Origin of the sequence: Parasphingorhabdus sp., from assembly GCF_965233695.1 — a bacterium.
Taxonomy (GTDB): Bacteria; Pseudomonadota; Alphaproteobacteria; order Sphingomonadales; family Sphingomonadaceae; genus Parasphingorhabdus.
Genome location: NZ_OZ247497.1, coordinates 2,909,419 through 2,965,408, shown reverse-complemented (window position 1 = coordinate 2,965,408; position 55,990 = coordinate 2,909,419). Strand labels below are relative to the sequence as shown.

The 55,990-nt window shown below is 52.6% G+C and carries 61 protein-coding genes, 1 tRNA gene and 1 other RNA gene (2 of these 63 running past the window's edge); 38 read left to right on the top strand and 25 right to left on the bottom strand.

Annotated elements, in window-relative coordinates; all coding sequences use genetic code 11:
• On the bottom strand, window positions 1-667 hold the beginning of the coding sequence (locus tag ACO6S1_RS14100) for a malate synthase G (RefSeq protein ID WP_422343268.1). Its footprint begins 1,448 nt before the window's first position; the window shows 667 of its 2,115 coding nt (coding positions 1-667); its start codon is at window positions 665-667; its stop codon lies beyond the left edge, outside the window.
• A gap of 93 nt (window positions 668-760) precedes the next feature.
• Here ACO6S1_RS14100 and ACO6S1_RS14095 point away from each other — a divergent pair, with 93 nt between their 5' ends.
• The 5 genes from ACO6S1_RS14095 (at window position 761) to ACO6S1_RS14075 (ending at window position 5,157) form a co-directional block, all read left to right on the top strand.
• Window positions 761-1,264 (top strand): hypothetical protein, encoded by a 504-nt coding sequence (locus ACO6S1_RS14095; protein WP_422343267.1) that lies wholly within the window; start codon window positions 761-763, stop codon window positions 1,262-1,264.
• A 69-nt stretch (window positions 1,265-1,333) separates the two neighbouring features.
• Complete coding sequence (locus ACO6S1_RS14090; RefSeq protein ID WP_422343266.1) at window positions 1,334-2,542, top strand: hydrolase; 1,209 nt, start codon at window positions 1,334-1,336, stop codon at window positions 2,540-2,542.
• The gene (locus ACO6S1_RS14085) at window positions 2,539-3,555 is read left to right on the top strand and encodes an arginine N-succinyltransferase (protein ID WP_422343265.1); all 1,017 of its coding nucleotides are present in this window, start codon (window positions 2,539-2,541) and stop codon (window positions 3,553-3,555) included. The genes ACO6S1_RS14090 and ACO6S1_RS14085 overlap by 4 nt, the downstream gene beginning before the upstream one ends.
• A gap of 5 nt (window positions 3,556-3,560) precedes the next feature.
• On the top strand, window positions 3,561-4,823 hold the full coding sequence (locus tag ACO6S1_RS14080) for an N-succinylarginine dihydrolase (protein ID WP_422343264.1): 1,263 nt from the start codon (window positions 3,561-3,563) through the stop codon (window positions 4,821-4,823).
• Between the two features lie 103 nt (window positions 4,824-4,926).
• Window positions 4,927-5,157, top strand: coding sequence for a hypothetical protein (locus ACO6S1_RS14075; RefSeq protein ID WP_422343263.1), 231 nt, complete (start codon window positions 4,927-4,929; stop codon window positions 5,155-5,157).
• Window positions 5,158-5,303: 146 nt separating this feature from the next.
• On the opposite strand, the gene ssrA is transcribed toward ACO6S1_RS14075, so the two are convergent.
• Both ssrA and mscL read right to left on the bottom strand, forming a co-directional pair.
• Window positions 5,304-5,647: a transfer-messenger RNA gene (ssrA, locus tag ACO6S1_RS14070) on the bottom strand.
• A 74-nt stretch (window positions 5,648-5,721) separates the two neighbouring features.
• Complete coding sequence (gene mscL, locus ACO6S1_RS14065; protein WP_422343262.1) at window positions 5,722-6,141, bottom strand: large conductance mechanosensitive channel protein MscL; 420 nt, start codon at window positions 6,139-6,141, stop codon at window positions 5,722-5,724.
• Between the two features lie 143 nt (window positions 6,142-6,284).
• Between mscL and ACO6S1_RS14060 the strand changes: the two genes are divergently transcribed.
• Genes ACO6S1_RS14060 through ACO6S1_RS14045 form a run of 4 tightly spaced genes read left to right on the top strand, consistent with a single transcriptional unit; the run spans window position 6,285 to window position 8,916 of the window.
• Window positions 6,285-6,875, top strand: a complete 591-nt coding sequence (locus ACO6S1_RS14060) for a LemA family protein (protein WP_422343261.1) — start codon at window positions 6,285-6,287, stop codon at window positions 6,873-6,875.
• A gap of 6 nt (window positions 6,876-6,881) precedes the next feature.
• Entirely contained in the window at window positions 6,882-7,706 is an 825-nt protein-coding gene (locus tag ACO6S1_RS14055) for a TPM domain-containing protein (protein ID WP_422343260.1), read from the top strand.
• Window positions 7,706-8,392: a TPM domain-containing protein gene (locus tag ACO6S1_RS14050; protein WP_422343259.1), complete on the top strand. Its 687-nt coding sequence runs from the start codon at window positions 7,706-7,708 to the stop codon at window positions 8,390-8,392. The genes ACO6S1_RS14055 and ACO6S1_RS14050 overlap by 1 nt, the downstream gene beginning before the upstream one ends.
• Before the next feature lie 32 nt (window positions 8,393-8,424).
• Window positions 8,425-8,916 (top strand): NUDIX hydrolase, encoded by a 492-nt coding sequence (locus tag ACO6S1_RS14045; protein WP_422346196.1) that lies wholly within the window; start codon window positions 8,425-8,427, stop codon window positions 8,914-8,916.
• A gap of 9 nt (window positions 8,917-8,925) precedes the next feature.
• Here ACO6S1_RS14045 and ACO6S1_RS14040 read toward each other — a convergent pair whose 3' ends face one another.
• Both ACO6S1_RS14040 and ACO6S1_RS14035 read right to left on the bottom strand, forming a co-directional pair.
• On the bottom strand, window positions 8,926-9,204 hold the full coding sequence (locus tag ACO6S1_RS14040) for an ETC complex I subunit (RefSeq protein ID WP_422343258.1): 279 nt from the start codon (window positions 9,202-9,204) through the stop codon (window positions 8,926-8,928).
• A 27-nt stretch (window positions 9,205-9,231) separates the two neighbouring features.
• Window positions 9,232-10,245, bottom strand: a complete 1,014-nt coding sequence (locus ACO6S1_RS14035) for a polyprenyl synthetase family protein (RefSeq protein ID WP_422343257.1) — start codon at window positions 10,243-10,245, stop codon at window positions 9,232-9,234.
• Between the two features lie 129 nt (window positions 10,246-10,374).
• Here ACO6S1_RS14035 and ACO6S1_RS14030 point away from each other — a divergent pair, with 129 nt between their 5' ends.
• A complete protein-coding gene (locus ACO6S1_RS14030; RefSeq protein WP_422343256.1) occupies window positions 10,375-10,659 on the top strand; it encodes a chorismate mutase in 285 nt (94 codons plus the stop codon).
• Here the strand turns inward: ACO6S1_RS14030 and ACO6S1_RS14025 are convergent.
• The 4 genes from ACO6S1_RS14025 to ACO6S1_RS14010 form a co-directional block, all read right to left on the bottom strand.
• Window positions 10,652-11,974, bottom strand: coding sequence for a sensor histidine kinase (locus ACO6S1_RS14025; RefSeq protein WP_422343255.1), 1,323 nt, complete (start codon window positions 11,972-11,974; stop codon window positions 10,652-10,654). The two genes, ACO6S1_RS14030 and ACO6S1_RS14025, sit on opposite strands and share 8 nt — an antisense overlap.
• A 95-nt stretch (window positions 11,975-12,069) precedes the next feature.
• Window positions 12,070-12,735 carry a response regulator transcription factor gene (locus ACO6S1_RS14020; RefSeq protein WP_229956320.1) on the bottom strand — a complete coding sequence of 222 codons (666 nt, stop codon included), beginning with the start codon at window positions 12,733-12,735 and terminating at the stop codon, window positions 12,070-12,072.
• 114 nt (window positions 12,736-12,849) lie between these two features.
• Entirely contained in the window at window positions 12,850-13,158 is a 309-nt protein-coding gene (locus ACO6S1_RS14015) for a hypothetical protein (protein WP_422343254.1), read from the bottom strand.
• Window positions 13,159-13,226: 68 nt separating this feature from the next.
• Window positions 13,227-13,949, bottom strand: coding sequence for an SIMPL domain-containing protein (locus ACO6S1_RS14010; RefSeq protein WP_422343253.1), 723 nt, complete (start codon window positions 13,947-13,949; stop codon window positions 13,227-13,229).
• 143 nt (window positions 13,950-14,092) lie between these two features.
• On the opposite strand from ACO6S1_RS14010, the gene ACO6S1_RS14005 reads away from it, so the two are divergent.
• Window positions 14,093-15,901 carry an ABC-F family ATP-binding cassette domain-containing protein gene (locus tag ACO6S1_RS14005; protein ID WP_422343252.1) on the top strand — a complete coding sequence of 603 codons (1,809 nt, stop codon included), beginning with the start codon at window positions 14,093-14,095 and terminating at the stop codon, window positions 15,899-15,901.
• 3 nt (window positions 15,902-15,904) lie between these two features.
• On the opposite strand, the gene ACO6S1_RS14000 is transcribed toward ACO6S1_RS14005, so the two are convergent.
• Genes ACO6S1_RS14000 through ACO6S1_RS13990 form a run of 3 tightly spaced genes read right to left on the bottom strand, consistent with a single transcriptional unit; the run spans window position 15,905 to window position 18,472 of the window.
• Window positions 15,905-16,039 carry a DUF2474 domain-containing protein gene (locus ACO6S1_RS14000; protein ID WP_422343251.1) on the bottom strand — a complete coding sequence of 45 codons (135 nt, stop codon included), beginning with the start codon at window positions 16,037-16,039 and terminating at the stop codon, window positions 15,905-15,907.
• Complete coding sequence (cydB, locus tag ACO6S1_RS13995) at window positions 16,039-17,034, bottom strand: cytochrome d ubiquinol oxidase subunit II (protein ID WP_422343250.1); 996 nt, start codon at window positions 17,032-17,034, stop codon at window positions 16,039-16,041. The genes ACO6S1_RS14000 and cydB overlap by 1 nt, the downstream gene beginning before the upstream one ends.
• Before the next feature lie 4 nt (window positions 17,035-17,038).
• Window positions 17,039-18,472 (bottom strand): cytochrome ubiquinol oxidase subunit I, encoded by a 1,434-nt coding sequence (locus ACO6S1_RS13990; protein ID WP_422343249.1) that lies wholly within the window; start codon window positions 18,470-18,472, stop codon window positions 17,039-17,041.
• 151 nt (window positions 18,473-18,623) lie between these two features.
• Between ACO6S1_RS13990 and ACO6S1_RS13985 the strand changes: the two genes are divergently transcribed.
• The 6 genes from ACO6S1_RS13985 (at window position 18,624) to ACO6S1_RS13960 (ending at window position 23,047) form a co-directional block, all read left to right on the top strand.
• Entirely contained in the window at window positions 18,624-19,169 is a 546-nt protein-coding gene (locus tag ACO6S1_RS13985) for a DsrE family protein (RefSeq protein WP_422343248.1), read from the top strand.
• A 254-nt stretch (window positions 19,170-19,423) separates the two neighbouring features.
• Window positions 19,424-19,705, top strand: coding sequence for a hypothetical protein (locus ACO6S1_RS13980; protein ID WP_108809672.1), 282 nt, complete (start codon window positions 19,424-19,426; stop codon window positions 19,703-19,705).
• 118 nt (window positions 19,706-19,823) lie between these two features.
• Window positions 19,824-20,153 (top strand): hypothetical protein, encoded by a 330-nt coding sequence (locus ACO6S1_RS13975; protein ID WP_422343247.1) that lies wholly within the window; start codon window positions 19,824-19,826, stop codon window positions 20,151-20,153.
• A 100-nt stretch (window positions 20,154-20,253) separates the two neighbouring features.
• Entirely contained in the window at window positions 20,254-21,078 is an 825-nt protein-coding gene (locus tag ACO6S1_RS13970; RefSeq protein WP_422343246.1) for a matrixin family metalloprotease, read from the top strand.
• Window positions 21,079-21,221: 143 nt separating this feature from the next.
• A complete protein-coding gene (locus ACO6S1_RS13965; RefSeq protein WP_422343245.1) occupies window positions 21,222-22,142 on the top strand; it encodes a tetratricopeptide repeat protein in 921 nt (306 codons plus the stop codon).
• Window positions 22,115-23,047, top strand: a complete 933-nt coding sequence (locus ACO6S1_RS13960) for a hypothetical protein (protein WP_422343244.1) — start codon at window positions 22,115-22,117, stop codon at window positions 23,045-23,047. Before ACO6S1_RS13965 ends, ACO6S1_RS13960 begins: the two co-directional genes overlap by 28 nt.
• A 74-nt stretch (window positions 23,048-23,121) precedes the next feature.
• Here ACO6S1_RS13960 and ACO6S1_RS13955 read toward each other — a convergent pair whose 3' ends face one another.
• The gene (locus ACO6S1_RS13955) at window positions 23,122-24,714 is read right to left on the bottom strand and encodes an isocitrate lyase (protein WP_422343243.1); all 1,593 of its coding nucleotides are present in this window, start codon (window positions 24,712-24,714) and stop codon (window positions 23,122-23,124) included.
• 198 nt (window positions 24,715-24,912) lie between these two features.
• On the opposite strand from ACO6S1_RS13955, the gene ACO6S1_RS13950 reads away from it, so the two are divergent.
• Window positions 24,913-26,334: a helix-turn-helix domain-containing protein gene (locus tag ACO6S1_RS13950; RefSeq protein ID WP_422343242.1), complete on the top strand. Its 1,422-nt coding sequence runs from the start codon at window positions 24,913-24,915 to the stop codon at window positions 26,332-26,334.
• A 52-nt stretch (window positions 26,335-26,386) separates the two neighbouring features.
• On the opposite strand, the gene ACO6S1_RS13945 is transcribed toward ACO6S1_RS13950, so the two are convergent.
• Window positions 26,387-26,460: transfer RNA gene (locus ACO6S1_RS13945), tRNA-Cys, on the bottom strand.
• Window positions 26,461-26,662: 202 nt separating this feature from the next.
• Between ACO6S1_RS13945 and ACO6S1_RS13940 the strand changes: the two genes are divergently transcribed.
• The 8 genes from ACO6S1_RS13940 (at window position 26,663) to ACO6S1_RS13905 (ending at window position 35,664) form a co-directional block, all read left to right on the top strand.
• Complete coding sequence (locus tag ACO6S1_RS13940) at window positions 26,663-27,340, top strand: protein-L-isoaspartate O-methyltransferase family protein (protein ID WP_422343241.1); 678 nt, start codon at window positions 26,663-26,665, stop codon at window positions 27,338-27,340.
• Between the two features lie 42 nt (window positions 27,341-27,382).
• The gene (locus ACO6S1_RS13935; protein ID WP_422343240.1) at window positions 27,383-28,846 is read left to right on the top strand and encodes a TolC family outer membrane protein; all 1,464 of its coding nucleotides are present in this window, start codon (window positions 27,383-27,385) and stop codon (window positions 28,844-28,846) included.
• Between the two features lie 90 nt (window positions 28,847-28,936).
• On the top strand, window positions 28,937-29,506 hold the full coding sequence (locus tag ACO6S1_RS13930; protein WP_422343239.1) for a DUF2497 domain-containing protein: 570 nt from the start codon (window positions 28,937-28,939) through the stop codon (window positions 29,504-29,506).
• A 55-nt stretch (window positions 29,507-29,561) separates the two neighbouring features.
• The gene (locus ACO6S1_RS13925; RefSeq protein WP_422343238.1) at window positions 29,562-31,655 is read left to right on the top strand and encodes a prolyl oligopeptidase family serine peptidase; all 2,094 of its coding nucleotides are present in this window, start codon (window positions 29,562-29,564) and stop codon (window positions 31,653-31,655) included.
• The gene (locus ACO6S1_RS13920) at window positions 31,652-32,323 is read left to right on the top strand and encodes an enoyl-CoA hydratase/isomerase family protein (RefSeq protein ID WP_422343237.1); all 672 of its coding nucleotides are present in this window, start codon (window positions 31,652-31,654) and stop codon (window positions 32,321-32,323) included. The genes ACO6S1_RS13925 and ACO6S1_RS13920 overlap by 4 nt, the downstream gene beginning before the upstream one ends.
• Before the next feature lie 31 nt (window positions 32,324-32,354).
• Entirely contained in the window at window positions 32,355-34,634 is a 2,280-nt protein-coding gene (locus ACO6S1_RS13915; protein WP_422343236.1) for a valine--tRNA ligase, read from the top strand.
• Window positions 34,613-35,230 (top strand): class I tRNA ligase family protein, encoded by a 618-nt coding sequence (locus ACO6S1_RS13910; RefSeq protein WP_422343235.1) that lies wholly within the window; start codon window positions 34,613-34,615, stop codon window positions 35,228-35,230. The genes ACO6S1_RS13915 and ACO6S1_RS13910 overlap by 22 nt, the downstream gene beginning before the upstream one ends.
• 41 nt (window positions 35,231-35,271) lie before the next feature.
• Window positions 35,272-35,664: a GxxExxY protein gene (locus ACO6S1_RS13905; protein ID WP_422343234.1), complete on the top strand. Its 393-nt coding sequence runs from the start codon at window positions 35,272-35,274 to the stop codon at window positions 35,662-35,664.
• Window positions 35,665-36,081: 417 nt separating this feature from the next.
• Here the strand turns inward: ACO6S1_RS13905 and ACO6S1_RS13900 are convergent, their stop codons facing one another.
• From ACO6S1_RS13900 to ACO6S1_RS13875, 6 genes are all read right to left on the bottom strand, one after another.
• Entirely contained in the window at window positions 36,082-36,519 is a 438-nt protein-coding gene (locus ACO6S1_RS13900) for a hypothetical protein (RefSeq protein WP_422343233.1), read from the bottom strand.
• Between the two features lie 130 nt (window positions 36,520-36,649).
• Window positions 36,650-38,365 carry an ATP-binding protein gene (locus ACO6S1_RS13895; RefSeq protein WP_422343232.1) on the bottom strand — a complete coding sequence of 572 codons (1,716 nt, stop codon included), beginning with the start codon at window positions 38,363-38,365 and terminating at the stop codon, window positions 36,650-36,652.
• A gap of 104 nt (window positions 38,366-38,469) precedes the next feature.
• On the bottom strand, window positions 38,470-39,183 hold the full coding sequence (locus ACO6S1_RS13890; RefSeq protein WP_422343231.1) for a TIGR02186 family protein: 714 nt from the start codon (window positions 39,181-39,183) through the stop codon (window positions 38,470-38,472).
• Window positions 39,184-39,239: 56 nt separating this feature from the next.
• Window positions 39,240-40,154, bottom strand: coding sequence for a sulfite exporter TauE/SafE family protein (locus ACO6S1_RS13885; protein ID WP_422343230.1), 915 nt, complete (start codon window positions 40,152-40,154; stop codon window positions 39,240-39,242).
• Window positions 40,155-40,256: 102 nt separating this feature from the next.
• Window positions 40,257-41,375 carry a hypothetical protein gene (locus ACO6S1_RS13880; RefSeq protein WP_422343229.1) on the bottom strand — a complete coding sequence of 373 codons (1,119 nt, stop codon included), beginning with the start codon at window positions 41,373-41,375 and terminating at the stop codon, window positions 40,257-40,259.
• The gene (locus ACO6S1_RS13875; protein WP_422343228.1) at window positions 41,368-42,792 is read right to left on the bottom strand and encodes a glycosyl transferase family protein; all 1,425 of its coding nucleotides are present in this window, start codon (window positions 42,790-42,792) and stop codon (window positions 41,368-41,370) included. The genes ACO6S1_RS13880 and ACO6S1_RS13875 overlap by 8 nt, the downstream gene beginning before the upstream one ends.
• A gap of 221 nt (window positions 42,793-43,013) precedes the next feature.
• On the opposite strand from ACO6S1_RS13875, the gene ACO6S1_RS13870 reads away from it, so the two are divergent.
• Window positions 43,014-44,438, top strand: coding sequence for a spinster family MFS transporter (locus ACO6S1_RS13870; protein ID WP_422343227.1), 1,425 nt, complete (start codon window positions 43,014-43,016; stop codon window positions 44,436-44,438).
• A gap of 30 nt (window positions 44,439-44,468) precedes the next feature.
• A complete protein-coding gene (locus tag ACO6S1_RS13865) occupies window positions 44,469-44,903 on the top strand; it encodes an acyl-CoA thioesterase (RefSeq protein WP_422343226.1) in 435 nt (144 codons plus the stop codon).
• A 3-nt stretch (window positions 44,904-44,906) separates the two neighbouring features.
• Here the strand turns inward: ACO6S1_RS13865 and ACO6S1_RS13860 are convergent, their stop codons facing one another.
• From ACO6S1_RS13860 to ACO6S1_RS13850, 3 genes are all read right to left on the bottom strand, one after another.
• Window positions 44,907-45,689 (bottom strand): crotonase/enoyl-CoA hydratase family protein, encoded by a 783-nt coding sequence (locus ACO6S1_RS13860; protein ID WP_422343225.1) that lies wholly within the window; start codon window positions 45,687-45,689, stop codon window positions 44,907-44,909.
• Between the two features lie 28 nt (window positions 45,690-45,717).
• A complete protein-coding gene (locus ACO6S1_RS13855; RefSeq protein WP_422343224.1) occupies window positions 45,718-46,347 on the bottom strand; it encodes a 2-hydroxychromene-2-carboxylate isomerase in 630 nt (209 codons plus the stop codon).
• 133 nt (window positions 46,348-46,480) lie between these two features.
• Window positions 46,481-47,170 (bottom strand): glutathione binding-like protein, encoded by a 690-nt coding sequence (locus ACO6S1_RS13850; protein WP_422343223.1) that lies wholly within the window; start codon window positions 47,168-47,170, stop codon window positions 46,481-46,483.
• A gap of 256 nt (window positions 47,171-47,426) precedes the next feature.
• Here ACO6S1_RS13850 and ACO6S1_RS13845 point away from each other — a divergent pair, with 256 nt between their 5' ends.
• From ACO6S1_RS13845 to ACO6S1_RS13825, 5 genes are all read left to right on the top strand, one after another.
• A complete protein-coding gene (locus ACO6S1_RS13845) occupies window positions 47,427-47,852 on the top strand; it encodes an organic hydroperoxide resistance protein (protein ID WP_422343222.1) in 426 nt (141 codons plus the stop codon).
• A 128-nt stretch (window positions 47,853-47,980) separates the two neighbouring features.
• The gene (locus tag ACO6S1_RS13840; protein WP_422343221.1) at window positions 47,981-48,649 is read left to right on the top strand and encodes a DUF2750 domain-containing protein; all 669 of its coding nucleotides are present in this window, start codon (window positions 47,981-47,983) and stop codon (window positions 48,647-48,649) included.
• An 88-nt stretch (window positions 48,650-48,737) separates the two neighbouring features.
• Window positions 48,738-49,079 carry a ribonuclease E inhibitor RraB gene (locus ACO6S1_RS13835; RefSeq protein ID WP_422343220.1) on the top strand — a complete coding sequence of 114 codons (342 nt, stop codon included), beginning with the start codon at window positions 48,738-48,740 and terminating at the stop codon, window positions 49,077-49,079.
• 134 nt (window positions 49,080-49,213) lie between these two features.
• Window positions 49,214-49,948, top strand: coding sequence for an immunity protein Imm33 domain-containing protein (locus ACO6S1_RS13830; protein ID WP_422343219.1), 735 nt, complete (start codon window positions 49,214-49,216; stop codon window positions 49,946-49,948).
• Window positions 49,949-50,166: 218 nt separating this feature from the next.
• Entirely contained in the window at window positions 50,167-50,622 is a 456-nt protein-coding gene (locus ACO6S1_RS13825; RefSeq protein ID WP_422343218.1) for a hypothetical protein, read from the top strand.
• Window positions 50,623-50,702: 80 nt separating this feature from the next.
• On the opposite strand, the gene ACO6S1_RS13820 is transcribed toward ACO6S1_RS13825, so the two are convergent.
• On the bottom strand, window positions 50,703-51,575 hold the full coding sequence (locus tag ACO6S1_RS13820; RefSeq protein ID WP_422343217.1) for an autotransporter outer membrane beta-barrel domain-containing protein: 873 nt from the start codon (window positions 51,573-51,575) through the stop codon (window positions 50,703-50,705).
• Window positions 51,576-51,659: 84 nt separating this feature from the next.
• Between ACO6S1_RS13820 and ACO6S1_RS13815 the strand changes: the two genes are divergently transcribed.
• The 5 genes from ACO6S1_RS13815 to ACO6S1_RS13795 all read left to right on the top strand — a co-directional run bounded on the left by ACO6S1_RS13815 (window position 51,660) and on the right by ACO6S1_RS13795 (window position 55,783).
• Entirely contained in the window at window positions 51,660-52,307 is a 648-nt protein-coding gene (locus ACO6S1_RS13815; protein WP_422343216.1) for a sigma-70 family RNA polymerase sigma factor, read from the top strand.
• Window positions 52,304-53,323, top strand: a complete 1,020-nt coding sequence (locus tag ACO6S1_RS13810) for a hypothetical protein (RefSeq protein ID WP_422343215.1) — start codon at window positions 52,304-52,306, stop codon at window positions 53,321-53,323. The genes ACO6S1_RS13815 and ACO6S1_RS13810 overlap by 4 nt, the downstream gene beginning before the upstream one ends.
• A gap of 101 nt (window positions 53,324-53,424) precedes the next feature.
• Window positions 53,425-54,012, top strand: coding sequence for a hypothetical protein (locus ACO6S1_RS13805; RefSeq protein ID WP_422343214.1), 588 nt, complete (start codon window positions 53,425-53,427; stop codon window positions 54,010-54,012).
• Window positions 54,013-54,091: 79 nt separating this feature from the next.
• Window positions 54,092-54,430 (top strand): hypothetical protein, encoded by a 339-nt coding sequence (locus ACO6S1_RS13800; protein WP_422343213.1) that lies wholly within the window; start codon window positions 54,092-54,094, stop codon window positions 54,428-54,430.
• A 711-nt stretch (window positions 54,431-55,141) separates the two neighbouring features.
• Entirely contained in the window at window positions 55,142-55,783 is a 642-nt protein-coding gene (locus ACO6S1_RS13795) for a class I SAM-dependent DNA methyltransferase (RefSeq protein WP_422343212.1), read from the top strand.
• Window positions 55,784-55,826: 43 nt separating this feature from the next.
• Here the strand turns inward: ACO6S1_RS13795 and ACO6S1_RS13790 are convergent, their stop codons facing one another.
• Window positions 55,827-55,990, bottom strand: partial view of a serine hydrolase domain-containing protein gene (locus ACO6S1_RS13790; protein ID WP_422343211.1) — the 3' portion only. Its footprint extends 967 nt past the window's final position; the window shows 164 of its 1,131 coding nt (coding positions 968-1,131); its start codon lies off the right edge, out of view; its stop codon occupies window positions 55,827-55,829.

Genomic DNA, 55,990 nt, shown 5'->3' with positions numbered 1-55,990 from the left:
CATCAATATGCAGTCCGTTATGCTTGAACAGGCACCCCTTGTCATTCCACCCCACACATTGCGAAGGATCTTTGAGCGGAATGCCGTTCTCTTTGACGTTGGTCAGGTTAGCCCAGCTACCCTCGGCCAGCGGCAGTGTCTCATCCAGAAACGCCTTTGCCGCTTTGATGACCGCAGCGCCTCGCACTGGATCATATCCACCAGGCTGAGCCGGTGCCGCATCCAGTGCATCAGTGCCATAAAAGGCATCATAAAGGCTGCCCCAACGCGCGTTCGCGGCATTGAGCACAAACCGGTCGTTCAAAGAAGGTACGACCAGTTGCGGTCCAGCCATCGTAGCGATTTCCGGATCGACATTTTCCGTCGTGATGGCAAAAGGCGCTGGCTCGCCCACCAGATAACCGATGTCTGTCAAAAACGCTTGATAAGCCGCTTGATCAATCAGCTGACCTTTGTTGGTCCTGTGCCAATCGTCAATTTGTGATTGCAGTTTTTCGCGTTTCGCGAGCAGTTCTTTGTTGCGAGGAGCAAACTGCCCAAGCAGATCCGCAAAGCCCGACCAGAATTGTTGCTGGTCAACGCCGGTTCCGGGTAACGCTCGATCGTTTATGAAATCGAACAATTGCCGGGCAATCTGGATGCCATTTTGACTGACATATTCGGACATGCGTAGTTCCTCTTTTTACAATAAACAGATTACGCTCCGACCTCGCCGTCTAAACGCAATATTGAATGTTCCGGGGAGGAATCGGCGGCATCTATGACCGGTGAGCCAGTTTTTGTAAATGCTGGATATCAAATCCTTGCCGATCGCGATCCTATGGTTCAGAAATCAACGGTGATGAATTTGGATGAAAAAACAAAGTTGCTGGAAACCAGCTTGGAACGCGCGGCAAACGAGATGGGTGATATTACCGGTCCCGTGATGGCACGATATTATGAATTGCATCCCGATGCGCGCACCTCCTTTCGCGAGCATGGGCTTGGTAACACCGCAAAACTGGAAGCAGAAATGGTAGAAAGCGTGGTTTATTGCCTGATGAACTGGCTTGAGCGGCCGCAAGAAATCCGTATCATGTTTGGCAGCACCGTTCCGCATCATGAAGAAACCCTGAAGGTAACCAGCGATTGGTTCCGTGGGCTAGTCGATGCTGCTGTGTATATTATTACCAAAACCATTCCCAATGCACAGCAGGACGAACATACTCTTTGGAAAGAGATACATCTAGGCGTCAATGCTTTGATTGCAGACGCCCGATATTGAGCTGTTCCACCTATCTTGAGTTGTCAGAAACAGGTGACAGCGATCAATTACAAATGCTATCGGTTTCAAATGAAAGCAAATCCTCTTCCAGAAAGCGCAATATTGGAATCAGCAGCAGACTTGTCGCTGCTCGAACGCACGGAAACATGGTCCAAAGTCAATAGCGGAACCACCAATCTGGAAGGTTTGAAAATCGTTGCAGGACAACTGGCAGACGCGTTTTCTGTTTTACCAGGCGACATCCAGTTGATTGATCCCGATCCGGTTGAAGCGGTGCGGCCAGACGGCTCCGTTAATCAGGTCCAGCGCGGCCAGCATCTCCATGGTTCTATCCGTGCCGAAGCACCAGTAAGGATATTGCTCACTGGTCACATGGACACAGTTTTTGCAGCGGATCACCCATTCCAACACCTCAAATGGATTGAGGAAGGCGTTTTAAACGGTCCTGGTGTTGCCGATATGAAGGGCGGACTTTCCGTGATGTTAGGGGCGCTGCAATTGTTGGAGCAAAGCGAGTACGCCAAAAATATCGGTTATGACATCATGATCAACAGCGATGAAGAAGTGGGTTCCGCCTCCTCCGCCGCGCTGATCGAACGATGCGCCAAGGGCAAGGTCGCCGCGCTCACCTACGAACCCGCCCTGCCCGATGGGACCTTGGCTGGCGAACGCGGTGGCAGCGGCAATTTTTCGATCATCTTCACCGGCAAAAGCGCCCATGCCGGCCGTAACCCGGACGAAGGTCGCAATGCGCTGGTCGCCGCAGCTGATATGGCTATACAATTGAAAGCCCTGCACCGTGAGGGACTGAGCGTCAATCCAGCCAAGATTGAAGGTGGCGGACCGAATAATGCAGTCCCCGATCACGCCATCTTGCGGGTGAACTTCCGCCCCAAGTCAATTGCCGATCAGGAAGAGGCGCAAATCACTCTTGATAAACTGGTTGATATTATCGCGCGCGGCCATGATCTTGACGTGCATTGCCATGGCGGTTTTGGTCGTCCGCCAAAACCGATCGATCCACAATCCGAAAAGCTTTTCCATTTGATTAAAAGCTGCGGTGCTGAGCTTGGGCTGGAAATAAACTGGCGTGGCACAGGCGGGGTTTGCGACGGCAATAATATTGCCGCTTGCGGTGTGCCCGTTGTTGACACAATGGGGGTCCGTGGCGGCGCCATTCACAGTTCGGATGAATTTCTGATCGCTGACAGTCTGGTCGAACGCACACAACTATCAGCGCTGGCAATTATGAGGATTGCAGCCAAGGGGGCCTTATGAGTTTCAGAATTCGGGCGGCGCGGGTCGATGACCTGCAGCATTTGTATGAAATGGCAAAGCTTACTGGCGGTGGTTTTACCAACCTGCCTGCCGACAAAGACAGCCTTACAATCAAGCTGGGCCGTTCGGCCAAAGCGTTTGACAGGACCAGCGAGGAACATGGGGATGATCTGTTCGTGATGGTTCTCGAAAATATCGAAACCGGTGTGGTACGCGGGACATCACAGCTGTTCACAATGGTCGGGCAAAGCTGGCCCTTTTATTCCTATCGCTTGAGTACTTTATCACAGACCAGCAAGGAACTGGACCGGACATTCCGTGCGGAGATGCTGACACTGGTAACCGATCTGGAAGGCGCCAGTGAAGTTGGCGGCCTGTTTCTGCATCCCGGTGAACGCGCCGGCGGGCTGGGTATGTTGCTCGCACGCAGTCGCTATCTGTTCATAAAGGAACACCGCTCGCGTTTCGGCGATCGGCTGTTTGCAGAATTGCGCGGCGTAATTGATGAAGCGGGTGGATCGCCTTTCTGGGATGGCCTTGCCGGGCGCTTTTTCGGCATGGGTTTCCAGGAAGCGGACTATTTCAATGCCATTCACGGCAACCAGTTCATCGCCGACCTGATGCCCAAACACCCAATTTACACCGCGATGCTTAGCGAAACGGCGCGCGCAGCCATTGGCATCCCCCATCCCAATGGTCGGGCAGCGATGCGGATGCTGGAAAATGAGAATTTCTCTTATGATGGCTATGTCGATATTTTTGACGGTGGTCCGACAATGATCGCCAAGACCGACAATGTGGCCAGCGTGAAAAATGCCAAATCGGACGAAATTGTCGCCATTACTGCTTCAGGAGCAGGCCTTAAGTCGATTATCTCTTGCGGCAGGCTTCATGATTTTCAGGCTACTTACGCCTTTGTTGGCGAAGCTGAAGGCGGTGTGACTATTGACGAAGATGCCGCAGCCAGCCTGGGCTTATCGGTCGGCGATATGATCGCCCATATTCCAAGGTAATCAACATGGCAAAAGTTCAGGAAATCAATTTCGACGGAATTATCGGGCCGAGCCATAACTATGCTGGTCTGAGCCTCGGCAATATCGCATCCTCTACCAATGCCGGAGAGGCATCTTACCCTCGCGAGGCAGCCTTGCAAGGCCTAGCGAAGATGCGGCACAATATCGAGCTCGGCTTGACGCAGGGATTTTTCATGCCGCTGGATCGACCCAATATCGGTTGGCTGAATGCACTTGGAACGCAGATTAGCAGCGCAGAACCGCACATAAGGGCAGCGGCTTATTCCGCTTCGTCCATGTGGGCTGCCAATGCCGCCACCATTTCTCCGGCACCGGATGCGATTGATGGCAAGTGCCATCTGACGGTTGCCAACCTGCAAACCATGCCGCATCGCAGCCACGAATGGCCCGGGACGCTTGCACAGCTTCAACTTGCTTTTGCCAATCTAGAATATTTCGCCGTTCACGGCCCGGTCCCCTCCCCCTTTGGCGACGAAGGCGCAGCCAACCATATGCGTTTATGTGTTTCTCATGGAGAAACAGGGGTCGAGATATTTGTTTATGGGCAAAGCGGTGGTCCTTTTCCCGCTCGCCAGCATGTCGAGGCCAGCAAAGCCGTAGCGAGAAAGCATGGCCTGGACAGCGGCCGCGTGATTTTTGCCCAGCAGTCGGAAAAAGCTATTGCCGCCGGCGCCTTTCACAATGATGTGGTCGCCGTTGCCAATGAAAATGTGCTGTTCGCGCATGAAGAGGCGTTTGAACATCGGGAAGAACTTTATGCTGAAGTGCAGCGCAAATTTCCGGAAGTCGAAATCATTACGGTACCGGCAGCCAAGGTCAGTTTGGCAGACGCGATCACATCCTATCTGTTTAATGCCCAACTGGTCACGCTTCCTGACAATGGTGGCATGGCACTGATTCTCCCGACCGAGGCGAAAGCAACACCAGCGGTCTGGACCTATCTTGAGGACCTGGTGGCGGGCAACAGCGCGATCCGGACGTTGTGCCCCGTCGATGTTCGCCAATCGATGGCCAATGGTGGCGGCCCAGCATGTCTGCGCCTTCGCGTTGTCGCCGATCCTGACACAGTTGATCCGCGCTTTATGGCGACATCTGAAAAACTGGATGTAATCGCTGAAGTTGTCGAGCAATTTTGGCCAGATACCATTGCTCCTGATCAACTGACGGACGATGCATTGCGCGAAAAAGTCCAGATTGCGCGCAATGAACTTCTCAAAGCCTGCGCGTTGATCGAACTCGATGCATAGAAATCGATCCACAACTGTCGAATTAACTTACAGTTAACCATGTTCGACTTTGCAAAAGCCCCACTTTTCTGGGATTGGCATAGCCCTTGCTGCATATCAAAGCATGTGGAGAAAATTCAAAAGACTGTTCATCATAAAGACCAAATTTGAGGCATTCCTGATTGTTTATGCGCTCGCCACCGGTGCCGTGGCGCGGGGTCAGGATTATCTCGTGCAATATCCAGGATTTGGCGGAAAGCTTTTATTCCTTGCATGCACCGGAGCAGTTTTCATGGCCGGTGCCAAGATGATCGAAGCAATTGATTATCACCGAACCTATGGTCAAGATTATTGACGGATAGAGTTTACCCCAGAAGTTAAGGGGATGAGCATTTGTGGCTCGTCTCTCGCTATTTGTTAAAGTAGAGGGTTTCTGTTGCACGGCACCCTCCAAGAAACTTGAAGTGGTGAGCTTCTGTTGCTCGGTGCTCACCAAACCGCCGGTATCCCTTCTGTTGCCCGGTGGGTCCAACCGCGCTTTAACTTCTTAAGTTACAACCGTGAGGTCGATGGCTTAAGCCGCTACTGCGAGTGCTTCGTTATCGTTTGCACTTATAGTTTTTGAGCAATCACGGCATACTCAGGCCGGGTAAAAATAATGCTTTTCAACACACGTCGATCCTGGTTCGGCCCCATCAACCAAGATGCCCTAAAACATCCCAAATGGTGGAGCCGCCGGGTACTGCCCCCGGGTCCGTTGTGCCTATTGCACATCACAATTTATCACCATAGTCCGCCGAAACAGACAGGCCCTATATAGGCGCTTAATTCTGAATGAAAAGAGAATGACGCAAAAATATAGGCGTGGATATTGCCATCCACACCTATAGGTATTGCTTCTAAATTGTTGAATTAGAGCTTATTTCTTCAGGCTATCCCGAATTTCGGTCAGCAAATCAATTTCGCTTGGACCGGAAGCTGCTTCCTCTTCCTTCTTCGCTATGGCTTTATTGGCATAACGGACGATTATGAAAATGATAAACGCCAGAATGATGAAGTTGATTACAACTGTAAGGAACTGACCCCAACCCAACATCGGAACACCCGCTTCTTTCAATGCCGCATAGTCGGTGGAACCGGCCAGTTCAGCTGGCGGAGTACCAAGCAGAATGAACATGGTTGAAAAATCCGGAGCGCCAAAAATCGCGCTCACCACCGGCATGATCACATCTTCTGTCAGCGATGTTGTGATGGTCGCAAAAGCAGCACCGATGATGACCGCAACTGCCAAATCCAGAACATTGCCTTTCAGGACAAAGTCTTTAAATTCTGAAAACATATTACTACTCCTCTTCCCCGTAAGATGGTGGTTAAATGCCCGAAAAGCTCTGATTTGTCGAGGGAAGTCATTGCATTCGCCTGTTTTCGTACCTATTTTTACATTTGATGAGGCGATCAATTGAAACGTGGGAGAAAATCAACATGCGTGGCAAGTTAACCAAATTTTTGATGGTACCGGTTTTGGCATTAGCGCTCAGCGCTTGCGGCATTAACAGCGTGCCAACAGCTGAGGAACAGGCGAAAGCCAAATGGGCCGACGTCGAAAGCACCTATCAACGCCGCGCTGATCTGATCCCTAATCTGGTTGAGACCGTCAAAGGTTTTGCTGCGCAGGAACAAGACACGCTAACCGCCGTGGTTGAAGCGCGTGCCAAAGCGACTTCCATTCAGGTCAGCGCCGATGATTTGGGCGATGCATCAAAAATTCAGGAGTTTGCGGCAGCACAGGGTGCTTTGTCACAAAATCTTGGCCGTCTTTTGGCGACTGTAGAGGCCTATCCTGACCTCAAGTCCAATCAGAACTTTCTGGCCCTGCAAAGCCAGCTCGAGGGCACGGAAAACCGCATCAACGTGGCGCGCCGCGATTATAATGAAGCAGTCCGGCAATATAATACGACCATCCGGACCTTCCCCGATATTATCGGTGCAAAGATCATTCACGGCGCAGAACCGATGGAACCGTTTACCGCCACTACCGAAGGCGCCGATGAAGCTCCAACGGTGGCGTTTTAAACCATAATGCGATATTTCTCCCACAACATTGTCGTGTCAATTTGGGCTGCCGCGATTTTGTCGATCACGGCCCTTTCGACTCCTGCAGCAGCTCAGAGCTTTCCTGAACTAACCGGCCGCGTCGTGGACCAGGCGGACTTGCTCGATCCGGCGCAAGAGTCAGGCATATCTGCCAAATTGGAGGCTCTGGAAGCAAATTCCAACCGACAGTTGGTGGTCGCCACGGTGTCCAGTTTGGAAGGATATGATATTGCCGACTATGGCTATCAGCTTGGGCGGAGTTGGGGCATTGGACAGGATGGTGATGGCGAAGCGGAAAAAGACAATGGTATCATATTGCTTGTTGCGCCGAACGATCGGAAAGTCCGGATAGAAGTTGGCTACGGACTGGAAGGCATCATGACCGATGCGCTTTCCAGCGCAATCATTCAAAATCATATCCTGCCACAGTTCCGTGACGGCAACATGCCGGCTGGCATTGAGACCGGTGTAGATCGGATCATTGCACAGTTGACCCTGCCAGAGGAACAGGCGCGCGCCGTGGCGTCACAGGCGGCGGCCGTGCAACGCGAACGGTCGAGTGACGGCGAAGGCGGACTGATTATTTTCTGGATCGTTGTTGGCATCGTGATAATCGCGATGTCCATCTCCAACTCTCGCGGTGGACGGCGTTATCGAGGCGGTGCTGGTCCCGTGGTTATCTGGGGCGGTGGCAGTTCCAGTGGCTGGGGTAGTTCCAGCGGCGGATTCAGCAGTGGAGGTTTTGGTGGCGGTGGTTTCAGCGGCGGTGGTGGCAGCTTTGGTGGCGGCGGCGCTTCGGGAGGATGGTAGTGCAAAAAGTGAACCAGCTATCTGAAGCGGACCACAAACTTGTTACAACAGCTGTTAGCGAGGCTGAAAAGTCCACAGACGGAGAGATTGTAACCATCGTCACCGATCTGTCGGACAAATATCATGACGCTGGTTTACAATGGGCAATGGGCATCACGTTCTTTTTCTTGTCCACATTGGCGGTATTTCCGGCGTTTTATCAATCGATATTAACGGGGCTGTTCGGCGGTTGGGAGCAAGACCTCACTACAGCAGGCGAACAAATGGCGATTCTTTTCATCGCCAGCGTCACGCTGTTCTTGATCATGCGCTATCTGTTTGCATGGATGCCGCTCCGGCTTGCTGTCACGCCCAAAAGCACCAAGCAGCGCCGCGTACGCAAACGAGCAATTGATTTCTTCAAAGTAGGTGCAGAACGTCGCACCATGGGATTGACGGGGATATTGATTTACGTTTCCCTAAAAGAACATCGCGCGGAAATTGTTGCCGATGATGCCATTGCCGAGAAAGTATCTCCTGAAGTCTGGGGCGAAGCGATGGTTGCGTTGATTGATGAAATTCGTGCCGGCCGTCCCGGTGAGGGCATGGCTGCGGCCGTTCGGCATGTTGGCGTGGTGTTAAAAGAGCATTTCCCCAAAACCGATCACAACCCTAATGAACTGCCAGATCGATTGATCGAACTTTGAGTATCGACGACGCGGAATCCCCCATCGAAACCATGTGGGAAGGCCGTTTCATCACAGCCAAAAAGAAAGGCCGCTGGGAATATGTCTCGCGCAGCCGGGGGATTCGCGCCGCTGTCATTTTGGCCGTGGATGATGGCCATGTCTTGTTGGTTGAACAATATCGCGTTCCGCTTGGCAAAAATTGCATTGAGTTACCCGCGGGCTTGGTGGGCGATCATGATGACAATGGTGACGAAGATGCTTCCGTAGCAGCCATCCGGGAGCTGGAGGAAGAAACCGGCTATCGTGCAGAAATCATGGAAGACCGTGGAGAGTTTTATTCATCTCCAGGTATGGTTTCCGAGAGCTTTTCCCTGTTCCACGCGAAAAATTTGACCAAAACCGGACACGGCGGTGGTGTCGACGGTGAAAACATCATCGTGCACCGCGTGGCATTGGATGGTCTAGCCGAGTTCATCGACCAAAAGCGCAACCAGGGCGCGGCTATCGATGTTAAAATGTTGCTGTTTCTTCAACCAAAATAGGCAGATATCCTACCGAAAATTATCCGCATAGGCTTGAATTTTCAATGTCTTGTTTGGCGTTGGCACGACCGAATAAGCAATCCCATATTTGTCGGCATAGGCCGTTGCTGCATCAACACTCGGAAACGTCATCCGCACTTGCCGCTGCGTATCGCCAGATCCTGCCCATCCGGTCAGGGCATCAGGCTTGCGGGCTTCTGATGGTTCAAATTCCAGCACCCATTTGTCGGTCAGAGCTTTACCCGATTGCATAGCATTCATCGGGTTCTGGTATATCCGCGCGGCCATCCATAATTTCCTTCGTTGATGATCGCTTCAATAAGCGCGTGAAATGGCAAATTCAACTGCTTCAGTCATCGCAGCTTTTGCTTTACCCGATGGAAAGGCGCCAAGGGCATCAATCGCACGCTGACCATAGTGACGTGCACGTGAAATTGTATCGTCTATCGCGCCGGTTTTCTTGAGCAGGTCTGTGGCAAAACCAAGGTCATCATCCGAGGTTTTGTGGCCGATAATAGCATCTTTCCAAAACTTGCGATCCGCATCGTTTCCGCGCGCGTAGGCAAGAATTACGGGCAGAGTGACCTTTCCTTCACGGAAATCATCGCCAGCATCCTTGCCCATGGTTTCGCTGTCGGAGGAATAATCAATCGCGTCATCGACAAGCTGGAAAGCTATGCCCAAATTTCGGCCATAGGAATCCAGCGCTAGTTCGGATTCTTCATCCCGTTCCGCAACAACGGCCGAGATACGGCTTGCGGCTGCAAAAAGTGCGGCGGTCTTGGATCCGATAATATCAAGATACCGATCTTCACTGGTGTCAATCTTGCGTTGAGCGGTCAGTTGATTGACCTCCCCTTCGGCAATTATTGCCGATGCGCTGGACAGGATTTTCAAAACTTTCAGCGAACCATCTTCCACCATCAGTTCAAACGATCGGCTGAACAGAAAATCGCCCACCAATACCGTGGCCGGGTTGCCAAACACCAAATTGGCAGTTGTTTTCCCGCGCCGGAGATCGGATCCATCAACCACATCATCATGCAATAATGTTGCGGTGTGAATAAATTCCACCGCTGCCGCCAGTTTGAAATGTCGATCCCCCTCATAACCGATCAATTTAGCAGCCGCTAATGTCAGCATTGGCCGCATTCTCTTGCCGCCGCCAGCAATCAGATGGCCTGCCAGTTTTGGAATCAGGGGAATCTCTGACTGCATCCGATCCAGAATGACGCTGTTGACTTGATTCATATCGCTCGCGACCAGCGTCATGAGCGGTTCTAGCGACGGGGTGGCTTCTCGCCCCAATTGATGGACAGTTGCAGACATGTTGCAAGCGATGTGGCAAGGGAACCGGTATAAGGCAAGTGAAATCAAAACATCAGCAAGTGAAGTTTGCAAAACTTGCGGGCAAGTCTATCAAGCAATGAATCTGTAAACCAAATCAGGCAGCTACCCATGGACGAAAAGCTCAAGCAATATCGCGAAAGCATCAACAATATCGACGCCGCCCTGGTGTTCATGCTGGCAGAGCGTTTCAAGGTCACGCAGGCTGTTGGTGAGTATAAGGCGGAGAATAACCTACCGCCGGCTGATCCTTCCCGCGAACAGGAACAAATTGCCCGATTGCGCCAACTCGCAAGCGATGCCAATCTTGATCCGGAATTTTCCGAAAAATTTCTGCGCTTCATCATCGACGAAGTTATTCGCCATCATGAACAGATCCGCGAAGAGGCTAGCTAGTCGGTTGTATCTGGGATTTGGGTAGGCATAGCCGCACCAACAGTCCGCCCAAATCTTCACTTTCTTCCAAGGACACCCGGCCGTGATAAATCTCGGCCACATCGCGGACGATGGCCAGCCCCAAGCCAGTTCCGGGCTTGCCGGTATCAAGCCGCGCTCCGCGATCAAATATGCGCTGGCGTTCTTCAGCCGGTATGCCGCGACCATCATCCTCAATCAGCAATTCAACAAACTCATCACTGGTTTCGACAGTGACGAAAACACTGCCTCCGCCATATTTGGCAGCATTTTCAACCAGATTGCCGATCATTTCATCGAGGTCCTGTCGTTCAACAGAGACCACCGCATCCTGATCTCCGTCAATGTCAATGCGGACATGCTTGTAAAGGCGTCCAACAGCCCGTTCCACCGCCTGCAGACTTGACCATACACGAGAACGGCTATGAGCATGCCCACGACGACCAACTGCGCGTGCGCGCGCAAGATGATGATCTACCTGACGTCGCATAACGCCGGATTCTCTGATCACTGTATCTGCCAAATCGTCGGCCTTGGCGGTTGCGCTGTTCATAATTACTGTGAGCGGGGTTTTTAGCGCGTGAGCGAGATTGCCGGCATGCCGCCGCGCTTCCTCAGCCTGTTTTTCGTTATGGTCTAGCAGCTCATTGAGCTCATCAACCATCGGCGTTACTTCAACCGGCATCGGTTCGCTAACCCGTTTTTGCTCACCATTCCGCATCTCGGAAATTGCCTTGCGAATCTTTCGAAGCGGCCAAAGGCCATAGAGTGTTTGCAGAGCGGCCATGCCGATCAACCCAAGTGCCAGCAGCAGAAAACTATTGACGAGGATTGAGCGAATTTCGCTTATCTGCCCGTCCAAACCGTCCCGGCTTTGCGCCACCAGAAACGCCCATTTTACTTCAGAATCCGGCAGTATAATTGTTCTTTCCAGAACCCGTAGCGGCTCATCAGGAAACTGATTGCTGTCATAGACATGAGTTTCCGGATCGTCATGTCTCAGCTCCGCCTCCAAGCTACGATCCCACAAGGAGCGCGAATAAAAGTCATCATGGCCCTGGCCGCTAATCTGCCAATAAAGGCCACTATTAGGCTCAAGAAACCGCTGATCCCCTAAAGGTCGATTGAGAAAAACCTCTCCATCAGGGCCGATTTCGGCCGACGCGATCATCGCGGTCAGCACATATTCCAATTGATTGTCGAAATTGCGGGTGACGGCATTCACCAAAACCCGGTCAAGCGCAACACCACCGCCAAAAAGCAGAACGATGATCCAGGCGGCCGCAATGCCGATCATCCGGCGACTCAATGACCCGGTAGTTTGCGTGCCTAACGGGCTTTTTGGCTGGATAACCGCTTCGTCAATAGGAAGGTCTATTTTACTCGTTTCATTCAGCTGTCGGGATCCTCAAGACTATAGCCCAGCCCCCTGATGGTCGAAATGACATCCGCACCCAATTTCTTGCGGATGCGCGTCACAAAAACTTCGATTGTATTGGAATCGCGGTCGAAATCCTGATCGTAGATATGTTCGATCAACTCGGTGCGAGACACAACTTTTCCCTTATGATGCATAAGGTAGGATAGCAGTTTATATTCTTGTGCCGTCAACTTAACCGGGCTGCCGTCAAGCGTCACCTTGCCGGAACGCGTGTCCAGCCGGACATCACCCGCTGTCAGCTCCGAAGATGCATTGCCTGATGCACGCCTGATGAGCGCTCGCAAACGCGCGATCAGTTCTTCTGTCTGAAATGGTTTGGCCAAATAATCATCGGCCCCAGCGTCCAATCCGGCAACCTTGTCTGACCAGCTATCTCGCGCGGTCAAGACCAGGACGGGGAAATTGCGATCTTCCTTACGCCAGCGATCCAAAACCGTCAGACCGTCAATTTCGGGCAGGCCGAGATCGAGAATAACCGCATCATATTCTTCCGTTGACCCCATGAAGTGGCCATCTTCGCCGTCGGTGGACAGGTCAATCGCATAGCCATTGCTTTCCAGCGTCGATTTTAGCTGCTGACCCAATGTGGGTTCATCTTCGACTATCAGCACGCGCATAAAGTTACTCCAGAAAACCGTTTGTCATGATGGTGTAGCTATATCACCATCATTAAATCCCACAATGATAAAGACAAAACGGCTCAGCACCGTCAAAAGGAAAAATAAAGCGGCTTAGCGGCGCTCACGCAATATGGCACCTGTTCTGCCATCGACGTCTACAAACACAACGCGGCCATTCTCGATAAATTTCAGCCGATAAATCTGTGCTGATGGATCATATTCGGGGCCAAGATACTGGCTACCCGCCATTCTGGGCAAAACCTTGTTCTCTATGGAGCGCAAAGACTTCCCTTTGCCCGCCATCATCTGGGCGCGAGCGGCTTTTTGTTCATTATCCCGCTGCACAGCCTGAACCGGCACCGCAGTGACAGCAAAAGCCGCAAAAGCCAAAAGCCCGGAAAAGATGCATTTTTTTAACATGGTCAGACTCTTAGCTATTGCGCTTTTAACATCAGGTGAACGGTCAGTTCAGCTCCCAGCTTAAAAGCTTAACGAGTCATTTCATAGCTTATGTTGAGCGTAACCGATGTGCCCACTTGCCCCGGCGCGATGGGCACAGATTCGTCCCGCATAGCCATAGGTGGCGGTGCTGGCATCGGACCTGGTGAAACACTGCTAATCCCTTCGGCAATGGAAAGCACACGGACACCGCTATAGCCAGATGCCTTGGCATAGTTTTCTGCTTGTTTCCTGCCATTTACGAGCGCCCGTTCGCGTGCCATTTTCTTGAGGCTGCTTTCATCATGGATGCTGAAATAAGGCCCGTTGAGGTTTGTAGCACCGCCAGCGCTTACCAATGCATCCAATATGGTGCCAAGCCTGTCGATATTGCGAACTGTTGCCTGAACCTGATTGGAAACGCGATAACCCACAAAACGATTGGTTTCATTTGCCCGGTCATATCGATAATCAGCGTTCAGGTTGATTCCGGTTGTTTGAATGTCTTTCTCGGCAATTCCCAGCGATCTCAATTTATCAATGACCTTTTTGGCCTGACTCGAGTTTTCGCGCAGCGCCTGTGTTGCGGTCGGCGCTTTGGTTTCCACTCCTGTGCTAAAAGTCGCCATGTCGGGACGGCTATCGACCCGTTCTGATATGCTGATTTCAACAACTGGGTTTTGAGCCATGATCTGGACGTCGGCAGCGTGCGCGACATGGCTGCTCGCCATAAGCATTGCAGTCGCGACAGATATTCCAGCATGTTTCATCATAATTCCTCCGATAATTTCCAACGTCAAGAACCCTGCTTTGTCTCGAATCTTGTGCCCCGAAGGTGATCAGCAGTGAAGTATCACATGGTTTTGTGAAAAGGTAGCTTGAGGAAATGAGCGCTTGGCCCTAACGCGCAAGAGCAATGTCACAACCGCCCATTTTTTCATATGAACAACTCTCCCTCCATCAGGGCGAAGGTTGGCTCTTCAAAGACCTGAACCTGCATGTCGGGCCGCGTGATCGGCTCGCGTTAATTGGCCGCAATGGAGCAGGAAAGACAACTCTGCTGCGATTAATCGCTGATCAAATTGAAGCGGACAAGGGCAAGCGGATGATCCAGCCCGGAACACATATCGTGATGCTGGAACAGGAACCGGATTTTACACCGTTCACAACCCTGCTTGATTTCGCTCTATCCGGCAGCCCCGGACCCGCAGAATATGAAGTAAAATCCATCGCCGATCAATTATCAACAGACCTTTCCATTCGCGCGGACAAAGCCAGCGGAGGAGAAAAGCGGCGGGCAGCTATTTGTCGCGCTTTGGCTCTTGAGCCCGACTTACTGTTGCTGGACGAGCCAACCAACCATCTTGATCTGAGCGCTATTGACTGGCTGGAAGATTGGTTGAACCGATATAATGGCGCCTTCATCACTATATCGCACGACAGGACGTTTTTGACCCGTCTGACCAAACAAACGATTTGGCTCGACCGTGGTGCACTCCGCCGTCAGGAAATCGGCTTTGGTGGTTATGATGCCTGGATGGAAAAGATCCATGCTGACGAAGCCCAGGCCGCGCACAAGATCGATGCAAAACTGAAATTGGAAGCACGCTGGTTGGAACGCGGCGTGACCGCAAGGCGCAAACGCAATCAAGGACGGCTTGAAAAACTCTATCAAATGCGGGCGCAGCGTGCGGCCATGATTGGACCAGCGGGCACCGCCAACCTTAAAGCGCAAAGTGATGATGTCCGCACGAAATCAGTGATCATGGCGGAAAATATTTCCAAGGCATTCGGTAATGGGGACGAAAAGCGCACGATTATCCGTGACTTTTCTCTGCGTATCCAGCGAGGAGATCGTATCGGCATTGTTGGCGCCAACGGCGCGGGCAAGACAACTTTGCTGAAAATGCTGACTGGTGAACTGGAACCGGACAGCGGTTCGGTCGTGCTCGCCAAAACGCTCAACGGGGTTTATATTGATCAACAGCGGCGTTTGCTGGAAGGCAATAAATCCGTTCGTGACGTTTTGGCCGATGGCAGCGATTGGGTTGATGTCCGCGGCGAGAAAAAACATGTCCAGGGGTATCTGAAAGAATTTCTGTTCGCACCTAGCCTGATTGATGCCAAGGTTGGAACATTATCCGGTGGCGAGCAGTCGCGATTGCTGCTCGCTCGCGAATTTGCCCGCATGTCAAATTTGCTGGTGCTTGACGAACCGACCAATGACCTGGACCTCGAAACACTGGATTTGCTGCAGGAAGTCATCGCTGATTATGACGGTACAGTGCTGTTGGTCAGCCATGATCGCGACTTTCTTGACCGTACCGTGACAGTCACCTTGGGTCTCGATGGCAGCGGTAGGGTTGATATTGTTGCCGGGGGTTATGCCGAATGGGAATCCAAACGCAAGGAAGATGGGGCTACCAGGGTTAAAAGCACCAACAAGCCGATTGGAACAAAACCTGCAGTAAAATCGAGTAGTCCGTCTAAAAAGCTAAGCTACAAAGACCAGCGCGATTACGACTTGCTGCCGGCCCGCATTGAAGAGATTGATACGCGCATGACCGAAATCGCAGTCTCGCTGTCAGATCCCGACTTATATACCAAGAATATTGACCAGTTTGAAAAGCTGACAAATGAAAACACGGCTCTGATCGACGAAAAAGAAGAAGCCGAAATGCGGTGGCTAGAGCTTGCAGAAAAAGTCGAACAACTCCAAAATTAGCGATCACCTTATCCAAAGACGAAGGATATAGGCGACCGCGCCCAAGACCGATATACTCATAGCCCAAATCGCGGCCATCCATGCCAATCGCTTCCATAGCGGCGCGTCATCGGCTGTCTCATTGTCTCTGGGGGACACTAGTGATAACCCTCGTTCCCCACCTTGCCGCGGAAAACCCAATAGGCCCAGCCAGTGTAAACCAGGATTAGTGGCACAGTGATCGCCACCCCGACCAGCATGAATATCTGGCTGCTCTCGGGCACCGCTGCATCCCAGATCGTTATCTGATCAGGAACGATATAGGGGAACATCGAAATACCCAGGCCGGCCATGCCAAGAAAAAATAGTCCCAATGAAATCAAAAAGGGCGCAGCTTCCTGTTTTTTGTACAATCCTCTAAATAGAAAGTAAGTCAGGATCATGACCAGCAATGGCACTTGCGCGGCGAACAGAATGTTGGGCATTTCAAACCAGCGCGTCCAATATTGTCCGTCGAGAAAAGGCGTATACAGACTGACGGCAGCCATCAGAGCAAGTGTTGCAAAGGCGGCTGGTTTTGCCAGACGGTAAGCCGTATCCTGTGCGTCATTTTCCGTTTTCCAAATGAGCCATGTTGCACCCAGGAGCGCATAGCCAGCCACCGTTCCGACACCCGTCAGCAAAGTGTAAGGTGTGAACCAGTCGAACCAGCTTCCTGCATAGGCTCGATCAGCCACCTCAATTCCCTGCAACAACGCGCCCAAAATCATGCCTTGGGAAAAGGCCGCAAGAAAAGAGCCGCCGGTAAAGGCAAAGTCCCAAAAGGCGCGATGGTCAGGGTCGCGCCAACGAAATTCGAATGCGACCCCGCGAAACACCAAACCCAGAAGCATGACGATGATCAAAGGATAGGTGGCAGGCAAGATAATGGCGTAAGCTAGTGGAAACGCAGCCAGCAAACCTCCGCCGCCCAATACCAGCCACGTCTCGTTACCGTCCCAAACCGGCGCTATGCTATTCATCGCCTGATCGCGCGCTTCGCCCACTTTAAATGCTGGAAACAATATACCGATGCCGAGATCAAATCCGTCCATCACGACGTAGGCAAAGACGGCAAAAGCTATAATGAAGGCCCAGATGACAGTTAAATCCATAACCCTACTCCGCTGTTTTCGTTTCGATTGCCTGGACATTTTGCTGCGCTGGGCCGGGCGTTATTCCGGCAGTTCGTACAGGGCCGGTCTCGGTTGATTTTACGCCTTTCTCTCCAACCTGCGGAGTCTTGCTCATCAAGCGCATAATGTACCAGGTGCCCACGCCAAAGACGAAGAAATAGACGATGATGAACGCGATCAGTGAAGCTGCCACCGCAGGCGCCGCCAGGGGTGACACGCTGTCGGCTGTGCGCAATAATCCATAGACTGTGTAAGGTTGACGCCCAACCTCCGTTGTAATCCATCCGGCGATCACGGCAACAAATCCCGACGGAGCCATGATGAGTGCGGCCTTGTGCAACACTGACCAATCATAAAGCTTTTTGCGGTATCGGGCGAAAAGGCTCCATAGACCCATGCCGAGCATGGCAAAACCAATTCCGACCATGATCCGGAACGACCAGAATACCATACCCACCGGCGGCTCGTCGGCATCAGGAATGGTATCCAGTCCATCCAAAGGCGCATTTAAATCATGTTTTAGGATCAGTGATGAGAGTTTGGGTATCTCAATCTTATAATCTACGCGCTTTTCGTCGCTGTTTGGGATCCCGAACAGGATCAGCGGCGCGCCATCTGGATGGCTGTCATAATGACCTTCCATCGCCATTACCTTGGCCGGCTGATGCTCCAACGTATTGAGCCCATGCAAGTCACCGGCAAAAATCTGAATCGGTGCAACCAATGCCGCCATCCACATGGCCATCGAGAACATCTTGCGCGCATGGGCGTTGGCCTTGTCCTTGAGCAAATGCCAAGCACCAACCCCGCCAACAACAAAAGCGGTTGTCAGATATGTCGCCATCAAAGTGTGGAATAACCGGTAGGGGAAACTAGGATTAAAGACGATATCCCACCAGCTATCGCCAGGAACAAATTGGCCATTGGCTGCAATTTCATGACCGGTTGGCGTCTGCATCCAGCTGTTCACGCTCAATATCCAGAAAGCAGAAATAAACGTGCCGATCGCAACCATCAGTGTAGCAGTGAAGTGCAGCTTCTTGCCCACCTTGTTCATACCAAACAGCATGACACCTAAAAATCCGGCCTCGAGGAAAAAGGCTGTCAGCACCTCATATGCCATAAGCGGCCCAATTACAGGTCCAGCCTTATCAGAGAAAACGGCCCAGTTTGTGCCAAACTGGTAGGACATGACAATGCCAGAGACGACGCCCATGGCAAAGGTCACAGCAAAAATCTTTATCCAGTATCTGAACAAATCCATGTAGATTTGTTTGCCCGTTTTAAGCCACAGACCTTCCAGCACAGCCAGATAACTTGCCAACCCTATTGAGAAGGCAGGAAATATGAAATGAAAGCTAACCGTGAATGCAAATTGTATGCGGGCCAACAACACAGCGTCAAACTGATCAAACATCGTCGATTGTCCCCTTTTTGGGTGGATCGAAATTCAAATGTGTGGCTGCTAAATAATGATCACATCGCTCTTTCACAATGCTGCAACACTTGATAACTAGCACGTTACAGTTGCATGTCATGCAACCATTAGCAAAAAGCCGGGTACCGATATGAACATCCTAAAGTCGACACTATTTGTTGCAGCCATAGCAATCGCAAATCCGGCATGGGCTCAATTGGAGGGATTCAAGACCGGCCCCGTTTTTGAAAAGTATGGACCTGTCGCTGAGGTTCAATCTGATGTGACGCTTGCTAAGGACACGCAGTTCAAGATTGCCTTTGATGTTGCAAAAAAGGCCGAACCCGGCGAACTGAACCGCGCGATTGAGAGTGCCGCACGCTTTATCAACATGCATGTGGCCGCTGGATTGCCTGCGGAAAATATCAAGCTCGCGATTGTTGTCCATGGCGGCGCATCACATGATCTTACCCGAGACGCTATATATAGTGCCCGCAATGATGGAGCGACCAACGGCAGTGCGATTGCCATCGCCAGCTTGCAAGAACACGGCGTCGAGTTTCGTCTATGCGGCCAAAGCGCAGCCGCACATAAAATTGCAAAATCGGATTTGTTGCCCGGCGTAAAAATGGATCTTTCGGCTATGACCGCTCACGCTTTATTGCAGCAACAAGGTTACTCGCTCAATCCATTCTAGGACCGCGCCCTTACCAGAATGTCAAAAAACCGGGTAATGCTGAAGCTGCTGAACTTTTCCGAAAATCAATATAGTCTTGATTCGCTAGAGTTGCATTTTGAACAACCTGGGTCAGATTGCACCACATTTCCGACGAATTTCAGCCATTTTTCACTTGACCGTGCAGGCTGTTCCGCTTGCCGCTAACTTCTGGAATGTCTCCCGATAACCACCATTTTTCAATTAGGCAGGGGGATAACAATGGAGTTGAGTAAATGAAAAAACTACCAATGATCGCAGCTGCCTTTGGTGCTGCCACACTAATCGCCGCCCCTAGTTTTGCACAAGATGCCGGTGCTGAAGCACCAGAAGAAGGTGCAGCGGAAGCGGCACCGGCCCCTGAGGCGGCACCTGCGACCATCGACACAGATGGAGACGGAACGATGGATGCATGGGACCAACGTGGCGACGGTAAACCGGACAGCTGGGATACCGATGGCGATGGTGCCCCTGATGCATTTGACCAAGATGGTGACGGCGCACCAGATCCTAAATAGTCGAAGCATATAAGGCCCAACCTGCCTTAAGCTACGCCTAACGTGTGCGGCCAATTCAAACAATCCTCCCTCCCTGTTTGGTTGGCCGCCATCTATCTCTGACAAAGGAAGAGAGCTCATGAAAAATCTATTGAAACCGGCTTTGATTCTAACACCAGCGATTTTTGCGCTGGCTGCTTGCGACGCCCCGCCGGCAGATGATCCAGCCGCTGATGGCATGGAAGATGGTTCGGGTATGGATACCGCGCCAATGGAAGCACCGGTAGATACAGACCCCTTGGATCAAACTCCTCCTGCGGACGGTGGCTTGGAAGGTGGTGCAGCTCCGGCGGATGAAATGTTACCAGAAGCCGAAGAAGCGATCCCACCAGCTGTCGAAGACGACCTAACAACAGACAATATGGAAGATTCGGCTTCAACCGAAAGCGAGTCGACGACATCTGAATAGAATTTGAAACTAGTCCGGGCATTGGGTCGCATCAGATGCCCGGGCGCAATTCGGGGGTGGGCGAACAGGATTAACACTCTTTAATGAAGAGGAAAGATCAGTGACGACACCCCCGAATTTCTCCCAAATACCACTCGATGATATGCTGACCTCGGGCGGGATGTCAGGGGAGCAAATTCATGACATCCAATCTTACTTAAGACATTATGGGTATTTGCAGGATCGCTTCGGAACCCTTCATGATGGCGAATTTGATGAAGCCACGGAGAAAGCTGTCCGGCTCTACCAATGTTGCTTCGGCCTGCCGGTTTCCGGCGTTATCGACGAAGCGACCCTCTGCGAAATGGCAAAACCGCGATGTGGATTTGTTGACATTCTTCCTGCTGGTAGCGCGTTTTCTACTGTAAGCCGCTGGGAAAAATCGAATTTGACCTACAAATTCAATCGCTTTTCATCGAAGCTTACCGAAGCCGAAACGGCAAGAGATGTAGCCAGCGCCTTCTCCCTTTGGGCCGAACAGTGCGATCTACGCTTTGCTTTTGCACCCGATAGCGATGAAGTCGATATGGATATCGAATTTGCAGTCGGCGAGCATGGTGATGAAAGTCCATTTGATGGATCATCAGGCGTTCTGGCCCATGCCTATTTCCCACCGCCCAATGGAGGCCCCTTGGCCGGCGACACCCATTTCGATGATGATGAAAACTGGACAACCAGTCTCGGAAATAATCAGGGCATAGATTTTCTGACGGTTGCTGCCCATGAATTCGGTCATGCCATTGGCCTAGCCCACAGCCGCCAGCGGGGAGCCTTGATGTTCCCAAGCTATTCAGGTCCACAGCGTTTTCTGGCACCGGATGATATTGCCGGATGCCAGTCACTCTATGGCCCGCCCAGCGCAACGACCTCGACAGATTGCGCATAATCACGACTATATCATTGAGTCCTTGCCTTCTGACCTGAATTAAAAACGCTTTATCGATATTGCCGTAACAACCGAAAATCTGACAAATTTCATGTTTCCACTACGATTATGCTATTAGGGTAATCGCAGCAAAAGGAAGTCAGATGGATATTTTCAAATCAGTAGTGATCATGGGAGCAGCAAGCACGCTCGCCCTCAATCCAGGAATGGCTATAGCCGCCGGTGGTGGTGGTAGCGGCTCAGCTCCCAGCAGTAGCGCCCCGAAATATGACGCTTCGGTCGAATATCAAAAGGGAGTCGCAGCCCTCAAGGCAAAAGACCATAAAAACGCAATCAGATCGTTCAAACGCTCGCTCAGCGTGGCGCCGCGCAATGCCAGCGGACAATATCTGCTAGGTGTCAGCTATATCGGACAAGGCGACTACAAAAAGGCGCGCAAACCATTGGAGAAGGCAGTTAAATATGATGGCAATCTGATCGAAGCACATCGCGATCTGGCGATCACCTATCACAAGCTAGACATGACCGACAAAGCAACCGCTTCACTCAATAAATTGACCGCCAAAGATAGCGCTTGTGGCGACGGCTGTGCGGACAAGGACAAACTGACCAAAGCAATTACCAAAGTCAAAGCGGCTATGAACGGCAGCGATTCTGCCAGCTATCACCCTGAGGACATGATGGGGTTTGCCAGTGAAGGAAATGGTGATCTGGCCTATATGGGGGCAGTCGCACTGATCAACGAAAAGAAATATGAGGCCGCAATTGCGGAGCTGAAACTGGCATCAATGACTTTTGGTCCACATCCCGACATTTTGACCTATCTGGGATTTGCCAATCGCAAGCTCAAAAATTTCGATACAGCCGAGCAATATTACCAGACAGCATTGGCCGTTGCGCCCGATCATCGCGGAGCCACTGAATATTATGGTGAGCTGATGGTGGAACGCGGCGATCTTGTCGGAGCGAAAAAGAAACTCGCGAGACTGGAACGTCTGTGCAGTTTTGGATGCTATGAAGCAGAGGAACTGCGCCGGTGGATCGGCGAAGCATCCGCCTCCTAACATATAGCGCGACGTTCGGTTTATTCTGCGCAGCGGGAGTACATGCCGCTGATCGGCCGCTTATTGCCGCGATGGCATGGCTTGATCCTGATCAACATCTTGTTGCGTTAACCACCCAACCGCAGCGGCTTGCAGCGGTCGAGGATCAGCAGATGTTGACTGGGGAAGCCTTGTTTCATACCCCGACACTGCTTGGCGGCCAGGCGGCCAAAGCAGGCTTGTCCTGCGCCAGTTGTCATGAAAATGGTCGCGACAATCCCGCTTTCCAGTTTCCCAACCTGTCGGGGAAACCTGGCACGGCGGATGTCACCAGCAGCTTCTTCAGTTCCCACCGCGGCAATGCGGTTTTCGATCCGGTGAAGATCCCTGATCTTACAGTGCCGGAAAAAGTCTCTCGCGCTACCGATAGTCGGGAGCTTGAAAAGTTTATCCGCGACCTGATTGTGGAGGAGTTTAACGGACAGGAACCAACGCCATCTGTTCTGGCCGCCCTCTCCTATTATGTGCGATCTTTAACAGCAGCCCCCGCCAATACGCGCATTGCGTTAACTGTTGAAAGCCAATTGGTGGCGGTGGATCAGGCTGTACTTGCTGCCAAAGAAGCACGGCAAAAGGACGACTCGAAGCTTGCACGCTTATTGCTTGCTTCCGCACGCCACCGGCTCGGCTTGATCCATGAACGCTATGAGGGAAAAGCCCTTGCGAAAGAACGCAATGCGCTTGTTTCAGCCAGTCAGCAATTGGGCAAAGTGCAGAAAATCGAGGACAACGCTAACTTCACCCAGGCCTTGATTCGATGGAAAGACAGTTACCGAAAGACCCGAAAACGGATCAGCGACAGGCAACATCTGTCGCTGTATAACCCTGATGTGCTGAAAGCAGCGCTTAACCAAACACCAAGCTAGCCGATCATGTTGCAAAGAAAAACGGCCCGGAAATTCGATCCCCGGGCCGTTTTGTCCTATCTGTAATCTGAAGATTATCCGAACTGGTTCATTGTGTTGTCGGCACCGCCTGCTTTCAGGGCCGCATCGCCAGCGAAATATTCCTTGTGATCATCACCAATGTCGGAACCGGCCATGTTCTGGTGCTTCACACAGGCAATGCCCTGGCGAATTTCCTGACGCTGAACGTTGAGAACGTAGCCCAGCATCCCTTGCTCACCGAAATATTCCTTGGCCAGGTTATCGGTCGACAGTGCTGCCGTGTGATAGGTCGGCAATGTGATGAGGTGGTGGAATATACCCGCCCGTTTCGCGCCATCGGCCTGGAAGGTCCGGATACGCTCATCGGCATCAACAGCCAGTTCGGTCGCATCATATTCCACGCTCATCAGGTTCGCGCGATCATAAGCGGTGACATCCTTGCCCTCCGCTGCCCACGCATCATACACCTGTTGACGGAAGTTCAGCGTCCAGTTGAACGATGGCGAGTTGTTATAAACCAGCTTTGCGTTGGGCATAACTTCGCGGATCCGGTCAACCATGCCGGCAATCTGTTCAACATGCGGTTTCTCGGTTTCGATCCAGAGCAGATCAGCGCCATGTTGCAGCGAGGTAATGCAATCGAGCACACAGCGATCTTCGCCGGTTCCTTCGCGGAACTGGAAGAGATTGCTTGGCAGCCGCTTCGGACGCATCAATTTGCCGTCCCGGTTCAGGATAACATCGCCATTTTGGGCGGTTGCCGGATCGATTTCTTCGCAATCAAGGAAGCTGTTATATTGGTCGCCAAGATCGCCAGGCTCATTGCTAACCGCAATCTGCTTGGTCAGGCCGGCACCCAAAGAGTCGGTGCGAGTAACGATGATGCCGTCGTCCACGCCAAGCTCGAGAAACGCATAACGACAAGCCCGAACCTTTGCGAGAAAGTCTTCGTGCGGCACGGTAACCTTGCCGTCCTGGTGACCACATTGCTTTTCGTCAGACACTTGATTTTCGATTTGCAGCGCGCAGGCACCAGCTTCGATCATCTTCTTGGCAAGCAAATATGTTGCTTCCGCATTACCAAAACCAGCGTCGATGTCCGCGATGATGGGCACAACATGGGTCTGGTGATTTTCTACTTCATTCAACAAGCGCTTTTCAGTGACCATGTCACCGCTTTCACGGGCCGCATCAATCTCGCGGAACATGCCGCCCAGTTCGCGGGCATCAGCCTGACGCAAGAAGGTATAAAGTTCTTCGATCAGCGCAGGCACGGATGTTTTCTCGTGCATCGATTGATCGGGCAACGGACCAAATTCAGATCTTAGGGCAGCTACCATCCAACCGGACAGGTAGAGATAACGACGCTTTGTGCTGCCGAAATGCTTCTTGATGGAAATCATCTTCTGCTGTCCGATAAAACCATGCCAGCAACCTAATGATTGGGTATAATTGGCAGGATCAGCATCATAGGCCGCCATATCTTCGCGCATGATAGCAGCGGTATATTTGGCGATATCGAGGCCAGTGTGAAACCGGTTCTGCAAACGCATCCGCGCCACGGCTTCGGAATCAATACCATCCCATGTTCCGTTTTGTTTTTGGATCAGCGCGTTCGTCTGATTGATATGATCTTGATATGACATTGTCATGCTCCTTTAAAAGTTCGGCAATTTAAGCTGAGTTTGCGACTCGTCTTTTACGAAAGCCTTGCCGCTTCTTACGCTGCGCAGAGCTGGGTTCGAAGCGTTGTGAAGTTTAACTGTAACGCTTTACAAAATATTGTTGTATAGTTGTAAGAACCTTACAAGCAGCGCGAGTCGAATGAATGCATAGAGTCCATCATGTCCAGTGAACGCCCCGTCTATATGGGTCCGCGCCTAAAAAGGCTCCGCCGCGATCTCGGCCTAACACAGGCCGACATGGCTGCCGACCTTGAAATCTCGGCCTCTTATGTTGCCTTGCTGGAGCGCAATCAGCGCCCCTTTACCGCCGATATGCTGCTGCGCCTCGCACGAACTTACAAGATCGATATGGCCGAACTGGCCGGTGATGGCGGCGAGGAATATACCGCGCGGTTAGAGGCAGTACTGAAAGACCCCATGTTCGCGGATATAGACTTTCCGCAACTCGATACCGCTGATGTGGCTACCAGCTATCCGGGTTACACCGAGGCGATGTTGCGACTTTACACTGCCTATCGCGAAGAACAATTGGCTTTGGCAGACAAGGATACACGTCCAAGAGCAGATGGCGGAAGCGTCGATCCTGATGCCGCTGATCCCGTTGCGCAGGCCCGCCGATTTCTTGCCGCGAGGCGCAACAGCTTTTCAAACCTTGATGATGCCGCCGAACGCCTTGCAGAATCGGTCAATGATCAGGGAAGCATGATTGCTCATCTCAAAGAAAAACATGGACTACAGGTCCGCAGACTGCCTTCCGATGTCATGATGGGTGCAACACGGCGGCTTGACCGTCACCGGCGTCAGATCTTGATTGATGACCAACTCGACAATGCCAGCCAGATGTTTCAGCTAGCCCTGCAACTGTCCTATCTGGAACTTACCACCGAAATTGAATCCGTGCTCCAAGATGGCAGCTTTGCCACCGAAAGCGGCGAACGTCTGACCAAACGGGCGCTAACCAGCTATGCCGCTGCCGCGATATTAATGCCATATTCTGCCTTCGCCAAAGCGGTCGAAACACGCCACTATGATGTCGAAGCGCTCGCTCGCCAGTTCGGTACCAGCTTCGAGCAAACGGCTCATCGCCTGACGACCTTACAAAAGCCCGGTCAGGAACGCGTACCGTTCTTCTTCATTCGCGTGGATCCTGCTGGAAATGTTTCCAAACGCCTGGACGGAGCAGGATTTCCTTTTGCGCGTCATGGCGGCGCATGTCCCTTGTGGTCAGTGCATCATGCTTTTCGTTCTCCGCGACAAGTGATTTCCCAGTGGCTGGAATTGCCAGATGGGGAGCGCTTCTTTTCGATCGCCCGAACGGTGACAGCCGGAGGCGGCGCATTTGGCGCACAGCGTGTTGAACGTGCAATTGCGCTGGGTTGCGCGGCGGAACATGCTGATCGCTTGATTTATACACGCGATCGCCCCGACGTCAGTCCGGAGAATGCAACGCCGATCGGAGTGACTTGTCGCCTGTGTCACCGGACAAAATGTCGCGCGCGATCCGCTCCACCCATTGGTCGTCAGATTTTATCGGACGATTACCGTCAGGCCAATACGCCCTTCGGATTTTCCCACGGTTAAACTGCTGGCAAAGAAATTCTCCGAACAAATATTCCAGCACTTGAAAAATAGCTGGAGGCCCGAGCCGGAATCGAACCGGCGTACACGGATTTGCAATCCGCTGCGTCACCACTCCGCCATCGGGCCGGAGAGGGGCGCAATTGCTTTTCTTTGACGCTAATGTCAACCCAAACTTATTAGTGTAACCCCGACATTATGTCACAGAAAAGTCGCTATCATCGAAAAATCCCTGAAATCCGTCTTGGCGGCGTCGATAAGTGCGGCTAGAAGCGCATGAAAAACAATCACAGTGTATTGCCTTCATAATACAGAGATGGCATAGGCAATATTGAAACATATCAAGGGTGGTATAGTGGGTCACGAAAATTTCAAAGCAATGCGTAAAGCAATGGTGGTTAGTCAGCTGCGGACTACCGATGTCAGTGATCCCAAAGTCATCGCCGCAATGAGCCATGTTGCCAGGGAAGATTTTGTCCCCGCTGCTTTACGCAATGTGGCTTATTCTGATCGTGGCGTAACCGTTGGTGAAGGCCGCGCTCTAAACGCCCCACTTGCGACCGGACGTTTGTTGAATGTTGCGGAGCTAACCGAGGATGACAATGTGCTCCTAATCGGGGCAGCTACTGGCTATACCGCTGCCGTGCTGGCACAATTGGTAGGTTCGGTTACTGCCGTGGAGCAGTCTGCCAAACTCGCCGCCAAGGCAAAGGCCAATCTTAGCCAATATGAGACTGTACAGGTTGAAAAAGCAGAGCATTCCGCAGGTTTTGGCCAAAACGCGCCCTATTCTGCAATTATCATTGACGGAATAGTGGATTCGGTTCCTGCCACACTCGTTGCGCAATTGGCGCCTGCGGGGCGCCTCGTTGCCGCAATCATGGACAAGGGTGTATCGCGATTGGCAATTGGTTACAAAGCGGGCGATACGATCGGTTATCAATATTTTGCAGATTGTGGGGGCACTACCCTGCCCGGCTTTGACCAAGCCAAGAATTTTAGTTTCTAATATGCGGGTGTTCCTGCACAAATTTCCTGGGAGAGTTTTTCAATGAGTAAGCGCAATCTGTTGCTGAGCGCCGTCGCCATTGCGACCATCTCTTCGCCAGCGCATGCCGACACTCTACGTGATGCATTTGTTGCAGCCTATAAAACCAACCCGACATTATCCGGAGCACAAGCCGGACAGCGGGCCGAGGACGAAAATGTGGCCATTGCCAAAGCTGATGGCAGACCTAGTTCGGGGTCGCAATTCGGCTTCCAAGAAGATTTTCTTCGCAACGCAATCAGCTTTACGGCGCCCCTACGGCGGGTTACCGCTTCCGGTGATGTCAATGTACCGATTTACTCGGGGGGCCGAGTCAAAAATGCGGTTCGGGCAGCCAAAACCCGGGTTGCTGCAGGCCAATATGATTTGCGCGGAACCGAGGCGAGCCTATTTAGTAACGTCGTTGCCGCATATATGGACGTGATGCGCGATGAGGCGGTCGTGAAACTTAACCGCGCAAACGTGGGTGTTCTTGCAGTCAATCTCGAAGCAACCAGTGATCGCTTTGAGATTGGAGATTTAACCCGCACAGACGTGGCTCAGTCGGAATCACGACTGGAGATCGCGAAAGGCGAACTGGAGTCGGCGCGAGCCAATCTCATCGCCAGCAAAGAGAATTACATTGCCCTTGTCGGACAGGCGCCAGGTGAACTGCAACCACCACCGCCACTGCCTAATCTGCCCAAAACGCCTGATGAAGCAGTCGATATTGCATTACAGTTTAACCCTGACTTGCTGGCGGCCAAAGAACGTAGTGTCGCATCACAACTCGACATTAAAACCGCACGTGGGGCAGTTAAACCAACGGTTTCAGCCTACATACAGGGCACATATATTAACTTCCTGAATACTCTCGGTAGAACCAGTCCTGGCGCGGATGTGGACCAGGGGCAATCAAATGCCGAAGCCGGTGTGCGATTGACGGTTCCAATTTATCAGGGCGGGCGCCCTGCGGCTCAAGTAAGACAAGCACAGGCACGCTCCGGTCAGGCCTACGAACAGATTATTGCTACCGAACGTGCGATTATATCGCAAACACGCGCTGCTTACTCTAGTTGGAGGGCTTCAGAGCGCGTGATAGAATCATCCGAACGAGCTGTGGCTGCAAGCGCGCTTTCCCTTGAAGGTGTGCGTGCTGAAAACAGTGTCGGCAATCGTACCATCCTCGACATATTGAATGCTGAGCAGGAACTGCTCAATGCGCAGGTCCAATTGGTTACGGCGAGGCGGAACAGCTACGTTGCAGGCTTTACGCTTTTGGCCGCAATGGGCCGTGCAGAAGCGCGTGATCTGGGACTTGATGGAGGGCCGCTATACGATCCTCAAGTTAATTATGAGCGAGTCAAAGATCAGTTTTATGACTTTCAGTCCGACCCAAATCCTGAAGCAAAGGCGACCCGCACTGTCGACGTCCCCGCCCAAACTGCAGACATTGAACCTCTTCCAGAGGTAAATGAACGTAAATAAGAACCAATTACGGGCAAATGGTTGCCGACAATGTGGTTAATGGGCTAAGATTGATTTTGGCGTAGGTGCTTTAAGCTAGGGGCTTTGCAAATGGCGGAACAAAATAAAGAATCCTCAATGGAAGAGATCCTGTCCTCGATCAAAAGAATCATCGCGGAAGACAAAGCCATTGAGCCTCATCGGCAAGTAGCAAAAAAAGACGAAGCTTCTGCTACTGAAGACAGAGCTTTGCAGAAGAAGACGGTTGCGGACAATGTCACGCCAATTGCGCCACTCCCCAAGAATATTACCGCAAAGCGCGAAGTTCCGAAGAAAAAACCTGTCGCTGTAAAGGACAATGATGATGGCGTACTGGAGCTCACTAACGAAGTGAAAGACAATGCCCCTTCATCCGCGCACGGGGTATTTGGTGATCGGCGCAAGGAAGAGAGACTCATCAACGATCAAAAACTTGATGCCATGCGACAATCACTGTCCGCACTTGTTGCCATGGAGGGTTCCGGCACGCCAGCTCCGTCGAAACCAACCAATGGCACTTCGCTGGAAGATATGACACGTGATCTAATGCGGCCGATGCTTAAAGAATGGCTGGATGCCAACTTGCCAAAGTTGGTGGAAGAAATGGTGGCACGGGAGATTCAGCGGCTAAGCGAAAAGTAATCTGACAAGCGCTAATCCCAATTGCTAAGGCGGTCAGGCATGCTAAGCTTACGTCATGAAAAAGATATCCAAAGCATCATGCATCGCCCTGTTGATGACAGCCCCGCTACTTTTCACCTCTATAGCTTCTGCTCGCCCGATGAACGCTCAGGATCTGGCAACGCTGAAACGTGTTGGCAGCGTCGCAGTCTCCCCCAATGAAAAATGGACGGCCTTTGCCGTAACCGAGACCAACCCCGAAAGTTATGAGCGTTCGACAGCGTTGTACATGCTCGATCTTACAAAGAACAGCATTGCACCGGTGCGCATCGCGGACAAAGCTGGAGCCAGCGAACATAGCCCTGCCTTCTCGGCTGACGGAAAGCGGCTATATTTCTTGTCTGACGCCAGTGAATCGGAGCAACTCTGGTTCATCGACATTACTGAACAAGGCGCGACCGGAGGATCGGTTCAAGCCAGCAACCTCAAAGCTGATATAGCGGGATTCAAGTTATCTCCCAAAGGCGACAAAGTTGCAATCTGGGGAGACATATCAAAAAATTGCCCGACATTTGGCTGTGATGAAGCCGATGGCGGAGACGGTAATCGTGCGTTGCCCGGTCCCGGCACAGGCCGCGAATATGATGAACTTTTTGTAAGACACTGGTCAAGTTGGGAAACGCCAGGCAACTATAGCCGGATATTTGCCTTCGATATACAAGATGGGAAGTTAGCCGGACAAGGAAACGCGCTCGACGGTGACCTAGTCGGTGATAGCCCGACTAAACCTTTTGGCGGTGGCGAAGAAATTTCCTGGTCACCAAGCGGAAGCGAATTGGCCTTCACCCTTCGCAAAGCGGACCGCAACGAACCCAAGTCAACAGATTTGAACATTTACGGCGTGGGTCTCAGTGACCCCGAACCCAAAACCATACCGGGCAACGGTCGGGCGACCGATAACCTACCCGCCTTCTCTCCAGACGACCAATGGCTGGCCTGGGCCGCGATGGAGCGTCCTGGATATGAAAGCGATCGCATGGTCGTCAAATTGCTCAGCAAAGACCAGAAGGAACCGCGTGTGCTCACTGGCGACTGGGATCGCTCGGTCAGTTCCATCACATGGACACCGGACAGCAAAGCGCTGATCGTCACTGCTTCTGAAGTCCTCGACTATGCCGCCTTTCGTGTTGATATAGACAATGGCAAGGTCGAACGTTTGACGGGAAAAGGCAGTGTCGGCAATATCACACCGCTGAAAGACGGGTCGATGATCTTCACCAAGAAGAGCTTGCAAGCCCCTGATGATATCTACCGCCGGGCTGTTGATGGAACGGTGACGCAGCTTACCAATATCAATGGCAATGCATTGGCGGAGATTGACGAAGTTACCGTGGAACGGTTTAATTTCAAGGGTGCGGAAGGCACGAAGGTTTGGGGGCAGATTATCAAGCCGGAAGGGGCGAAGGGCAAGCTGCCGATGGCGTTTCTGGTCCATGGCGGACCGCAGGGCAGCTTTGGCGATAGCTGGTCAACCCGTTGGAATCCCAAGGTAATGGCCTCGCAAGGCTATGCTGTGGTGACCATCGATTTCCATGGCTCGGCGGGATATGGGCAGGAATTTATGGACAGCATCAATCAGGACTGGGGCGGCAAACCGCTCGAGGACCTGAAACTGGGCCATGAAGCCGCCCTGAAAATCGACAAGCAGATTGACGGGGAGCGTTCCTGCGCCTTGGGCGCCAGCTATGGCGGCTATATGATGAACTGGATAGCTGGCCAATGGCCGGACCAGTTTGACTGTATCATCAACCATGCGGGCATATTTGACCTCCGCAGCTTTGCATTCTCGACTGAAGAGCTGTGGTTCGATCAATGGGATCATGGCGGTCCCTGGTGGGAGCGGCCCGATCCGGAGAAATGGAACCCAATCCAGCATATCGACAAATGGAAAACACCAACCCTGTTCATCCACGGTGAGAAGGATTTCCGCATTCCCTATACCCAGTCGCTGATGCCTTTCACCTATGCACAGGAACGAAACATCCCTTCCAAACTATTGATTTTCCCTGATGAAAATCACTGGGTGTTAAAGGGTAAGAATAGCGTCCAGTGGCACAATACGGTGTTCGACTGGATGGCCCGATGGACAAAGGAGGCTGAAAGCGAATGAGCTTTTTTCCCACTGAAACGGACGGCGACACCGTCATCGTCACCCTCACCAATGCGCCGCGCAATACGTTATCGACCGAGTTACTCAACGAGGGCACGGAAGTGTTCCGGAAGTTCACGCAGGACAAACCCAAAGGTGGCGTTGTGCTCACGGGAGCGGGCGAACATTTCACCTGCGGCATGGACACCAAGATCGCGGCAGCCCTAGATGAAGCGGGCCAAGAGCAAGCGATTGCGGCCATTAACGCCTATGCCGCATCGCTACACCGCCTGCCCTGCGCGTTGGTATGCGCGGTCAATGGCAATGCGATTGGTGCTGGCGGGATCATGATGCTGTGCGCCGACTGGATCTACGCTGCCTCTGGCAACTACAAAATCGGCCTGCCCGAGGCCAAGGCTGGCTTGCCCTTCCCGCCCGTCCCGCAAGCGATATTGGACCATTGGCTGGAACCATCGTGGCGGCGGCGGTTGGCGCTGTCGAGCATGTTGCTGAAACCCAATGAAGCCATTGGCGCCGGATTGGTCGAAGCGACCCTGATGCCCGGCGATTTGATCGAAAAGTCAGTGGCAAAGGCGCAGGAACTCAATGCACAGCCCGGATTTGCCGCCTGCAAACGCCAATTGCGCGCCAAAGCCAATGCGGAGATAGATGCAATTTTGCACGGTTGAATAACGGCGCAAGCGCTGGCAAAGGCAGCGCATGACATTAGATAAAAATTTCGACCCGGCGGCCATTGAAGCACGCTGGTATGCACATTGGGAAAAATCCGGACAGTTTCGCCCTGAACGCGGCGATGCGGAGCCGTTTACGATCGTCAATCCGCCGCCCAATGTCACCGGAAGTTTGCACATTGGTCACGCGCTCGACAATACACTCCAGGATATCATCATCCGCCACGAACGGCTGAAGGGCAAGGATGCGCTTTGGGTTGTCGGCATGGACCATGCGGGCATTGCGACCCAGATGGTTGTCGAGCGGCAGATGGAGGAGCGGCAGGACAAGCGCACCAACTATACGCGCGAAGAATTTGTCGAAAAAGTCTGGGAATGGAAAGAGGAATCCGGCGGCGCGATCACCGGACAGCTGCGCCGTCTCGGCTGTTCAATGGACTGGTCCAACGAGCGCTTCACCATGGACGATGGCATGAACGCAGCCGTGCTCAAGGTGTTTGTCGATCTTTATAATGACGGCCTGATCTATCGCGACAAGCGATTGGTGAACTGGGACCCGGCTTTGAAAACCGCGATTTCCGATCTGGAAGTTGAGACTGTCGATACAAAAGGCAGCTTCTGGCATTTCAAATATCCGCTGGCTGATGGCGTGACGCTCGATAACGGTCAGGATTACATCGAAGTCGCCACCACCCGGCCCGAAACGATGCTCGCCGATATGGCTGTCGCCGTTCACCCGAGTGACGAGCGCTATCAAAGCGTCATCGGCAAAGAGATTGAGCAACCGATTACCGGACGCCGTTTCAAGATTGTAGCGGACGAACATGCCGATCCGGAACTGGGCAGCGGTGCGGTGAAGATCACGCCGGGTCATGACTTCAACGATTTCGAGGTCGGAAAACGCGCCGGGTTTGCGGCGAGCGAGATGCTCAATATGCTGGATGGTGAAGCAAATGTTTGCCAAAGCGCTGACGGGCTGATTCCGGAAGAATTTATCGGCCTCCACCGGTTTAAGATAGAAGGTATGAGCGGCGCGCGCGAACTGGTGGTGCAGCGGATGAAGGAACTCGGTTGCCTGATCCCGCATGTGACCAAGAACAAGGACGGCGAGACGCAAGAACATGATGCCGAACCGCGTACCATTGCGACACCTTTTGGTGATCGCGGCGGCGTAGTTATTGAACCGTGGCTTACCGATCAATGGTATGTCGATGCCGAGGCGCTGGCACAGCCTGCGATTAAAGCCGTGCGCGATGGCAGCATCGAGATTGTTCCCAAGACCTGGGAAAAGACCTGGTTCAACTGGATGGAAAATATCCAGCCCTGGTGCGTGTCGCGCCAGCTTTGGTGGGGACACAGGATACCGGCCTGGTTTGACGATGCTGGCAAAATCTATGTCGCGGAAGATGAAGCCGCCGCGCAGAAACAGGCCGGCGAAGGTGTCGCGCTTACCCGCGATCCCGATGTGCTCGACACATGGTTCTCCTCTGCCCTTTGGCCCTTTGGTACCCTAGGTTGGCCGGAAGATATGGTGCCAGAAAAGCCCTCTCCCCTTCAGGGGAGAGGGTTGGGAGAGGGGGAGTCTCACGATGCTTCCGATACCCCCCTCTCCCCGGCCCTCTCCCCTGAAGGGGAGAGGGAGAGGATGGTTCCTCGTCCCGGCTTGCAGGGCATCCAGTTTATGAAGGATGTGCCTTGGAAGCGGCTCTATCTCCACGGGCTGGTGCGGGCCGAAGACGGCTCGAAAATGTCCAAGTCCAAGGGCAATGTGGTGGATCCGCTCGGCCTGATTGATCAATATGGCGCGGATGCGCTGCGTTTCTTCATGGCGGCAATGGAAAGCCAGGGCCGCGATATCAAGATGGATGACAAGCGGGTTGAAGGCTATCGCAACTTTGCGACCAAGCTCTGGAACGCCTCGCGCTTCTGTGAAGTGAACGGCATTGGCGCGAGCAAGACTCTGCGCGCACCAGAGGCCAAGCTGCCCGTCAACCGCTGGATCATTTCCGAGGTGACCGAAACGCTCGCTGCACTCGACAAGGCGCTGGGTGATCTGCGCTTTGATGCGGCGGCCAACACGATTTATCATTTCACCTGGGACCGGTTCTGCGACTGGTATCTGGAGCTGATCAAGCCGATTCTAAGTCAGGCTGAAAAGCCCTCTCCCTTCAGGGGAGAGGGTTGGGAGAGGGGGAGTCTCACGACGCTTCCGATACCCCCCTCTCCCCGGCCCTCTCCCCTGAAGGGGAGAGGGAGGTTGACGAAACCCGCGCCGTTGCCGGTTGGGTGCTCGACCAGATCATTGTGATGCTGCACCCGTTCATGCCGTTCATCACCGAAGAATTGTGGCACAGCATGGCTTCCGAAACCGGTGGTCGGAACTATGACCTGATCGTCGCGAAATGGCCGGAGCCGAAAGCGGAAATTGATGCTGACGCGAAGGCAGAAGTCGACTGGCTCATCCGCCTGATCTCGGCAACCCGTACGGCTAAGGTCGAACTCAACATCGCGCCGGGGACCAAGATGACCGCCCATGTGCGCGATGGCGATGAAGCCTTGCAAAAACGCATTGCGCGGCAGTCTTCGGCTCTGGATCGTGTAGGTCGTTTGGAGAGTTTCTCCTTCGACCCAGCCCCTGAGGGCGCGACCGCACAAATCGTTATCGATGGCGCAACCTATGTCCTGCCATTGGCTGGCGCGATAGACATTGATGCGGAAAAAGCGCGACTGAACAAAGCGCTGGAAGCCGTGTCCAAGGAAGCCAAGTCGCTTGAAGGCCGTCTCGGCAACGCCAATTTTGTCGAGAAAGCGAAACCGGAAGCGGTCGAAAAAGCCCGCGCCGATCTGGCCGACAAAAGTGCGGAGGCCGAACGTTTGCAAGCCGCGCTTGCCCGTTTGGGGTGATGATTTCACGCGAAGAGCGCCAAGATTTTTAAGAGGGCAGTTTGGAAGTCGATCTTGAGGATATCGCCAGCCGGGTCATTGATGTGGCTATGGGGGTTCATATTGATTTGGGGCCGGGCTTGCTGGAATCGGTTTATGAGCAGGTTCTTGCTAACCGATTGCGCAAGCAAGGCCTGAAGGTTGACCGGCAGATGCCGGTTGGTACGCGGATTGACGGTTTGGATTTTCCCGACGCATTTCGTGCAGACATATTTGTGCAGGACAGATTGCTGCTGGAAATTAAAGCCGTGGAACGGCTTTCTCCTATTCACACCCGCCAGACTCTAACCTATCTGCGACTCATGAAGCTGCCATTGGGTCTACTTATCAATTTCGGCGGCATCACCTTGAAAGAAGGACTCAAACGCGTAGCGAACAACTACCGCCTGCCCTGATCCGCTAACCATCAATCTCAAGATCTTTCGCTAACTTTTTCAAAATCTTAGCGCGCTTTGCGTGAAACCCATCCGTAGAGTCATTCTCGCAGGTAGGAGCAGTAGTTTCACGCGAAGAACGCTAAGATTCTAAAGAGGGCAGCTAAGTGTTTGATTTGAAAGGGTTAGCCAGGCGTGTGATTGATACGGCTATCGCCGTGTGTTTGGATTTGGACGATGTCATGTCGCTACAAAGTTTCAATCGCGCAGCGAAAAACGACCGCTTACCTTAATCCCTGATAACCAACTGCAAACTCCTTCGCTAACCTCTTCAAAATCCTAGCGCCCTTTGCGTGAAATCAATCCACAACTCGGTTCTAGAAAATCCAAGGTGAAATCATTCTCTCCCCTGGAGGGAAGAGCTTTGGCAGGAAATTTCTAGTTTGTATCGCCGCGCCGCATTTTTTCTGCGGCTCTGCGCATTTCCGCTGCGCCCTCGCGCATTTCGGCAGCCCCGCGGCGAAACTCAGGGGCTTGCTTCAACAGCTCGTCCGCCGTCATATTCCCTTCGTTCCACTTGTTCCGTTTGGCAGCTTCCGCCTCACGAAAGGCTGCGTCACTTTCCAGTCGGTCGGCATAGGCTTCCATCTTGTCGGCACCGCGCAGCATTTTTTCTGCGCCTTTTTCCATGCCTATTGCACCTTTAGCCATGCCGTTGGCGACCCTGGCCTCAATCTTCTTGGCCAAGTCTTTGCTCCATTTTTTGTCGAACTTATGCTCACCATCATGCGCATTGCCGGCGGCGGGCGGGATTATCGATGCCATGGCTATGACCGCCAGTCCCGCAATTGCTCCCGTAAATTTTCCATTGGTCATCTCTGTTCTCCATCCAATCGGACCAGGCATCATGCCCAGTCTATTGACTACAGATGTAATCGAACAGCATGGCTGTGCTATTGCTGTTCGACCAACAACCTATGAACAAAGACAAAAGTCAGATTTTGATTTAGCGACCCTGGCTTCTCCAGCGCTTGATAACCCGCTGGATAATTTCGTCTTCACCGCCCTGATCACGCCAAAGTTCGGAGAAGAGCGGATCTTCGGACGCCGGACGTTTTTCTTCCGCGAGTGTATCGAGCGATACGCGGATCGGAATGGCAACACCCTCGCCGCAACAGATAATCTCACGGTTTCTGAGGGCGGGAATGGAATCGAGGAAACCGCGCGCACCCTCTGGCATGGCCGCTTTGACAAAGGCTTGGTCACGATCGTTGTTCAGACGCATGGAAAGAATGGTACCGCATTGTGACAGCACGCCCTCGGCCAAATCCGATGGACGCTGCGTAATCAGGCCCAGCGAAACGCCATATTTACGGCCTTCCTTGGCGATCCGGCTGAGAATATCGCGGACACTGCTTTCACCAGCAATATCGTCATTGGGAATATAACGGTGAGCCTCTTCGCAAACCAAAAGGATCGGTCGCTGCGGCTCATTTTTGGCCCAGATCGAATAGTCGAAAACCAGCCGGCTCAAGACGGCCACCACGGTCGGTGTGATCTCTGATGGTACCGCCGATACATCAATGATTGAAATCGGCTTGCCATCCGCAGGCAGACGGAAAATCTTTGACAGGAAATCGGCCATAGTGTCGCCAACCAACATGCCCGAGAACATGAAGCTATAGCGGGGATCGGCCTTGATCTCGTCAATCTTGGTCTTCAGCCGCATGAAAGGCGCGGTATTGGTGGATTTGTCCAGCTTACCCATTTCATTCTGAATGATATTGGTAAGATCAGAAAGCAGATAAGGAACCGGGCTATCAACGGTCAGTTTGGCAACACCCTGCGCTGCCTGACTCTTGGCTTTGGCAGCCAGCAGACATTTTGCCAGGATATCACAATCCATTTGCTTGGCGTCACCGGTCGATTGCACGAATACTTCACAATGTTCGCGAAAGTTCATCAACCAATATGGCAGGTTGAGGTTGTTCACATCAAACAGCCGGCCGTTGGTTTTGAACGCTGCGGAATATTCCCCGTGGGGGTCGATCATCAGGATGTGACCTTCCGGAGCGATATCACAAATCTTGTGCAGAATCAGTGCAGCCGATGTCGATTTACCGGTACCGGTTGAACCGAGCAGCGCGAAGTGCTTGCCGAGCATCGAATCCACATAAAGCGCACCGCGAATATCGTCGGTGGGATAGACCGTGCCAATTTCGACATTGGCGCGACCATCGGATGCGTAGACTTGCTTCAGGTCCGCCGTCGTGACCGCATAGACAATAGATCCGGGAACCGGATAACGGGTCACACCACGACGGAAGTTATAGATATGTCCGGTCAGCCGTTCTTCATCGCCCTCACCGAGAAAGTCGATTTCGGCGATGATAAGTCCGCTTTGCCCTTCATAAAGCTTTTGCGTGCGGATATTGGCGAGCAACCAGGTTTGGCCAACACGGATTTTTACCTGGCTACCGACCTGACCTGCCATTGTTATTGTCTTGTCGGGATGATCGCCCAAGCTGGTAAGAACAGCAGCATCCATAACGATGCGCGATCCTGATCCGGCAATCTCGATAACCTCACCAATCTTGTGTCCCTCGGACCGCTTCGGGGTCGGGGATGGTGCATGCGTCGCCACCGCTGGTGCCACATCTTCCTCATCAGCCTGTGGAAGCGGGCGAGCCGCAGGAAAATTATGAGAACCCATATCCGACATGAAGGCACAATCCTGTATTGTTGAACTGTCCCTCGAATTAAACCGACATGGTTAAGGAATATTTACTGGCATTTAAAAAAGGTAAATGGCGGCCCGATCTGGGTCTAAATCTTGCGGAAGAGATATCCGGCTCCCCAACCGAAGATGATCGATATCAACACGGCCAGCAATCCATAAACAAATCCGTTTTCCTGCGACAGGTTCGTAATGAAACGACCCATTCCGATTTTCTCAATCGTAATATCCTTGATCTCAGCCGCCTCCACGCGGCCATCAATGATCAGAAATGTCTCTGCGGAATATTCCCCCACCGGGACGCTTGCCGGCAGGTTGATCCGCGCCTGATAAAGCACCGAGTCAGTAATCTCCACGCTGTTGGGCAAGTTTTTGTAAAGCCTGCTACGGCTGTTCAAGTCCACAAGACCATCGGTAAAGCGGGTCAGTTCCTGACTATCAATCGCGCCAGCGGGTGAAAGCTGTAAATGATTGAGGCCTAGCTCGTAAATATCTGCCGTTTTGTCATCGACGATTTCTTCCACAGGACGCGACGATGCGACCGCGTAATAGCCTGGCGCAGACCGGAATTCACTGCTCGCAGCATTAATCCAGATTCCCGCCACCTGTTGCTTTTCGCGCACCACAATGGATTCTGTTGGTCCCTTTAGAACAACCACAATATCCGCCTGTTCGCGGTTGCGCGTACCGGGAGGATAGGTAATGGCACCAAATAACAGCAATTGGGCGCCGTTAAAATCGCCTTTGATACTGATCTTGTCCTGCGACACATCCGGCACCAATATCGGCGTATTTCCGGTCATAATGAACAGCATGCAGAGACCGCAAAGAGCCTTGCACCATCTTGATCCCAACCCGGTCATAACAGCTGCACCGTGTAAATCTCGTCAGGTTGAAAGCCCAGCCCAAGCGCCATACGGATAGCAACCAGCAAGACCATTATGGCAAGGGCCAGGCGCAGATATTCCGGCCGCATCCGCTGAGCAAATTTTGCGCCCAGCTGCGCCCCGGTCACACTGCCGATCAGCAGGAGCCCGGCCAAGACGATATCGACCGCTCTGGTGGTCATACTATGCATCATTGTTGATGCGATCGTTACAAAAAGGATTTGAAACAGCGACGTTCCCACAACAACCTGCGCGCCCATGCCAAGCAGATAAAGCATCGCTGGCACCATGATGAAACCGCCTCCAACGCCCAGCAGCATTGTCAAAATGCCGGTTGCCAGCCCCAACATGAAAGGCGCGATGGGGGAGATATACAGGCCTGAACGATAAAAGCGCCAGCGCATTGGCAGATTTGCAACCAACGGATGATGGCGTCTTTTGCGGGCGGGGAGCGGCTTGCCGGAACGCACCGCCTTGACGCTTCCCCATGCTTCCCTGGCCATCATACCGCCGATGCTGCCAAGCATCAAAACATATAGTACTGATATTACGGTATCAATCTGACCCCATCGCTGTAAAATCTGAAACAGTCCCGTGCCAATTAGCGTACCAAAAATACCGCCAACCACCAGCACGGCTCCCATCCGGAAATCAACGCCCTTGCGCCGCATATGGGCAGCAACGCCCGAAATACTTGCGCCTGTTACCTGGGTCGATGCCGATGCTGCGGCCACCGTGGGCGGAATGCCGTAGAAGATCAAAAGCGGTGTCGTCAGGAACCCGCCGCCAACGCCAAACATTCCAGACAATATGCCTACCAGCCCACCCAAAAGTACGATGACAAATGCATCAACGGACAAATTGGCGATGGGGAGGTAAATATCCATATTTCCAACGACTAATCCCTTTTCGTTACGGGATAAAGAGACTTGATCCAATCCAACATAAGAATTCTTCTTTGGCGTAGCATGAACAGCAACCGAATAACGTCAAAAGCCGGTCGATATAGTGACAGCGGCACCGGAACCGGGATGCGCATTACCGCCGATGCGTTCCCGCCAATCAACCGAAACCTGCATATTCACGGGCCCCACAGGGATATGAAACTTCACGCTCGGACCAACATCGATCCGCGATGCCCCTTCCTGCCCGCTGGTCCAAATCGCCGCACCGGCGGTTAGTTCGCTGTCTTGATGGTCCAGAATTCTCGTCTGTAACGCAGCCGAAGCATCATAGAAGTAACTATCATCACGCGCGAACACGAAACCCATTTGTCCGTATGTTTCCAAACTGGTTCGTGGCAATAGCTTGTCCGGACCCGTACCTCCGGCAATATATAGGGCCGTTCCGCGTATGCCATTGTCGCGAGGCCCGAAACGTTGTTCCGCAAACAAGGAAACGGGAAGGCTCCCGAAAGGTTTGGCCTTGATGCCGAGTGCCAATTCCGCCTCTCCAGGCGATGCAAGCGCTGTGGACGCCCGCGCAAAGGCCGAGACATTGCTTACGCTATCTCCGGATATCCTGCGGGTGAGAATTGCGCCGGCCTGGCTCGCCCCATATTGCGGAATATTAAACTCGGATATCGGAACTCCCGACCCGGCACTTTCCGGATCACTGCCTTGCCTGACATAAAGCCAGAAATAGCCTGAAAGTGCATCAGATTTCCGGGAATCCGGCGTCCCTAGGCTGGGTTCAGATATTGACCTTGCCAATACCAATTGTGAATTTCCCAATGTCACGTTTCCGCTGTTGGCCGTCTGACCGGTAAGTACCAACCGCGATTGTGGCAAAGTTTGATATGACAGCATCATCGGGCTATTCAAGCCCGGCTTTTCCGGAAGATTGGCGTCAACCCGATCATAAGCACTGCTATTTGGTAATCCGGTTGATCCCGCGCGATAAATGCTACCATGTTCCGCGTCAGCAACTTGTCGAGTTAGGGCATCAAACCAAGCTATCGGGAGCTGATAGACAATCGAACCGATCGGCATTGATGGCGTGGAAACCGCGGCTTGGCCAATGGCGCGTCCCATAACCCAAATGGTCAACACAAGCAGCAAGGCCTTAAAAGGCTGGCCGGGACGAACGACAATCACACTATCATTCATCGCGAATGATTGTCCGGGCCGGTCTCAATTGTCGCACATCCGCTGAATCGGGATGAAAATGCTCGGTTTTTTCCCACTTCGGCTGAACTCCCGCCAAGCTTCTCAAATATTGGAACAGGGCTCTGCGTGCTGCCAGAATATTGATCATATTAGCGACAAGGGTGCGCGGTACGGACCATAACGCCTCGCGCAATCCATAGAGCTGAAATACAAAATAGCCCTTGAACGCCAAGCGCCAGAGAACGAACAAGGCATTGATACCCAGCATCGCGATAAGCAAATCGGATATCGGATCGGGCTGATAAAAACCGGCTAATTGCAACAGATACAAAAAGCCGGTCAGCATGATCGCAAGATAGGCAATAGCCAGAACAAAGGCGGCAAAACTGGCCTTTCGATCCCTGAATCGCATCCAGTTTTCTCGCCAGCAACCCTGCCACCCCAGCCGATCCCATCCCGATAAGGCGATCCCTATCACCCATCGGCTTTTTTGCCTGATAGCGTCTTCAAACTTGTCCGGGAAAAATTCCTGCGTTGCCACCCATTGGCCGTGCCGATCCTTTAGCCGAGCAAAGATCCCACGCGCATTCCCTTGCGTCAATTGCAAGCCGATCTCGTAATCCTCGGTCAGACTGGTTGCATCGAATGGCTTCCCGTTCGTCAATACTGCCAGCTTGCGCAGCTCGTCGCGCCTAAAGGCACATCCTACACCTGCGGAAGGCAGGGATACGCCCAATGCTTCGCGCAGCACCATTTGCTTGCCATGCATTTCAGCAAATTCATCACCATAATGGCCGGCAACCCAGATCGATCGCGCAGCACGGCGTGGAATGACCGGAATTTGGACGAGTGATGCACGGTCTATCAGAATATCGAATAGATCCAGAGCTTGAGGATGCACGAGGTCTTCGGCATCCTGCAAAATCACGGCCTTATAGGAAATCGATTCCAGAACCTCATCCTGACACAATGCATGCCACAGGCGATTGAGACAATCCGCTTTCGATGTCGGGCCATCATGATCGCATATGACGATACGGACGCGATCAATACTGCACGCGGCCGCAGCAACAGCCGCAATCGTTTCTCCATCATTGGGATAGCAACCGACATAAAGGCGATAATTCTGATGAGGCCAATGGTCCAGGCAACGCCGCACCATTGCCCCAATAACCTCAGCCTCCCGCCATGCCGGGCCAAATATCGCCAAAGGGTTGTGATCTTTGGAAGGCGGCAATTGGTCTATCGTCACCCGATCATGATGATGGCAAGCCAACAGCTTCCGTTTGAGGCTATGCACGATCCAGAAGCCATCGAAAATGACATCATCAATAGCGCCCAGAATGAAGCAGATACTGGCAAACAGGAGCAATTCTTTTTGCACCAGATCGACAATCGGCAGGATATACTCGCCCATATACTGGCGCACTCCAGTAGATTAAGCACCAAATCCAATTTTACCCCAGCCCCCGAAATGGCCTTCAACAGGCGCCTGTTCTGGCGAGTGCTCTTTGGGATATATCATGATGTAAATTGATGTAAATAGATTTATTCGATCTATATAAAAACATTGCAATGGGCGCTGGACTTGCGACGCAGTTCAGGCCATCACATGCAAAAATAATCTCAGGAGATCATATGAGTGCAACTCAGGCCCAGGGCTCACCCGTAACAAACACCGGACAGGCATTTGGTACGAGTGGTTATCGCAACTATGTGCTCATCTCCTTGATGCTCCTCTACACATTGAATTTTATCGACCGGATCCTGATCGGGGTCGTGGCGCAACCAATTATCGAAGAATTCAAACTGCAGGACTGGCAATTTGGCCTGCTCTCTGGTTTTGGATTTGCATTGATGTACACCGTGATGGGTATTCCCATTGCAAGACTGGCCGAGAAATGGAACCGGGTTAAGATTATCGCAGCCAGCGTGGTTCTATGGTCGCTGATGACAGCCTTGTGCGGCATTGCCGGCAGCTTCTTAGCGCTATTGGTTTTTCGGATCGGTGTCGGCATTGGCGAAGCGGGACTGACCCCTGCTGCCAACTCCATCATTTCCGACTATTTCCCGCCGCGCAGCCGGGCACGGGCCATTGCCATCTATACGATGGGCATCACTTTGGGCGGAGTGCTCGCAAACGCTTTTGGCGGGCCAATTACCGAGATGTTCTCATGGCGCGAGGCTTTTCTGGCGCTCGGTATCCCCGGTATCCTCTTTGGCCTGATATTCCTTTGGACGGTGCAGGAACCACCGCGCGGCTATGCTGATCCACCAACCGCGACCAAGCCTGAAAAAATGGGGATTGCCGACACTGTCAAAGAACTGTCTGCCAAACCAACCTTCTGGATCAATATGTTCGCCGCTTCTTTCGTTGCCTTTGTCGGCTATGGCGTCAGCAATTTCCAAGTCGCGTTTTTCCAGCGCGTTCATGAAATGTCGATATCGGAAGTGGCACTGCAAATCGCCGTACCGCTTGGCCTTGCTGCCTCCTTTGGCGCGTTTATAACCGGGTATCTGACCGAGAAACTCAGCGGCCGCTATCCCAATTCTGTCGCCTGGTTGCCGGGTATCATGCTGATTGCCTGTGTACCGCTCTACTGGATTGGGTTCACAACAGAGAGCGTTCCCTTTGCATTGGGTGTTCTCATTGTTGGTGCCATTCTCCACTATGGTTATCTCGGCGCGCAATATACCATCTGCCAGGGCGTTGCCAGCCCGCGCTCCCGGGCAACAGCGGTTGCGCTGTTCCTGTTCGTCGTCAACCTGATCGGCTATGGCTGTGGCCCGCTGGCCATCGGTATATTGAGTGACATTCTGATGAGCGCTGATCTCGCCGCTTCGCAATTTGCCGCCGAACTGACGCCGCAAATATGCAAAGGCAGACCGGAAGAGCTGATCGCCGCTCTCGGCGCTGACAAGGCACAGGCCTGCCTGACGGCAAGTGCCGAAGGATTGCGCTGGTCGATGATATATATTGTCAGCATCTTCTTTGTCGCCGGCGCGATGTATGTCTACGCCTGCAAGACCCTGCAGAAAGACCTGGTCGCCAAGATGAACTGATCATCCAACCTACATTACAAAGAGTATCCGATGTCCAAACCTGAACCCTGGCAGCTGTCAAAGGCCAGCTATCCCTTTTCCAATGTCACCCAGACGCGCTTTGGCGATATGGACCTGCTTGGTCATATCAATAATGTCGCGATGGCCGATCTGTTCGAAAATGGCCGGGTCCGCTTCAACCGGTCCATGGGTATGGAAAATCGCGCAGAGGGGGACCGCTGGCTGATCGCTGCGGTGCAGATCAACTATCTGCGCGAGGCCCACTTCCCCGATGATGCGGAGATTTGCAGTGGTATTGGCCGGATCGGCAACTCATCCTGGGACATCCTGTCGGCCGCGTTTCAGAACGACCTATGCGTCGCGACCTGCACCACGACATTGGTCCTGACCAATCCGCAAGGTGCCAAAGCGATTGACGCGGAGTTTCGGGCGGTGCTTGAAGCGCAGATGGTCAAGCGCGACTAGTTTCTAGTCGTTAAAATTGGCCGCGCGTTTCTGCATGAAGGCCATCACGGCCTCTTTCTGATTGGGGCCCTTGCCGACCTTGTCCTGCTCGGCGCTTTCCATCATCAGGATCTCGTCTTCATTCATATCGGGCAGCTGGTTCATCAACCGCTTGGCGGCCTTGATTGCATCCGGATTCTTGCCTGCAATTTCCGCCGCCAGTTCCATCGCCTTGGCATGCGGATCATCGGCGAGATGTGACACAAAGCCCAGCTCCTTGCCTTCCTCGCCAGAGAATATCCGGTTGGTGTAGGTCAACTCCCGCAAGATATCATCGCGCACAAAGCTGCGCCAGGTTGTGTAGCTGCCCATGTCCGGGATCAGGCCCCAGCGCATTTCCATGATCGATAATTTGGAGTCCGGCGTCGCTATCCGCACGTCCGCCGCCGAAGCAAATTGCAGGCCGCCACCAACACAGGCACCATGGATGGCCACGATGACCGGCGCGGGCAACCGCCGCCACTGCAGCACGACATGCTGATATTTATTCGCATTGCCATAGCTGCGGTCGGTCAGACTGCCGGTTGTGCTCGACTGCGTGAAGCTCGCCATATCCAGCCCCGCACAAAAGCCTTTGCCATTGCCGGACAACACGATCGCCCGCACATCCTTCATTTCGGCAAGCTTGTCCGTTGCGTCAATGATCGCGTCAATCTGCTCCGGGTCGAGCGCATTCATCTTTTCCGGCCGGTTGAACCGGACGTCGGCAATATGATTTTCAACCGAAATTGTGACGCGTTCTGACATGGTTAGGCTCCGTAGCAGCTGGATTCGTTTACGAGTTTCCCACGAGTTTAATCGCTCGATTAACCAACGGCAACTGATCATTGCCAAAATACATCCGTTCGCCATCTCCGAAAGGCACAAATATGCTAGGCGACCCATAGGCACCGCGAGCGATGGCTTCCTCTGTATTGGCACGCAGCCGGTCTTTCACGGCCTGTTCCTGCGTTCGCGCCACAAGCGCCTCCCCATCCATACCAACCTCATTGGCAATGGCCGCCAATACCGCCGGATCATCCAGATTGCGCTGATCCGTATAATAAGCGTTGAAAGCCGCCGTCGCGAATTTGTGCAATGCGGCCTGATCTTCCTCCAAGGCACAACAGGCGCGCATGGCGTGGACCGATTTGACCGGATGATGCTCGCTCGGAAAATTCATCGGTATCCCGGCCAGCGCGGCCCAATCCTTCATCACCCGAAAGCTGTGCACAAATTTCGGATTGTCGGGATTTTCGCGTGCAGAATAGACGCTCTGGTTCACCGCGTTGAAGACACCGCCAACCAGAAACGGTTTCCAGACGATTTTGGCACCGGTGTCCGCAATGATGGGCTGGATATTGTGAAAGGCCAGACAGGTCCACGGGGACGAGAGGTCGAAATAAAAATCTACACTTACGGTCATATATTCACCCTTTTTTCCGATACTGCCGTGCTCCTGCGCAGGCAGGAGCCTATCTCCAGTTCGCGAATAACTGCACAAGCGAGAGCTGGACCCCTGCCTGCGCAGGGGCACGGTGGCTTTTCATATCCAAGCATCATTCCTTTATCCCGAATAGCGTCTTGCGCACTTCGGCATCATCCTGCGGGTTGCGATTAATCTTGTCGCGGCCCAAAGCCATGCCGCGCCGTAATCCCTCGCGCTGCTTCAGCTCCTCATACCAGCGCTTCACGCTGGCAAATTCCGCCAGATCAATTTCCTGCCGCTTGTACGTCTGTACCCACGGAAAGCAGGCCATATCGGCAATGCTATAATCCTTGCCGGCCAGATAATCATGCTCCGCCAGCCGCCGATCCATCACCCCGAACAGCCGCAGCACTTCGCCACGATAGCGCTCGGTGGCATAGCTAATCCGCTCCGGCGCGTAGAGTTTGAAATGGCCATGCTGCCCCATCATCGGCCCCAGCCCGCCCATTTGCCACATCAGCCATTCCGTCGCCGCGATCTGACCGGGCAAATCATGCGGCAGGAACTGCTCCGCCTTGTTCGCCAGATAGAGCAGGATTGCGCCGGTTTCGAAAACGCTGATCGGCTCATCGCCTTCGATCGGGTCATGATCGACAATGGCGGGGATCCGATTATTCGGGCTGATCGCCAGAAAATCCGGCTCAAACTGCTCCCCTGCGCCGATATTGACCCATTTGACCCGATAATCGAGCCCGCATTCCTCCAGCATCACGCTGATCTTCCAGCCATTGGGGGTGGGCGCAAAATAGAGGTCAATCATTACGGCAAAGCTCCCGGCAGAAATTATACAATTAATACGCAAAATGGCGGTGAAATTCGGTTCAACCGAGCATAGACGTCGATGAACGGAAGCGGGGAATCAATCAGGCGCGTACTGGACATAAGTCATGGTTGCACAAAAGGGCGGCTGTAGGACAGCAAAATATTGCACTGGCAGAGGCTGGTGACCGAGGGCTGGACGCCGGGCGCAGAACGGTTAGGATGCGCATTGATATCCCCAATAGAAAGGAAGCCCCATGTCCATCAATGTCATCTACAAAACCAGCGCCACCGCCACCGGAGGCCGCGACGGATCAGCCAAATCGGATGACGGCACGGTCGACGTCAAACTGGTCGTGCCCAAGGAAATGGGCGGCCCGGGCGGCGACGGCGCCAATCCCGAAAAGCTGTTCGCCTGCGGCTATTCCGCCTGCTTCCTCGGCGCGATGAAAGCGGTATCGGGCAAAGCGGGCGTCAGCGTCCCGGCCGACGCCACGGTCACGGCCCATATCGGCTTCGGCCCCCGCGAAGCCGGCGGCTATGGCATCACCGCCGACCTGGAAATCAGCCTGCCCGGCGTCGATCAGGCCGACGGCGAAAAGCTGGTCCACGCCGCCCACGAAGTCTGCCCCTATTCCAACGCAACGCGGGGCAATGTCGATGTGGGACTAACCGTGGTGTGAGCTGCGGTTGAGGGATTAGACGTTGTTATGAGTTAGTGTCCGCTTTGGGCGCAAAGCGGACACTAGGATTGCTGCCCGTTCATTGATCTTATATGGAAGTCTTGCACCAAAGATTATTAGATCGGAGCTTGGGCATTAACTCGAACATCTCAGTTTGGCACCGAGCGTTTGACTGTTTTCCAGATTTAGATGGAAAACATGCAGACTATTTTTCATCTGCTGCGATTAGTGTCTGGATCAGGGTGGAAGATAGCGCTGCCCCGACCGAACACACAGATAAAATCAATTCCAAGTTGAGGAGCGAAGGTTGGGTTATTGCTTCTGAACTGACAGATTGGTCGAAAGAACCGAGCGATAGCAATGAGTTTGTTGATCAAGCTTTGCTGGATGGCTTTGTGGCTAGGGTACATCGCGTTGAAACGGAACATGTCCTGCTATTTGCTGATTCCAAGGCATCAACTTCAATGACCGAGCAATTGTCAGGTTTCATTGAAAAAGTAAACGGAACGGGGCTGTTGTACTCACTCTATTCCGAAAAGCATGATCAATATGCTAACGGCGTGGCACCGTCAGGAGCAGAGTTCCTTCCTTTGTGGAGTTCCAAAGATGCGATTGCAAATTGGATGATAGACTATCCCACATATCAAATCACAGAAATTGATTTGAACACCGTCAAAAACTTGATTTTGCCAGAACTCAATTCGGAAATGATGAGTGTCGCGATGGGGCGCGGTGACGACGAATTGATCTTGGTGCATCCACTATTCTTTAAGCAGCAGCTACCGAAGATTCACTAATGCACGCTAGCGTCCGCTTTCGAGATATTGCAGACATACCGCCAACTTCTGCTAAGGGCGCAAATCGGAACAATGGAGTTACGAACTGATGATATTCCCCGATGACGACGACGGCAGGGTATTGAAGGGCCTTTTTGAAAGCGGGGTAGACCTTCAGAAGCCTAGGTTGATTGAGTTCTATTGCTATTGCAAAGAGCATCATGTGAAAGAAATCGCTGACAAATTTGAAGAGGCAGGTTTCTCACCGGATATTTTTGAAGATAAAGAAAGCGAAGATACTGCGACAAGATACTCCATCTACGGCTCCAAAAAAATGGTCCCACAATACGACAAGATTATCGGCATTCAAATTCAGCTCAATGAAGTTTTGAAGGAGTTTGAAACCAAATGTGATGGTTGGGGGACGTTGAGCACCCCTTCAGAACAATGAGCAACTGCTAGTGTCCGCTTTCGGGATTTAGCAGCCACAGCGCTAGTGTCTGCTTAGGGCGCAAAAGCGGACACTAGGAAAAGCAACCTGGTTGACAAATTGCCAAACTATTTCACCGCCGTTAAAGCACTAATATGGAACCAAGTTTACTTTTATTGATTTGTCTAATTTTCGCGTTGGCAATAGGAGTTTTAGTCAAGCTTCTTCTTCAAAAGTACATTTCTCGTAACAACCAAAAATACCAAGTGGTCGATCCCAGGCCAATTGCCTCAGAGGCCCCATACACTTTCTTTTTGCCATCGCCTGCTGAGCTTGCGGCAATCCAAAAGGGGGACATTGTCAAACTTATGTTTGAGTACTCGCATCAGACCGAGACATGGGATGTTGAACGCATGTGGGTGATCGTAGAAAAAATGGACGGGAAGCTTGAAGGGGTTTTAGACAATGATCCTGACGAGCCAACTTCGCCACTCCTGGCAGGTGATCCGATTGTGTTTGATCGCCATCAGGTTATTGATATTCTATGGGATAACCCTGAGCAAGCGCCTGAACCAATCGCCCGCCGCGAGTATTGGGATCGTTGTTTGGTCGACGATTGCGTTCTGGACGGTACCGAACCTATTGAGTTCATCTATCGCGAAGAAGCGAACATGGATGTAAAGGGTGACGAATATTCAGACAGTGGTTGGCGCATCCGAGGTCGAATGGGAAATATGACGGATGAAGAAGCAGAAGCGCGGGCGGTGCAGTATGTCGCAATTGGTGCTGTCCTTAACAAAGACAATAGCTGGGAGAAAATGGTAGACGCACCAATTGGTACGCGGTTGATCCGGAACTTTTCAACAAATGCTTATGAGGCAGAAGACTGATTGGTTGCATCATGTCGTAGCATGAACTTCACCCGGAACTAATACGCGACCACTACTACTCGAACAATCTACGCACAAAATTGATCGAATGCATCACCGAGATGTATCGTAAATCGGAATAAAAACGACCAATCTAATGTCCGCTTCCGGGATATAGCGGACACTAGGAAACAGCCAAAAAACTGTTATTGAGCATGAGGAAAATCCGAGAAAGAAAGGTGCAGAGCATCATAACCGACAATTCAGATTGGTGGATTCCCGGCAAAAAGGTTGGCATCTACGTGTTGGGCAGCAATATTCATGATACTGAAGGTTTCCTCACAGACCATATACTGCAGAATCAATTCGCTGAGAAAACTGGCGATCAGATTACGCATTGCTTTGATACTCCCGGAGAATCGTACTCCATCTCCGTTGAAGCTGGGGTAATCGTGTCTATCACATGCTACAGAGAATTTTTGTTCAATGGCAACGTTATTGGAACAACGGTTTCGAGCCTAACCGACGGCTTGGTTGATATTTTCGGGAACGAGAAAGCAGAATTTTACCGAGATACCGACGTTGAATATGACAATGGTGATATCCAGCATAATGTGAACTTCGACGACTTAAATATGTTTGTAACGGTCGATCAGGATGATGTTATTTTATCGGTGAGCACATATTTTGGCTGAGTGGCAACTATGAAATAGCTAATGTCCGCTGAGGGCGCAAAAGCGGACATTCGAATGTTACTTCATGAGTAGCAGCAACCCTAAAAACCTAGACTTATACCGGCGCCCAGTGACGTTGCTTCAGGCCCGACAAAGCCAATGCTTTGCGTTGCGAAAAGACTGAGCCTCAATTGATCCGTTATAGCGAATGACGCAGATGCGCCCAATTCCGCCCAGACATCTCCTTGCCCCGGTTGGTTTCGGATGGCGACAAGCTGTGCCATGCGGGATCCGCCGGCGTTGCTCCCCGGGGAAAATGCCGTACTGTTGGAGCTGGCTACCAATGCCACATAGGGGGAGACGCCATGGTTTGCATCATTGCCAAACAGATGCGTGTAGGTCAGCGAAAGGGTTCCGCTGACTCCCTCTTCTTTCTCCTCAACCGTGGCCTGACGGCCGCTGGGCAAGACAACCACCCGACCAATATCAACGCTGTTATAATCCACAGCGATGGACGGAGATAAAAAGCCGTCTTCGCCAACGGCCAGATCATAGGTTACAGAACCGCCAATGCCGAAAATATTGCCATTGCTGTTCACGATGACTCTATTGCCGTCATTGCCAATAAGTTCATCGTCAAATTTCCGGCGACCGATCGATATATAAGCGTCCAAGCCGACTTCATCGAGCCCAATCCCGCCAGAAAGCCGCACTTGTTGGCTGCTGGCGGGTACAGCAAAAATTAGCCCCTGCGCATCACCCGCGTCCACCAGCGTGCCAGATAGCTGGACATAGCCATCACCAATATTGCGGGTGATAGAGGCGCTGGCATAGGTTTGATCATCAACATCGCCGACCAAGGTCGCTCCGCCGGAAATGCCGACCCGCCATTGGTTTTCGGATTCATTTTCAGAGGCCAAAGCCGGGGCCGTGAGCATATTCATGGCCAATAGAATTGTGATTTTTTTCTGCATAAATCCCCCATATTTCTGTGACTTGCATCATAGAAACGCAGCATTGTTGAAAATCCTTCAAAAAATTTCAAAGGATTTTAGACTTTGTTGCGTATTAACTTTGTCGGCTGCATAATTTGGCTCGATACGGAGAATGATATTTTGGAAACGGCAAGGTCTAATGATTGCCCGGATGACGATGCATTAATGCGTCGCGTGTCCGTGCGGGATTCGGACGCATTGCACTCCATTGCCGATTTCTATGGTGATATTCCTTTTCGTATTGGTTGCCGCATGCTCGCGGATCCGGTCGAAGCGGAAGATATCGCGCAAGAGGCTTTGCTGAGACTGTGGCGACATGCCGACCGCTGGGTAGAAGGCGGTCCGGGTATTGCAGCATGGCTAAGCCGTGTCGCGATGAATCTGTGTCTCGATCGGTTACGTAAAACAAGGCGCGTTAGCGATGAAGATATTCCAGAAACTGCCGATGAAGCCCCATTGGCCGATGCCGCAATAGAAAGCGATGAAGTGAAGCAAGCCGTCGTCGATTGTATCCAGTCATTGCCCGATCGCCAGCGCGCTTCGGTCATCCTGACCTATTATGAGCGCTTGTCGAACAGCCATGCTGCGGACCAATTGGAAATGAACATCAAGGCCTTTGAATCGATGCTCTATCGGGCGCGTGGCGCCTTGAAGGGCTGCGTGGAAGGCAAAGGGGTCATTTCGGCAGATGTAGAGAGAATACACCCATGAGTGCAGATTTCTCTCCCGCCATGCAGGCAGCGTTGGATCGCTTTGAGGTGCCCAACTTGTCGGACGGCTTCGCCGATCGCTTGGTGGCGCGCGCGACGGCGGAGGCCGCTGTGGAACGCAAAGCGGTTCCGCGCAGGCGAGCGAATAGCCCGTGGAAGCGGATAGGTCAGACCATTGCTTCGATCGGCATGGTCGGTTTTCTCTCGGCAACCGCCGCTGCCATGGGTGCCTTTGGTGAGCCGGTGGAAGTGCCGCTCATTTCCAATGTCGCACGCGAATGGAATCTTGTGGAGGAGCGCGCTCCGATAGCGCGGGCAATCGTGTCCAACACCAAAGACTCGACCCAAATGGCTCCTGACACGGTCGGTGAAACGGAATCGGGAGCAATCGATAGCCCAGCCAAGCGAACCTTGAACACGATCATTGAACATCCCCGGTTCGAGACGCTTAGTCCGCGCCAGAAGCGGGTTGTTTTGCGACGCGCATCGAGAAGGCTTGTGGGGTCGGGCAGGTCGAGCCGTGACGATATCAGGTCGGCCTTTCAGGATATCCGCACAGAAAGACAGGAGGCGGGTCAAGCCGTAACGCCGCAGAATCTAGGCAGAGCAGCGAGAATGAAGCAGCGCATTGACAATGCAACGCCCGAGCAAAAAGCAAGGATAGCCGAACGTCTCGAAGCTTTGCCGGAAGAACGGCATGCGGTCATTAAAGAGCGCTTGGGGCTAGAGGACTTGCCTGCCGAGGCCAGCGCGGAGCCAAAGGCGGTTGCTGAGAATTCCATGGCACAAGCCACACCCGCTGTGGACGAGGCCGAAAGCAGTGTAGAGGCAACGGCCTTGCCGCCGGTAACCAGTGCCGTGCGCCAACAGCGTATCGATCAATTGAAAGAACGCTATCGCGATGCAACCCCCGAGCAACGCGCAATCATGGGCGAAAGGATGCAGGAGCGCCGGAATAAACTGAGAAGCAAGCAGCAGCGCGAGCGGCGGACAATGTTAAGGCGCAGAAAAAACTAGATTTTTTTCAAGTAAGAATAATTTCGAAGGGATTTTCTTCTTCCCCCGTTGAATAGTCAGAACCGGAAAATTCCGGCGACCATCAAAACGGAGAAATTAGAATGAAAAATTTTATATCCCTTTCCATCACAGCCATGTTGATCGCAACGCCTGCATCGGCAGAACGTTCCAAAACGGTAACGATCGACAATGAAAAGATAAGCGGCAGCAAAACGATTGTGCGTGATGGTCAAGGCAATGTTGTCGTTGACGGCGCATTGACCCGCAAACGGGACGGCGCCACCGCGACCCACAAATATGACCGCAGTCGCACCGAAAATGGCTGGACCGCCAGCGGCCAGCAGACCGATTTCCAAGGACGGTCACGGGGCTTTGATTATCAGCGGGCTCGCACAGAAAATGGATTTGAAGCCACGGGATCCGCCTATAATCGTCGCGGCGACGAATATGGCTATTCTGCTTATGGCCAGCGCGGCGAAAATAGCCGTGAGCGCGGGCGCAACGTGACGCGCAATGGCGCTGTGGTTTATGATCGCGTTGATACGGCCACCCGCAATGATGCCGGTCAGATTGTCCGCAACAGCGCAGTGACCCGCGATCCAAGCTTCCGTCCCAAGAAGAAGATTCGGCCGCTTCGGGTCAAAAATCCGAAGCCAGCACGGCGCTTGAAAAACCGTCGAGGCAATTAATCTGCGACGGGATGAGAATGGCCGTTCATACCCTCCCGGACGGCCATTCCTTCTCTCTCCGCAATAGAGGAGCAAAGATATGAAATCGATAGTTGTCATTATCAGCGGCGCCATATTGTGGTCAGCCCCAATGGCGGCGGCACAGACGCCGACTGCGCCGGAACTTCCAAATGCGAATGAAGCGCAAAACCTTCTGTCACCGCCACCTACCGCGCAAGTCGACACCACAGCCGCACGACCGCTGCAGAAGGTCAGACCGGACGGCAGTTCACAAAAGCCCAATTGGCGGCGCATCAATCACAAAATTAACAAGCGGGCAAAAAATGCCGTAGAAAATGGCGCCAATCCGGCACGGGTTCGTCAAAAAGTGCAAGCACATAAGCGGAGCCTATATCGGCGGTGGAGAGCTTCCCAATAATAGGCATCCCAAGACAAAGCCGGTCCCGCCCCTATGACGGCTTTTGGACGAGGGGTATCTTGAGAGCCTGAAGAAATTCAGGCTCTCTTTCTTTTTGGACTTTTACGCGAAGCAATGCTCCGGATCCCATGGTTTAGAGATATCCGCGTCCGGGATATTGCGGACATTTACTCGCATCCGGCTGCCAACCGAGGGTGAGCCGATAGAAGTTGTGCGGTCTCGATCCGAAACAAGCTGTTTCGAAACTTGCTGAGCACGAACATGAACTCACGGTCCTCGCGCATATAAGTATGAGCGAAATATCGTATTGGGACAAGTGATGGGATATCTGTTCCCACTACGACCTTTCTAACCTTTATCCTGCCGGTAGCCCAGCCATGGCCTAGAAGGTCATCTTCAATGTAGACAGCTTCGTAGTCTTCATTTTCAAGTCGCCCAATCAGAACGATGTCATCGCACCCATACCGCAAGGTTCTATCATCTGCAGACGGAAGTGTTGTGCATGCGACGGTCATCAAGCTTGCTAATAAGAGAGAACCCATGATCTTCATGGTTATCGAGTTACCAGACGGCGCACCACCAAACCACCAATTGTTGTCGTAACAACTCCTAATGCTAATGTCCGCTTTCGGGATAAAGCGGTCACAACGCCATCAGGAATGGATTTAAAAACCGCTATCGCCAATCGCACCGCCTGGATAATATATAACCATGGTTCAGAGAAATCAGCTAGAGACAGCCAAGCGGTCGACCAAAGCGATTTATGAGCGTCAGGCGCGGGTCTGGGACGAAGGGCGGTCGACTTCTCTATATGAAAAGCCTTGGCTGGATCGCTTTTTGTCGTTTCTGCCGCCCAAGGGAAGACTGCTCGATCTCGGCTGTGGTTCCGGAATACCGGTGGCCGGTTATTTTCTGGGCAAGGGATATGATCTGGTTGGTGTGGACTATGCCGACACCATGATCGCACTCGCCCGTCAGCGCTATCCGGAAGCCGAGTGGCCGAATGCGGATTGGATTGTCCAGGACATAACCCAGCTTTCGCTCGAGGGGCAATTTGACGGCATATATAGCTGGGATGGCTTTTTCCATTTGTCGATTGCGGAGCAGAGAGACGTGCTGCCCAAGCTCGCCAAACTGGTCAAAGCGCAGAGCGCGATGATGCTGACTGTTGGCACGGGAGAAGGCGAAGTGACCGGGACGGTTGGCGGTGAAACGGTTTATCACGCGAGCCTTTCGCCGGAGGAATATAAAGAGCGGCTATCCCAATATGGCTTTGAGAATGTTACTTTTGTGGCGGAAGATTCCGACAGCCTTGGTCGATCGGTCTTGCTTGCTTCGGGCAAGCGGGAATAGCGCGGCGTTCGGGCCGGAACCGCTGTTCAGCCCATGCCCGCGCCTATGTCTGGAGCGAAGCGTACATGGCGGCCGCCAGACCAAAACCGCGCGGATCGCCGAGCAAACCACTCTCCATCTTGTTCATCACATAGGAAAAGCATAGCCGGGCATCCTGATCGACTATTACCGAGGAACCACCATAGCCGCCCCAGAAGCAGGTATTCG

Bases quoted from the DNA above. Each gene is read 5' to 3' on its own strand.
- ACO6S1_RS13980 (WP_108809672.1), top strand. From the start codon at position 19,424: ATGAAAAAACTACCAATGATCGCAGCTGCCTTTGGTGCTGCCACACTA.
- ACO6S1_RS13985 (WP_422343248.1), top strand. From the start codon at position 18,624: ATGAACATCCTAAAGTCGACACTATTTGTTGCAGCCATAGCAATCGCA.
- ACO6S1_RS13835 (WP_422343220.1), top strand. From the start codon at position 48,738: ATGATATTCCCCGATGACGACGACGGCAGGGTATTGAAGGGCCTTTTT.
- ACO6S1_RS14090 (WP_422343266.1), top strand. From the start codon at position 1,334: ATGAAAGCAAATCCTCTTCCAGAAAGCGCAATATTGGAATCAGCAGCA.
- cydB (WP_422343250.1), bottom strand. From the start codon at position 17,034: ATGGATTTAACTGTCATCTGGGCCTTCATTATAGCTTTTGCCGTCTTT.
- ACO6S1_RS13935 (WP_422343240.1), top strand. From the start codon at position 27,383: ATGAGTAAGCGCAATCTGTTGCTGAGCGCCGTCGCCATTGCGACCATC.
- ACO6S1_RS13850 (WP_422343223.1), bottom strand. From the start codon at position 47,170: ATGATTGACCTCTATTTTGCGCCCACCCCCAATGGCTGGAAGATCAGC.
- ACO6S1_RS14035 (WP_422343257.1), bottom strand. From the start codon at position 10,245: ATGTCTGCAACTGTCCATCAATTGGGGCGAGAAGCCACCCCGTCGCTA.
- ACO6S1_RS13805 (WP_422343214.1), top strand. From the start codon at position 53,425: ATGAAAAATTTTATATCCCTTTCCATCACAGCCATGTTGATCGCAACG.
- ACO6S1_RS14060 (WP_422343261.1), top strand. From the start codon at position 6,285: ATGCGTGGCAAGTTAACCAAATTTTTGATGGTACCGGTTTTGGCATTA.
- ACO6S1_RS14010 (WP_422343253.1), bottom strand. From the start codon at position 13,949: ATGATGAAACATGCTGGAATATCTGTCGCGACTGCAATGCTTATGGCG.
- ACO6S1_RS14095 (WP_422343267.1), top strand. From the start codon at position 761: ATGACCGGTGAGCCAGTTTTTGTAAATGCTGGATATCAAATCCTTGCC.
- ACO6S1_RS13895 (WP_422343232.1), bottom strand. From the start codon at position 38,365: ATGTCGGATATGGGTTCTCATAATTTTCCTGCGGCTCGCCCGCTTCCA.
- ACO6S1_RS14015 (WP_422343254.1), bottom strand. From the start codon at position 13,158: ATGTTAAAAAAATGCATCTTTTCCGGGCTTTTGGCTTTTGCGGCTTTT.
- ACO6S1_RS13920 (WP_422343237.1), top strand. From the start codon at position 31,652: ATGAGCTTTTTTCCCACTGAAACGGACGGCGACACCGTCATCGTCACC.
- ACO6S1_RS13885 (WP_422343230.1), bottom strand. From the start codon at position 40,154: ATGGATATTTACCTCCCCATCGCCAATTTGTCCGTTGATGCATTTGTC.
- ACO6S1_RS13810 (WP_422343215.1), top strand. From the start codon at position 52,304: ATGAGTGCAGATTTCTCTCCCGCCATGCAGGCAGCGTTGGATCGCTTT.
- ACO6S1_RS13965 (WP_422343245.1), top strand. From the start codon at position 21,222: ATGGATATTTTCAAATCAGTAGTGATCATGGGAGCAGCAAGCACGCTC.
- ACO6S1_RS13955 (WP_422343243.1), bottom strand. From the start codon at position 24,714: ATGTCATATCAAGATCATATCAATCAGACGAACGCGCTGATCCAAAAA.
- ACO6S1_RS14080 (WP_422343264.1), top strand. From the start codon at position 3,561: ATGGCAAAAGTTCAGGAAATCAATTTCGACGGAATTATCGGGCCGAGC.
- ACO6S1_RS13865 (WP_422343226.1), top strand. From the start codon at position 44,469: ATGTCCAAACCTGAACCCTGGCAGCTGTCAAAGGCCAGCTATCCCTTT.
- ACO6S1_RS13990 (WP_422343249.1), bottom strand. From the start codon at position 18,472: ATGTTTGATCAGTTTGACGCTGTGTTGTTGGCCCGCATACAATTTGCA.
- ACO6S1_RS13925 (WP_422343238.1), top strand. From the start codon at position 29,562: ATGAAAAAGATATCCAAAGCATCATGCATCGCCCTGTTGATGACAGCC.
- ACO6S1_RS14020 (WP_229956320.1), bottom strand. From the start codon at position 12,735: ATGCGCGTGCTGATAGTCGAAGATGAACCCACATTGGGTCAGCAGCTA.
- ACO6S1_RS13845 (WP_422343222.1), top strand. From the start codon at position 47,427: ATGTCCATCAATGTCATCTACAAAACCAGCGCCACCGCCACCGGAGGC.
- ACO6S1_RS13950 (WP_422343242.1), top strand. From the start codon at position 24,913: ATGTCCAGTGAACGCCCCGTCTATATGGGTCCGCGCCTAAAAAGGCTC.
- ACO6S1_RS13915 (WP_422343236.1), top strand. From the start codon at position 32,355: ATGACATTAGATAAAAATTTCGACCCGGCGGCCATTGAAGCACGCTGG.
- ACO6S1_RS13930 (WP_422343239.1), top strand. From the start codon at position 28,937: ATGGCGGAACAAAATAAAGAATCCTCAATGGAAGAGATCCTGTCCTCG.
- ACO6S1_RS14075 (WP_422343263.1), top strand. From the start codon at position 4,927: ATGTGGAGAAAATTCAAAAGACTGTTCATCATAAAGACCAAATTTGAG.
- ACO6S1_RS14085 (WP_422343265.1), top strand. From the start codon at position 2,539: ATGAGTTTCAGAATTCGGGCGGCGCGGGTCGATGACCTGCAGCATTTG.
- mscL (WP_422343262.1), bottom strand. From the start codon at position 6,141: ATGTTTTCAGAATTTAAAGACTTTGTCCTGAAAGGCAATGTTCTGGAT.
- ACO6S1_RS14030 (WP_422343256.1), top strand. From the start codon at position 10,375: ATGGACGAAAAGCTCAAGCAATATCGCGAAAGCATCAACAATATCGAC.
- ACO6S1_RS14055 (WP_422343260.1), top strand. From the start codon at position 6,882: ATGCGATATTTCTCCCACAACATTGTCGTGTCAATTTGGGCTGCCGCG.
- ACO6S1_RS13830 (WP_422343219.1), top strand. From the start codon at position 49,214: ATGGAACCAAGTTTACTTTTATTGATTTGTCTAATTTTCGCGTTGGCA.
- ACO6S1_RS13855 (WP_422343224.1), bottom strand. From the start codon at position 46,347: ATGACCGTAAGTGTAGATTTTTATTTCGACCTCTCGTCCCCGTGGACC.
- ACO6S1_RS13870 (WP_422343227.1), top strand. From the start codon at position 43,014: ATGAGTGCAACTCAGGCCCAGGGCTCACCCGTAACAAACACCGGACAG.
- ACO6S1_RS13900 (WP_422343233.1), bottom strand. From the start codon at position 36,519: ATGACCAATGGAAAATTTACGGGAGCAATTGCGGGACTGGCGGTCATA.
- ACO6S1_RS14045 (WP_422346196.1), top strand. From the start codon at position 8,425: ATGTGGGAAGGCCGTTTCATCACAGCCAAAAAGAAAGGCCGCTGGGAA.
- ACO6S1_RS13890 (WP_422343231.1), bottom strand. From the start codon at position 39,183: ATGACCGGAAATACGCCGATATTGGTGCCGGATGTGTCGCAGGACAAG.
- ACO6S1_RS14025 (WP_422343255.1), bottom strand. From the start codon at position 11,974: ATGATCGGCATTGCGGCCGCCTGGATCATCGTTCTGCTTTTTGGCGGT.
- ACO6S1_RS13880 (WP_422343229.1), bottom strand. From the start codon at position 41,375: ATGAATGATAGTGTGATTGTCGTTCGTCCCGGCCAGCCTTTTAAGGCC.
- ACO6S1_RS13975 (WP_422343247.1), top strand. From the start codon at position 19,824: ATGAAAAATCTATTGAAACCGGCTTTGATTCTAACACCAGCGATTTTT.
- ACO6S1_RS14040 (WP_422343258.1), bottom strand. From the start codon at position 9,204: ATGGCCGCGCGGATATACCAGAACCCGATGAATGCTATGCAATCGGGT.
- ACO6S1_RS13860 (WP_422343225.1), bottom strand. From the start codon at position 45,689: ATGTCAGAACGCGTCACAATTTCGGTTGAAAATCATATTGCCGACGTC.
- ACO6S1_RS13820 (WP_422343217.1), bottom strand. From the start codon at position 51,575: ATGCAGAAAAAAATCACAATTCTATTGGCCATGAATATGCTCACGGCC.
- ACO6S1_RS13795 (WP_422343212.1), top strand. From the start codon at position 55,142: ATGGTTCAGAGAAATCAGCTAGAGACAGCCAAGCGGTCGACCAAAGCG.
- ACO6S1_RS13875 (WP_422343228.1), bottom strand. From the start codon at position 42,792: ATGGGCGAGTATATCCTGCCGATTGTCGATCTGGTGCAAAAAGAATTG.
- ACO6S1_RS14005 (WP_422343252.1), top strand. From the start codon at position 14,093: ATGTCACAACCGCCCATTTTTTCATATGAACAACTCTCCCTCCATCAG.
- ACO6S1_RS13800 (WP_422343213.1), top strand. From the start codon at position 54,092: ATGAAATCGATAGTTGTCATTATCAGCGGCGCCATATTGTGGTCAGCC.